Origin of the sequence: Rossellomorea sp. NRS-1567, assembly GCF_050467885.1 — a bacterium.
Classification (GTDB): domain Bacteria; phylum Bacillota; class Bacilli; order Bacillales; family Bacillaceae_B; genus Rossellomorea; species Rossellomorea aquimaris_C.
In genome coordinates this window covers 173,014-224,648 of sequence record NZ_JBITPL010000016.1, presented here as the reverse complement: position 1 = coordinate 224,648, position 51,635 = coordinate 173,014, and the positions used below count along the sequence as shown (strand labels likewise).

Here is a 51,635-nt window from a genome sequence, read left to right as displayed (position 1 = left end):
CCTCCTGAAGGTCCGTCCCTCTAAAAAGAGAGGTTGAAGAGTATGCGTTTTGATGAGGCGTATTCAGGTAATGTGTTTATTAAGAGTCATCCTTCGTATGAGGATAGCCAGGTCGTTCTTTACGGTATGCCGATGGATTGGACGGTAAGTTACCGCCCGGGATCCCGTTTTGGCCCGACTCGTATTCGTGAAGTTTCGATCGGTTTGGAAGAGTACAGTGCCTATCTCGACCGTGAGCTTGAAGAAGTGAAATTCTTTGATGCCGGGGATATTCCATTGCCATTCGGTAACCCGCAGCGAAGCATTGATATGATTGAGGATTATATCGATGGTCTTCTTGGCGACGGGAAAATCCCATTTGGAATGGGTGGAGAGCACTTGGTCTCATGGCCGGTCATGAAAGCGGTCGCTAAGAAATACCCGGACCTTGCGATCATCCATATGGATGCTCACACAGATCTTCGTGAAGATTATGAAGGGGAGCCACTATCTCATTCCACTCCAATCCGCAAAATCGCTGAGCATATCGGACCAAAGAATGTCTACTCTTTCGGAATCCGTTCCGGGATGAAAGAAGAATTCCAATGGGCGAAAGAAAACGGTATGCACATTTCGAAATTTGAAGTACTTGAGCCGTTGAAGGAAATTCTTCCGAAGCTTGCAGGACGTCCTGTATATGTGACGATTGATATAGACGTGCTGGACCCTGCCCACGCTCCTGGTACAGGAACCGTGGATTGCGGCGGGATTACGTCTAAAGAATTACTGGCATCGATCCATGCCATCGCTCACTCTGACGTGAATGTAGTGGGTGCAGACCTTGTAGAAGTCGCCCCGATCTATGATTCATCAGAGCAAACAGCCAATACAGCAAGTAAGCTGATTCGCGAAATGCTCCTTGGTTGGGTAAAATAAACTCCCAAAAGCCTCTTCTGATTGTCGGAAGGGGCTTTTCTTTTACCATAAATCCGCTTACATCCACTCCCGAAATTGAAAACTCATCGTGTTCCATTGCATTTTCCCACAATACTTCTTATACTTAATTAGTTAGAAGGAAGGGACGTCTAAAAGAGGGACGGACCTATCACTTGATCGGACCCTAAAATAGAAAAGGATGTGAGTGGTTTGACGGCAAAAACAGATTACACCCCTGTCAAAGTTCACTTGAAAACCAAAATCACAATAGGAGAGGAAAGTGACTCTTTTGAACTGGTATCATTTGGTCGATACTATGAAAAAGGAGATGCCGTTTTCCTGAAGTACGATGAGGTGCAAGAGGAAGGAACCACCCATACGATTGTTAAAGTCTCGGACCAGCAGGCTCTCATTCTCAGAAGCGGTGCAGTGAAAATGAGAATGGCCTTTAACGAACGGGAGGAACAAAATGGTTCTTACGAAAGCCAGATGGGTACTCTCTTACTTACAACCAAAACAAAGAAACTTTCACATACACAAAGTGACTCCAAGCTGGAAGGGGATTTCAACCTTTCTTACGAGTTAAAGATGCAAGATAGTCCAGTAGGGGATTATGTTATGTCCATTCACTATAAGGAGGAAGCATAGCGATATGAATATTGTCGAAAAAGTACAAGAAAACCTGAAATCCGAAATAAAGGCAGCGGTCCTGAAAGCGGGACTCGCAACAGAGGATCAGATTCCTGATGTCATTTTAGAAATCCCGAAAGAAAAATCCCATGGTGACTACTCTACCAATATGGCGATGCAGCTTGCACGCGTAGCGAAAAAAGCGCCTCGCATGATTGCGGAGGACATTATGGCGAACTTCGACCAGTCCAAGGCATCCATTGAAAAAATGGAGATTGCAGGACCTGGATTCATTAACTTCTACATGAACAATGAATACCTGACCGACTTGATTCCATTGATTCTTGATCAAGACCAGGATTATGGTCAATCAAACGCGGGGAATGGCGAGAGAGTGAACGTGGAGTTTGTATCTGCCAACCCGACAGGTGACCTTCACCTTGGACATGCCCGTGGAGCGGCTGTAGGTGATTCCCTATGTAACGTTCTTGAAAAAGCAGGTTATAAAGTAACCCGTGAATACTACATCAATGATGCAGGAAACCAAATCCATAACCTGGCGATTTCCGTTGAAGCCCGTTATTTCCAAGCTCTTGGAGAAGACAAAGCGATGCCTGAAGATGGATATCATGGCGCGGACATCATCGGAATCGGGAAGAAACTGGCGGAAGAATTCGGTTCGAAATATGCGGAAGTAAGTGACGAAGAGCGCTACAAGTTCTTCCGTGAGTATGGACTGAAGATCGAAATGGCCAAGCTTCAAAAGGACCTGGAAATGTTCCGTGTGCCGTTCAACGTGTGGTACTCTGAAACATCCCTATACGAAAATGGTAAAATCGATGCTGCGTTAAAAACATTAAAAGACAATGGTCACGTGTATGAAGAAGACGGCGCGACCTGGTTCCGTTCCACTGAACTTGGGGATGACAAAGACCGTGTGCTCATCAAGAATGATGGAACGTACACGTACTTGACTCCTGATATTTCGTATCACCAGGATAAATTCGAACGTGAACACGATGTACTGATCAATATTTGGGGTGCTGACCACCACGGATACATCCCCCGTATGAAAGCGGCGATTGAAGCACTTGGCTTTGACCGTGAAAAATTAGAAGTAGAAGTGATTCAACTGGTTCACCTTTATAAAAATGGTGAGAAGATGAAGATGAGTAAGCGTACAGGTAAAGCAGTCACTTTACGTGAGCTTGTAGAAGAGGTCGGCCTGGATGCCGTCCGTTATTTCTTTGCCATGAGAAGTGCCGATACGCATATGGACTTTGATTTGGACCTGGCGGTATCCCAGTCCAATGAAAACCCTGTGTATTACGCACAATATGCCCATGCACGTATTTGCAGTATTCTCCGTCAAGCAGAGGAGCAGGGACTCGCTTCAGAAGACAAGATCGACTTAAAGCTGATCGGGACGGAAAAAGAAGTGGATTTACTGAAAAAACTAGGTGAATTCCCACAAATGGTTGCCGATGCTGCGGATAAACGTACACCTCACCGTGTGGCGAACTACATTAACGACCTGGCATCAGCTTTCCACAGCTTCTACAATGCCAATAAGGTTCTTGATGAAGAAAACCGTGAACTCACAACAGCTCGTCTGGCTCTTGTAAAAGTGGTTCGAGTCACATTACAAAACGCTCTTGCATTAATCGGAGTTGCCGCTCCGGAAAAAATGTAAGGACGATAAATGAAGAAGGTCCGTCCCTCGGGATGGACCTTTTTCTTATATTTCTCCAGCTTTAACGTATAATAAAAGTAGACATATTGTTCAGGAGGATATTATGAAAACAGTTATTTTAGCGATTGTGACCGGTTTCCTGGTTGGTTTTATTTTTGCCCTATTTAAGCTTCCGATCCCCGCACCGCCTGCCTTGGCCGGAATTGCAGGAATTGTAGGTATCTATCTTGGTTTTAAAGCCTTCACAGCGATTCAGCCTTGGATTGAATCGGTATTTAGATAGAATTTACATACGAAATTTTATTCAAGATCCGGTAGCTTCCATCGAATTTGAAAGTTACCGGATCCTGGAATAGACAAAACAAAAAAGACGAACAACTAAGTGTTCATCTTTCTCATTACCATTCCAACGCTCCGCCGCTAATCCGCTTCACTCCCCGTATCGTCGAAAGGTCCTCTATCAGCTTAAGCATGGCCAAATCCTTATGCTTTGCTTCAATCATAAAGTCAACGTCCTGATCAAACGTCTTGAGTGTTTTGAAAAATCCTTCTACAAAGCCTGCATCCACCAAATCAGCGTGAGAGCGGAATGCTTTTTCCGATTTCGGCGAGGAAATATGTATTTTGGGAACGAGATCTCTCTTTTCCCATGTGGCAAAAATCGCTTCAAGATAATCTTCTAAAGGCCTCTCACTAAGGTTGGCCTCGTGATGGTGGATATCAAGGACCATGGGGATGTTTTCTTTTTGACAAACACCTAATGTTTCTTCTACCGTATAGGTTTTGTCATCGTTCTCTAGGGTCATGATCTCTTTCACATCAGTCGGGAGGCTCTTCAAATTCTCATGAAAACGTACCAGCGTTTCTTCCTTATCACCATAGCTTCCACCGATATGAATATTAATGACCGAGCGATCCTCAATCCCCATATACTCAAGCATGCGGTAATGATAAACCATATCCTTTACGGCGTTGTCCGTTACATGCTGCCTGGGACTGGTGAATAAAGTGAATTGATTGGGGTGAAAGCTTGCCCTGATCCCAAACTTCTTGATCAAATCCCCAAACTCTTTCCATTCTTTTTTGAAAGGAGTATGGAAGTCCCACTCGACTTCCGGATGAGTAGCTAAAGGCACAAGTGAGCTTGATAGTCGGTACAGTTCAATTTCGTGAGCTGCACACAGATACAGGATGCGTTTCGTATGTTCCAAGTTTAATCTTGTTACTTCCTTCAAGCGATCCATTCGTTCCTCTTTCGGAAGCTCAGTATATCGTTTGTAGGTCATGGTTTTGGCAGGGCTCGCGTCCCATAAGGAGAGGGAATTAGCAACAAACCCCAATCGGACTTTCATGTGGTTTCCCCCTAAAGTAAAATGGAAATGGATGAAGCGATCCGTTCCTTTATCCGGGTGAGAATGGAAACAGAAGCGAGGTCACTTTCACTCAGCATGTCGGATGCGTCCATATCCTTTGTCATTTCATTTTTCAATGTGTGAATAAATTCTTTGTCGTAAATAAGATTGTTGATTTCAAGATTGATGAAGAAACTTCTTTTATCAAAATTGGCAGTACCTAAATCACAGAAATAGTCGTCTACAATCATTACCTTGGCATGGTAAAACCCGTTCATAAATTGATACACCTTTGCCCCTTTAGCCAGCAAGGTTCTAAAATAAGGGAACGCGGCCTCCTTCACTAACATATGATCGGCATTATTTGGAATGATGATCCTTACAATGACACCCCGTTCCAATGCATCACTTAGTGCTTCCATTAATATGGGAGTGGGGATGAAATAAGGAGTCCCGATGATGACTTCCTCTTTGGCATCATCAATGAATTTCTTGAAGAAATCCTCGATATTCACCCCTTCTGTCGGGAAAATCTGATGGGTTATGCTTCCTTTTTCGGCCGGAGGAAAGTATTTCGTTTCGTCTCTCAGGTCCTTTTTCGTCCCCCTGAACCAATCGATGCAAAATTCTGTTTGTAAGTCTTGAACACCTTCACCCTCTAAACGAAGATGGTAATCCCTCCAAGGGGACAGCTCGGGTATGTCATTTTCATCAATATATTCTTTCCCGACGTTATAACCACCCAAATACCCAATCACGCCGTCAATGACCGTGATCTTCCGGTGATTACGCTGTTGGGAGGAGAAAAATAAGAAAGGGAGGCTGACTTTTTGACAGAAGGCCACTTCCACACCAGCGTCACGCAGCATTCTCACTTTTGATTTAGGCACATTATGACTCCCGATCTGATCCATTAATAGGCGGACCTCTACGCCTTCTTTTGCTTTATCCTTCAATAATTCCATAAACCGTAAAGCAAAATGGTCATCTTGTACGATATAGAATAAAACATGAATGGAAGACTTGGCTTCTTTCATTTCTTTAAACATTTGATCAAAAAGCTCGGGACCTCTGGAAAATAATTTAATATTGCTATTTCGTTTTTCATAATCTCTTCTGGTCCGTGTCCGGATGAAACGACTTCTCCCCAGCTTAAAGTCGATCATTAACCAGCCTATGACAACAACTATTATTAACAGTAGGATGAACCACCACATATAATCACTCTCTCATCTGCATTAGCATTAGTATGTCCTTAAATGTTACCTACTTTGCACTCTTTCTTCTTTTACCTTAAATGATTCATATTGAAACCTATGGGGGGTACAAAAAGTCCTGGTTACTTCCGGCGAATGAATGACTGTTCATGTAAAGGTTTTCATTTTTCTTGATAAAAACCATTGACTGAATGCTCATTCATAATATAATGGATATATGAACTATTCAGAATATTAATTTGGTTTGTAAAAGTTTGAACAAAGGGGAAGTTCAATCGAACCAAAGAAGGGGGAGTGTTTTTCAATGAATGGGTTACTCATTCTCAATTGGGTTGCATTTATTCTTGTGACCGTTTACGCACTTAGTCTGTTTGTGTATGTAGTAAAGACGAGAATTGAATATATTAAGCTCGGAAAGAAAGTGGAGTTCGACCAGCGATTCAAGGAACGATTCCAGAAGATCGTGGTCAATGTCTTCGGACAGAAGAAGCTCTTGAAGGATAAGAAGAGTGGAGCAATCCACGTCATGTTCTTCTACGGCTTCATTTTAGTCCAATTCGGAGCCATCGATTTCATATGGAAAGGACTGGCGCCAGGAAGTCACTTACCACTGGGGCCGTTATATCCCGGATTCACGTTCTTCCAGGAGCTTGTCACACTCATGATCCTGGTAGCGGTTGTTTGGGCCTTCCATCGCCGCTATGTGGAAAAATTGGTTCGTTTAAAAAGAGGATTTAAGTCAGGATTGGTTCTCCTATTCATCGGTGGATTAATGCTCTCGGTTCTTGTAGGGAACGGAATGGGCCTTATCTGGCACGGTGAAGAACTTGCCTGGACAGAGCCTGTAGCGTCACTCATTGCAGGAGCACTTGGAGCCATTGGAGAAACGGCTTCCATCGTCATCTTCTATGTAGCCTGGTGGATTCACTTGCTATTCTTACTGGCATTCCTGGTATATGTTCCACAATCCAAGCACGCTCATTTAATCGCAGGTCCTGCGAATGTCTATTTCAATCGATTAGACAACCCTGGAAAGCTGAAGCCCATCGACTTTGAAGATGAGTCAGCCGAAAGCTTCGGGGTAGGGAAAATTGAAGAGTTCACGCAACATCAAATGATCGACTTCTACGCATGCGTGGAATGTGGTCGTTGTACGAATATGTGTCCCGCTACAGGAACAGGGAAAATGCTTTCCCCAATGGATTTAATCGTGAAACTGCGTGATAACCTGACGAATCACGGTGCGGTCGTTACGCAGAAAAAACCGTGGGTGCCGACCTTTGCCTTCAATGGCACGAAAGGGAATCAGCTGGCCATGGCGAGTGCCACTCAAGCAGCGGAAGAAGCGGCTGCTGGTGCTACGTACAGTCCTAGCCTGATCGGAGACGTCATCACAGAAGAAGAAATCTGGGCATGTACGACGTGCCGTAACTGTGAAGACCAATGTCCGGTCATGAACGAACACGTGGATAAAATCATCGACCTTCGCCGTTACCTGGTCCTTACTGAAGGAAAGATGGATGCAGATGCACAACGCGCGATGCAAAACATCGAACGCCAAGGGAATCCTTGGGGTCTGAACCGTAAAGAACGTGAAAACTGGCGTGAAGCGAGAGAAGACGTCCATATTCCTACGGTGAAAGAAATGAAAAAAGCGGGAGAAGACTTCGAATACTTATTCTGGGTTGGATCCATGGGTTCATTCGATAACCGCAGCCAAAAAATCGCGTTATCCTTTGCCAAGCTGCTGAATGAAGCAGGCGTGAAATTCGCGATCTTAGGAAACAAAGAGAAGAATTCCGGTGATACACCACGTCGACTCGGTAATGAGTTCCTATTCCAGGAGCTTGCAGGTCAAAACATCGCCGAATTCGAAAAGAATGAAATCAAGAAAATCATTACGATCGATCCGCATGCTTATAACATTTTCAAAAATGAGTATCCGGACTTCGGTTTGGAAGCGGAAGTGTATCACCATACGGAGCTTCTATATGACCTGGTAAAAGAAGGGCGTCTGAAGCCAAAATACGAAGTGAACGAAACGATCACCTTCCACGACTCCTGTTACCTGGGACGTTACAACGAAGTATACGATCCACCACGGGAAATCCTGAAATCAATCTCAGGCGTGAAATTGGTTGAAATGGAACGTAACCGTGAAAAAGGTATGTGCTGTGGAGCTGGTGGAGGACTTATGTGGATGGAAGAAGACGCAGGTCACCGCGTGAACGTTTCCCGTACAGAGCAGGCACTTGAGGTCAGCCCATCGGTCATCAGCTCGGGTTGTCCATACTGCCTAACGATGCTATCTGATGGAACGAAAGCGAAGGAAGTAGAAGAAACCGTCTCTACTCAGGATGTGGCAGAAATCCTTGAAAAAGCGGTATGTGGCGATCAAAAAGATCAGCCGGCTGCTTCGTAAAAAGAATATTATCCGTTTGATAATGAGTGTCCGCTTCTCAGTAGTGGAACATCAAGGAGTGAAACCAAATAGCCTTTACTGCGTTTCACTCCTTTATTTTTCTACAATAATAAATTTAATAGAAAAATAAAAACTTTCTAAAAAATCATTACGTTCTAACCGAATTTGAAGTACAATAAAGGTATATAAGGGACAAAAACTGTCCCTTCTCTTTTGGGGACTGGTTGAGCGAGCGTTCAGTCGAATATCAGTAAGTCCTATTTTTTTAAGAACAGTTGAAAGCGTATACAATTTGTTTTTGTCGAATCAAATCATTCAGATATAAGGGAGAGCGATTGAGATGGGAAAAACGGTAATTTTAGATGGAGCAAGAACGCCATTCGGTAAATTTGGTGGAAGCTTAAGCAGTTTTACAGCTTCAGAGTTGGGCGGTTTTGCCGTGAAGGAAGCCCTGAAACGATCAGGCATAAATGGTGAAGAGGTAGAGGAAGTGATCCTCGGATCTGTTTTACAAGGGGGACAGGGACAGATTCCTTCCCGACAAGCATCCCGTCATGCCGGATTACTGTGGAACGTCAAAACGGAAACCATCAACAAAGTATGTGCTTCAGGAATGCGAAGCGTGACAATGGGTGACCAAATCATCCGTGCAGGTGACGGCGAAGTCATCGTGGCGGGCGGAATGGAATCCATGTCCAATGCACCGTACATCCTTCCGAAAGCTCGCTGGGGCTTCAAGATGGGTGACTCACAGGTGAAGGACTTAATGGTTCATGACGGATTGACGTGCAGCTTCAACAATGTCCACATGGGAACGTACGGAAATGAAACAGCGAAAGAGTTTGAACTATCAAGAGAAGAGCAGGATCAGTGGGCATTAAGAAGCCATGAACGCGCTCTGAAAGCGACAGATGCAGGTATTCTGGGTGAAGAAATCGTCGCGGTGGAAGTACCACAGCGCAAAGGGGAACCAGTAGTAGTCAGTAAAGATGAGGCCCCACGAAAAGAAACGTCCATCGAAGCTCTGGCCAAGTTAGGCCCTGTCTTCGGATCAGAAGGAACGATCACAGCCGGGAACGCACCAGGGGTCAATGACGGGGCGGCAGCCATGGTACTCATGAGTGAAGAGAGAGCCATAAAAGAAGGGAAGCAGCCATTAGCCACCATCCTTGGACATACAGCCATTGCCGTGGAAGCAAAGGACTTCCCGCAAACACCGGGACTCGTCATCAATGAACTGCTGAAGAAAACAGGTAAATCACTTGAAGAAATCGACCTGTTTGAAATTAACGAAGCATTCGCAGCTGTGGCCCTGACAAGTGGGAAAATCGCAGGGTTGGACCCGGAAAAAGTCAATGTAAACGGTGGAGCAGTTGCCATTGGTCACCCGATCGGGGCAAGCGGAGCGCGTATCATTTTGACACTGGCATATGAACTGAAGCGTCGCGGAGGCGGTGTAGGAATTGCATCGATCTGCAGCGGCGGCGGTCAAGGGGATGCGATCATGATTGAGGTGGCGAAGCAGTAGGTTGTTAGGAGAGTGTTGTACCAGGTACAAAACGGCTAAGTTGTACCTGGAACGTATAAATATGATCAGCTACAACTACAATTGCAAACTAAACCAACTAGATAACTAGCTATAACAAAGGGGAGAACAAAATGAACATCAAAAAAGTAATGGTCATCGGGGCAGGACAAATGGGATCAGGCATCGCTCAAGTGTGTGCACAAGCGGGATTCGATGTCTACCTGAACGATTTGAAAGCAGAATTTGTTCAAAAGGGAATCGGCGTGATCACAAAGAACCTGACGCGCTCCGTTGAAAAAGGAAGAATGTCAGAAGAAGAAAAAGCAGCTACAGTGAACCGTTTGACGGCTTCAACGGATATTCATGACGCGAAGCAAGTAGACCTTGTCATCGAGGCAGCGGTTGAAAACATGGATATCAAAACAAAAATCTTTGCTCAACTGGATGAAATAACTCCGGAGCACACGATCCTTGCTTCTAACACTTCTTCACTACCGATTACAGAAATCGCTGCAGCGACGAAGCGTCCCCAGCAAGTAATCGGAATGCACTTTATGAACCCGGTACCGGTCATGAAGTTGGTTGAAATCATCCGTGGCCTTGCGACAACGGATGAAGTGTATCAAGTGATCGAAGACATGACGAAATCCCTCCACAAAGTACCGGTTGAAGTAGAGGACTTTCCAGGGTTTGTCTCAAATCGTATCCTTATGCCGATGATCAACGAAGCAATCTACACGCTGTATGAAGGGGTCGCGAGTAAAGAGGCGATCGATGAAGTAATGAAGCTCGGTATGAACCACCCTATGGGTCCTCTTACTCTTGCAGATTTCATCGGACTCGATACATGCCTATACATCATGGAAACACTGCACGAAGGCTTCGGTGATGACAAATATCGCCCATGCCCGCTACTTAGAAAATATGTGAAAGCCGGCTGGTTAGGAAGAAAAACAGGCCGCGGTTTCTATTCATACGAGTAACAACGACGAACATCAGGGAGGAACCATTCATGGAGTTACGATTCACGGAAGAGCAACAGATGATGAGAAAAATGGTACGGGATTTTGCCGAAACGGAAATCCAGCCGTTTATCGAGAAGATGGAAGAAGGGCAATTCCCGAGAGAGATATTGAATAAAATGGCGGAACTTGGGTTGATGGGCATCACGATCCCTGAGAAATATGGCGGATCCGAGATGGATTTCACATCCTACATCATTGCCATACATGAGCTGTCCAAAGTAAGCGCAACCATCGGGGTCATCCTGTCTGTGCACACTTCAGTAGGAACAAATCCGATTCTTTATTTCGGAAACGAAGACCAGAAACAAAAGTACCTTCCAAAGCTTGCGACAGGGGAATATTTAGGCGCTTTCTGCCTGACGGAACCTAGTGCAGGTTCGGATGCGAAAAGCTTGAAAACGAAAGCCGAAAAACGTGGCGATCACTACGTTTTAAACGGATCAAAAGTCTTTATTACAAATGGTGGCGAAGCGGATACGTATATTGTCTTTGCGGCAACGGACCCGTCCAAAGGGAGCCGGGGAGTATCAGCCTTCATCGTAGAGAAAGATACACCGGGTCTTGTGATTGGAAAAGACGAACATAAAATGGGTCTCCACGGTTCGAGAACGGTTCAGTTGACCTTTGAAGATATGAAAATCCCTGCTGATAACCTTCTGGGCAAAGAAGGGGAAGGCTTCAAAATCGCCATGGCGAATCTCGATGTCGGCAGGATCGGGATCGCGGCACAGGCATTGGGAATCGCTGAAGCGGCTTTCGACTATTCAACCGCTTATGCCAAAGAGCGCGTACAATTCGGTAAGCCGATTGCAGCCCAACAGGGGATCGGATTTAAGCTTGCAGATATGGCGACGGCTGTTGAAGGATCGAAGCTGCTGGTGTACCGTGCTGCCAATCTTCGTTCGAACAATATTTCTTGTGGGAAAGAAGCGAGCATGGCAAAGCTCTTTGCTTCGAAAACAGCGGTGGAAGTCTCAACGGAAGCCATTCAGGTATACGGTGGATATGGCTATACGAAGGAATATCCGGTTGAGCGTTTGTTCCGTGATGCGAAGGTGACGGAGATCTATGAAGGTACGAGTGAGATTCAGAGAATGGTGATAGGGAAGAATTTGTTGGTTTAGTGGATATGGTGAGCTTGAGGTTTTGGAAGAGTGTATTTGTGCAGATATTCTGAAGCGTGTCAGGCACCTGAAAATAAATGGGATGTTTAGTTGGCGTAAAGGGGTTTGTTTTTTTGCTTGCATCGTAAGGGTGCCAGACCCGGTATGTAGTAGATCATAGATATGGAGGAATTGAAATGAATTTTAAGTTATCGGAAGAACATGAAATGATACGTAAGATGGTGCGTGATTTTGCGCGGAATGAGGTGGCTCCTACTGCTGCCGAGCGTGATGAGGAAGAGCGCTTTGATATGGATTTGTTTAAGAAGATGGCTGAGCTTGGTCTGACGGGGATTCCTTGGCCGGAAGAGTACGGTGGAATCGGGAGCGACTACCTGGCATACTGTATCGCCGTTGAAGAGCTTTCAAGAGTGTGTGCGTCTACGGGAGTGACTCTTTCCGCCCATACGTCTTTAGCAGGCTGGCCTGTATATAAATTCGGGACGGAAGAGCAAAAGCAGAAGTACCTTCGTCCAATGGCCCAAGGTGAGAAGATCGGTGCTTACGGATTGACTGAGCCGGGTTCAGGATCCGATGCCGGCGGTATGAAAACGACGGCACGTTTAGAAGGAGATCACTACGTATTGAACGGCTCTAAAATTTTCATCACGAACGGTGGAATCGCCGACACGTATATCGTATTCGCTTTGACAGATCCTTCCCAGCGCCAGCGTGGAACGAGTGCGTTCATCGTAGAGAAAGAATATGAAGGATTCTCTGTAGGAAAGAAAGAGAAGAAGCTGGGGATTCGTTCATCGCCAACGACTGAAATCGTATTTGAAGATTGCAGGGTACCAAAAGAGAACATGCTTGGGAACGAAGGCGATGGATTCAAGATTGCCATGATGACACTTGATGGCGGCCGTAACGGAATTGCTGCTCAAGCGGTGGGGATTGCACAAGGAGCCCTTGATGCGTCTGTCGAGTATGCAAAAGAGCGTGAGCAATTCGGGAAGCCGATTGCAGCGAACCAAGGGATTTCATTCAAAATCGCGGATATGGCGACGTCCATCGAAGCTTCCCGTCTATTAACCTATCAAGCTGCCTGGTTAGAGTCGGAAGGCCTTCCGTACGGAAAAGAATCGGCGATGTCGAAGCTGATGGCCGGGGATACAGCGATGAAAGTGACAACAGAAGCGGTTCAGATCTTTGGTGGATATGGTTATACAAAAGACTATCCGGTAGAGCGTTATATGCGTGATGCGAAGATTACGCAGATTTATGAGGGGACGCAGGAGATTCAGCGATTGGTTATTTCGCGGATGGTGACGAAGTAATATTTGATTGTGACGATCTGCTTTGTTGGGGGATGAGGCAGATTGGTCTTAAAATGGGGTCAATGGGAGAAATGGATAGTAAAGGCGGTCGGTTATTTTGAATAAGAAGAGGGAAGTTCATGCTTCGGTTAAGGATGAGCGTTTGGTAGAAAAGCGGCGTGATCAGATGATTCGCGGGGCCGTCTCTCTATTTAAACAAAAGGGGTTTCATCGCACCACGACTAGAGAGATCGCAAAGGCCGCCGGATTCAGTATCGGAACGTTATATGAATATATTCGAACAAAGGAAGATGTCTTGTATTTAGTGTGTGACAGCATTTATGAGCAGGTTCGGTTGGAGCTTGAGGAGCTGGATGTCGGAAAAGGGACACTGGAGAGCTTGAGGCTCGGCATCGCTCATTATTTTAAAGTGATGGACCGTATGCAGGATGAAGTCCTCGTCATGTATCAGGAAGCGAAGTCTTTATCGAAGGACGCCCTTCCATATGTACTGCGTAAAGAACTTGAAATGGTGGGGATGGTGGAAGACCTTATCATAGGCTGTGTCGAAAGTGGAAAGCTTGAGCTTGATGAAGATCAGATCCATATGCTGGCTCAAAATGTATTCGTCCAGGGACAGATGTGGGGATTCCGTCGCTGGGCACTTCAGAAGCGGTTTACACTCGATGAATACATCAATCTTCAAATCGAACTCACTTTTGCAGGCGTCATAGGGTTTGAAAAACAAGGGAGAACAGGGGGAGTAATATGAGCACGGTTGAAATTTATAAACCAAAGCACCATGTTCGTTTTGTCACGGCTTCGAGTCTGTTTGACGGACATGATGCGTCGATCAACATAATGCGTCGGATTATCCAGGCAAGTGGGGCAGAGGTTATCCATTTAGGTCATAACCGCTCCGTGGAGGAAGTCGTCAATGCTGCGATACAAGAGGATGTGCAGGGAATCGCGATTTCGTCCTACCAGGGCGGGCACGTAGAATACTTCAAGTACATGTATGACCTTTTGAAAGAAAGAGGAGCATCTCATATCCGCATTTATGGCGGAGGTGGGGGCGTCATCATCCCACGTGAGATCAAGGAGCTGCACGAATACGGGATTGCCCGCATCTTCTCACCTGAAGACGGTCGAAAGCATGGTCTTCAAGGAATGATCAACAACATGATCGAGGAATGTGATTTCCCGACGATCAAGGGAAGCGTGAATCAAGAGGTTGAAAAGCTTTCGACTGGAAATGTGAACACGGTTTCGAAGTTGATTTCACTTGCCGAGTATCAAGTCGGAGCAAATGAAGAAGTGGCGGCCACGGCCCAAACCGTTTTTTCTGAAATAAAGAGCTTAGCGAAAAAAGCTCCGGTACTGGGAATCACCGGAACGGGTGGAGCGGGAAAGAGTTCCTTGACGGATGAGCTGATCCGCCGTTTCATCAACGAGCTTCCTGAAAAGAAAATCGCAATCCTTTCTATCGATCCCACGAAACAAAAAACAGGCGGAGCCCTTCTTGGGGACCGCATTCGTATGAATGCCATCTTCAATCCACGTGTCTATATGCGAAGTCTTGCTACCCGTGGTTCGAAAACGGAGCTTTCACTGGCCATCAAGGATGCCATCAATGTGGTCAAAGCGGCAGGCTATGATCTGATCGTCGTTGAAACGAGCGGGATCGGTCAGGGGGATGCGGAAATCGCTGAAATCTGTGATATGTCCATGTATGTCATGACAAGTGAATTCGGTGCTCCGTCCCAGCTTGAGAAAATCGATATGATTGATTTTGCCGATCTTATTGTCATCAATAAATTTGAGCGCAAAGGCTCAGAGGATGCGAGGCGCCAGGTCCAGAAGCAGTATCAGCGCAGCCACTTGCTTTTTGATAAAGACTTAGATGACATGCCAGTATACGGAACGATCGCCAGCCAGTTCAACGATCCAGGTACGAATGCCTTGTTCGCAGCGATCGTGGAAACTGTGAACAAGAAAATGGAACTGGATTGGAAAACAAGCTTCTCCAAAGACGTCGATGTGGAAAAGCAAAACGTCATCATTCCAAACAATCGCCGTTACTATCTGCGTGAGATTGCGGAAACGGTCCGGAACTATCATAAAAAAGCCGAAGAGCAGGTGAACCTCGCCCGCAGATTGTTCCAATTGGAAGGGGCAATCGAGGCCGTTAACGAAAAGGAAACGAATGATGGGCTAGTAACATCCCTTCAGACGTTGAAAGATGAAGTCGAAAACAAGTTAACAGCAGAGTCAAAACAGATTTTAGAGAAATGGGACTCTTTAAAAGAAACCTACAGCAAAGATCAATTCATCACCAAAATCCGTGATAAAGAAATCGTCACTGAGTTAAAGACAAAGAGCTTATCGGGACTCGATATTCCGAAAGTATCCCTTCCTAAATACAAAGACTACGGCCAGATTCTGGATTGGGTATACAAAGAGAATGTTCCAGGCTCGTTCCCATACACAGCAGGAGTGTTTCCTTTTAAACGAAAAGGGGAAGATCCGAAGCGTCAGTTTGCCGGTGAAGGGACTCCTGAACGGACGAATCGCCGCTTCCATTATCTATCCAAGGATGATGATGCGAAACGCCTGAGTACAGCCTTTGACTCTGTCACCTTATATGGTGAAGATCCGGATCACCGCCCTGACATCTACGGGAAAGTCGGGGAGAGCGGAGTGAGCATCTGTACACTCGAAGACATGAAGAAGCTATACGCCGGCTTTGATCTGTGTGCGCCTTCTACGTCGGTATCCATGACGATCAATGGCCCGGCACCAATCATCCTTGCCATGTATATGAACACGGCCATCGATCAGCAGATCCGAATGAAGGAAGAAGAGCTTGGCCGCGTATTGACGGTGGAAGAATATGTGGAAGTAAAGGAACAGACGCTGCAAGTCGTCCGCGGAACCGTGCAGGCAGATATTTTAAAAGAAGATCAAGGACAAAATACGTGTATCTTCTCGACGGAATTTGCCCTTCGCATGATGGGTGACATCCAGCAGTACTTCATCGATCATAAAGTACGGAACTATTACTCTGTATCGATTTCCGGCTACCATATCGCCGAAGCGGGAGCCAATCCTATTTCACAGCTTGCCTTCACATTGGCGAACGGGTTCACGTACGTTGAATACTATTTAAGCCGAGGAATGGACATCAATGCGTTTGCCCCGAACTTATCGTTCTTCTTCTCGAATGGCCTGGACCCTGAGTATACGGTGATCGGTCGTGTGGCACGCCGCATTTGGTCAACGGTGATGCGTGATAAATACGGCGCCAATGAGAGAAGTCAAAAGTTGAAGTATCATATTCAAACATCGGGTCGCTCCCTTCATGCCCAGGAAATTGACTTTAACGATATTCGTACGACACTTCAAGCCCTGATGGCCCTGCAGGATAACTGTAACTCCCTGCATACCAATGCCTATGATGAAGCCATCACGACACCTACAGAGGAATCGGTCCGCCGTGCCATGGCGATTCAGATGATCATCACGAAAGAACACGGATTATCGAAAAATGAAAATCCGCTTCAAGGATCGTTCATCGCAGAAGAGCTGACCGATCTAGTGGAAGAAATGGTTCTGACAGAATTTGATCGCCTGAATGATCGAGGCGGCGTGCTTGGATCGATGGAAACCCAATATCAACGCGGGAAAATCCAAGAGGAATCCATGTACTACGAAATGAAAAAGCATTCCGGGGAACTTCCGATCGTGGGAGTGAACACGTACCTGAACCCAACTCCACCCTCAGAGGAACAAATGGACAGCATGGAACTTGCACGTGCAACGAAGGAAGAAAAAGAAACACAAATTCATAATCTGCGAGACTTCCAATCACAACACAAGGACAAATCCGAAGAAGCACTGGCCCGCCTAAAACAAGCAGCCGTGGACGGAGGAAACATCTTTGAAGAACTGATGGAAACGGTGAAAGTAGCCAGTCTCGGCCAAATCACACGCGCCCTCTACGAAGTAGGCGGACAATACCGTCGTAACATGTAAAAAATCATGAAGAAGATGAGACTACTGTAGGGATGCAGTGGTCTCTTTTTCTAGGTGGGCATTCTTTACGATGGCCAATGGTCATATTCATAGCGATGGGGGAGTTGTGTTTCTTTAAGGCTGATTTCAATACTTTTTAGGTCAGGTCGGTCTTATGAATTCGAAAGTAGTCTTAGCTAAGTTGATTGGAGCGGAAAGCGAGTGCCTGGAGCGGAAATCAAACACTACTCGCTCAAGGTTAAATAGCAACAAAGTTTAAGAAAAGAATATATTAAATACAGAGCACATGCCAAAATAAACGAAATGAGTTTAAAAACTCACCAAATCGTCTATCCTTTAAACAAAATCAACCAATTTTTAACACGATCTTAATAGTAGTCGGGTATCATTTCCTATATAATGAGAATTGTCAGATAAGTGAGAGGGTAAGAACGATACATACGTTTGGATGTGAGACTGTGAAGACCATTTTTCGTTATATACTATTAGCCATCATCATATTCGCCGCAGTAGTACTATATCAATTGCAATTAGGAGCGATTCCTTTTTTTCTGCTCTCTTTCTATCTTTTCTACGAAGCGTTCCGTGTGATTCGAAACGGTGAAAAAGAAGAAAAATGGGAAAGCGGCAGACCCTCCTGACCCCAGTTGTGAAAAAAATGCAAGAAAAACCAGATAGGTATAGCATAAAGTCTTTTCTATTGTTTATAATGATGAATATGGTTAGAATTGATAATGGAGAATTTTTGCCCTTTTTTACTCTACTTAGTAGAGTTTGAAATACAGAAAGGAAGTGCGTTAATTGAGTCTTAAGCAGTTATCCAAAGAAGAATTACGTCAAACATCATTTATTGAGTTGGCACATGAGATTTTAACAGAGAAAAAGAAAGCAATGCCTTTCGAAGACATAGTCAAAGAAATTAAAGGTTTGCTTGGAATTTCTGAAAAAGAGGTTCGCAGCCGCTTACTTCAATTCTATACGGATCTTAATGTCGAGGGACGTTTTATTGCCATGGGCGATAACAGTTGGGGATTAAGAGAATGGTATCCGGTGGATCAAATCGAGGAAGAAACGGTTCCAACGATGAAATCCAGCAAAAAGAAAAAAGCGAAGAAGAAAGTCGATGAAGATTTAGACCTTGAAGACTTCGATGATCTGGACGATGAAGATCTTGATTATGATGATCTTGATGACACGGACGATGACGATGATCTGACAGATGACGACGACGATGTAGATGCCGTTGACGCCGATGCAGATGAAGATCTGGACATCGATGAAGACGAGGAAGAACTTGAAATCGATGAATTCGATGAAGACGACGAAGACGAAGAAGAAGAAGAGCTTAATGAGGAAAAGGAAGATAAATAATCTTCACCTCATATAAGCATCTGACGAACCTATCAAAAAAGGCGCTTTTGGCCTTTTTGATGGGTTTTTTTATGGACTCGGGCCTTGTGCACCAGGTGATGCCATTGATTGAAAATTCCCTCATCATTCTATGCTTGACTTCTTTCTTTGAGGAAGGTAGTATTTTATTTGGGCTCCTTAAAAAAGGACGAATTACGTATACAACGCTCCCCTTACATGTTTGTAAGTGGGGCTTTTTTTATTTTATAAGAAGAAAGCTTTGACGTAACAGGGTATTGTCTATTCCTTTATGTGTGGCGGATCGATTCTTTAAGACCCCTTACATTTTTATGTATATTGATAATAAGAGGCTGTCTTTTAGCTGGTTAATGCAGATGAATTTATTTTAAAGGAATGGACTTGTCCTTCTTTGAACAAGATAAATTCATGACATACCTACATAAGAGACACCCTCTACTTTTTTTGAACCAAACTTACTTTGAAGGGGGACATATACATGACTAAGTATATTTTCGTAACAGGCGGCGTAGTGTCGTCACTAGGGAAAGGGATCACAGCAGCGTCCCTTGGCAGACTATTGAAAAACCGTGGAGTGAGTGTCACGATCCAGAAGTTCGATCCATACATCAACGTGGATCCGGGAACGATGAGTCCCTATCAGCACGGTGAAGTATTCGTAACAGATGATGGTGCGGAAACGGATCTTGACTTAGGTCACTATGAGCGTTTCGTTGACATTAACCTGACGAAATACAGCTCTGTCACAACGGGTAAAATCTATTCAACTGTACTGAAAAAAGAGCGTCGCGGTGATTATCTTGGTGGTACTGTACAAGTTATCCCACACATTACAAACGAAATCAAAGAACGCGTATACCGCGCTGGACGGGAGACGAATTCAGATGTCGTGATCACGGAAATCGGTGGAACGGTCGGGGATATCGAATCTCTGCCATTCCTTGAAGCGATTCGCCAGATCAAGAGCGATGTAGGCCGTGACAATGTGATGTACATCCACTGTACTCTTATACCTTACATCAAAGCAGCGGGTGAAATGAAAACAAAACCGACTCAGCATAGCGTAAAAGAGCTTCGCAGTCTTGGTATCCAACCAAATGTCATCGTCGTGCGTACTGAAATGCCAATGACTCAAGACATGAAAGACAAAATCGCGTTATTCTGTGATATTGATAAAAATGCTGTAATTGAAGCAATGGATGCAGACACACTTTACTCTGTACCACTTGCGCTACAGGATCAAAAGCTTGATGAAATCACATGTCAGCACTTGAAACTTAACTGCCACGAAGCAGACATGACCGAGTGGAATGAACTCGTTGATCGCGTGAAAAACCTGTCTCGTAAAACAAGAATTGCCCTGGTAGGGAAATATGTTGAGTTACAGGATGCGTATATCTCAGTAGTGGAAGCCCTTCGTCACGCCGGCTATCAATTCGATAGCGACATCGAAGTAAGATGGTTGAACTCTGAGCTGATCGACAACGCAAACGTAGCAGAAAAACTGGCAGATGTAGATGGAATCCTTGTACCAGGCGGCTTCGGTGACCGTGGAGTAGAGGGGAAAATCGCTGCGACTCAATATGCCCGTGAAAACAAGATTCCTTTCCTTGGAATCTGCCTTGGTATGCAGCTGGCATCTGTAGAATATGCACGTAATGTTCTTGGGTTGGAAGGGGCTCACTCTGCAGAGCTGAATCCTGAAACGCCATATCCGGTCATCGATCTGTTACCGGAACAAAAGGACATCGAAGATCTTGGTGGAACACTGCGTCTCGGACTATATCCATGTAAGCTGACAAAAGGTTCAAAAGCCTATGCAGCCTATGATGGAGAAGTGGTTTACGAGCGTCACCGCCACCGCTTCGAATTCAACAATCACTACCGTGAGCAAATGGAAGAAGCCGGCTTCATCTTCTCAGGCACAAGCCCTGATGGCCGTCTTGTGGAAATCATCGAGCTAAGCGACCACCCATGGTTCGTCGCATCTCAATTCCACCCTGAATTCACCTCACGCCCGACACGCCCGCAGCCTCTATTCAGAGACTTCGTGGAAGCATCACTGGCGTATGGTGAGAAATAAGATTAGAAATAAGACTTGATTTTTGGAACTGCTTTCCCTTGTTTGGGAGGGCGGTTTTTTTGTTTTATGGAGAGTGGAATTCGTCGAAGGATAGGAAATGATCCTTTGAGAGGGAAGAATGCACTTATCAGGCTGATTGGAGTCATGAAAAGGGTGTGGATGGCCAATTTTTAAGGGGAATCGGAATTTATCGACCGTTATGGAGATTTATCAACCGAAATTCAAATTTATCGACCGTTAATCGGATTTATCAACCGTATTTTCAATATATCAACCTAATTTTCAGGATATCGACCGTTCTACAATAAACGACAAATTTCACGCGCGTCTCTCAGACCATATCCATCAAAAAACCCGTCCCCAACCAGAACGGGCCCATCTATTACTCCTCATACTCCTCCAACATCTCACGGATCACAAACCCGAGGGCGAAATAAAGATAAAGCGCCGCCATGCTGGAAGGAAAGCTCACTCGCTCACCGATTTCATCGCCTGGAAGCATGCCCTTGATCACTTTCGTATCTAAGTGGACATCGGCAAAGTCCACCAGATTCTCTTCACCTTCTACCAATCCAGAGACAGCCACGAATGGCACACCTTCATCAGCCAGTCTTTTCCCTAACTTCACGGCTTCCTCATCAGTTGAAAAACGGCTGACGACTAATACACGATCAGCTTCCGTCAGCTCGGTGGAACCATCGTATCTTTTAGCAGAAGGAAGAGGTTCAGCACCAAACAAAGCCTCGGCTGTAACTGCTTCCATTTCCCCGTAGCCCTTAATGTAGATATTTCCTTGTCCGATGGCGGCTTGTGCCAGCAGGCGGGCACCGTCTTCGATTTCGAATTCCTGCTTATCATAAATGCGTTTGAACAGTCCTGTTAACTGTGTCGTGAACATTTTTATCATAGAATAAACTCTCCTTATAATTCAGCTTCGACATTTGTCATCGTAACGCTTATTATAAAGGGGGAAAAGGTCTTAAGTAAAATCTTGATTAGAAGCAGGATTTTTTACAGTAAAAAGAGAATTAGTAATAAATATACAATTATTAGCCGGTTATTTAGTGTAGTGATACATAATTTACTTTAATATGAAGGGGATTGGGATGGATGAACGAGAAAATTCTTATTGTAGACGATCAATTTGGTATTAGGATTCTATTAAATGAAGTGTTACAAAAGGAAGGCTACCAAACATTTCAGGCAGCGAACGGAATCCAGGCTCTTGAAATTGTAGATCAGCATTCCCCTGATTTGGTTTTGCTGGATATGAAGATTCCGGGTATGGATGGAATCGAAATTTTGAAGAGAATGAAGCAGAAGGATGCAGATATCCGCGTGATTATTATGACGGCGTACGGTGAACTGGACATGATTCAGGAAGCAAAGGACTTAGGAGCGCTTACTCACTTTGCGAAACCGTTTGATATCGACGACATCAGGCAGGCTGTGAAACAATATATTCCAGCTTGATCGTATTATTTGAATAGTGAAAATAGTAGTATTTTTATCAATTCGCCTCTGCAGTTGGTAAAATCAATTCTGTTTTGGTATGATACAAGTGAAATTGTAAACAATGTCACATGGTGCTATAAATACACCGCCATTTCTACTAGAATGGTTCACTGACTGAATAAAAGGAGGAAATTACTATGCCTTTAGTTTCAATGAAAGACATGCTAATTCAAGCAAAAGAAAACAGCTATGCGGTAGGTCAATTCAACCTGAATAACCTTGAGTTCACTCAAGCGATCCTACAAGCTGCTGAAGAAGAAAAATCACCTGTCATCCTTGGTGTTTCTGAAGGGGCAGCCCGTTACATGAGCGGCTTCAAAACAGTTGTGAAAATGGTCGAAGGTCTTATGGAAGACCTGAACATCACAGTACCTGTTGCGATTCACTTAGACCACGGTTCAAGCTATGACAAATGTAAAGAAGCAATCGATGCAGGTTTCACTTCTGTCATGATCGACGCTTCTCACGGTCCTTTCGAGGAAAACATTGAAATCACTTCTAAAGTGGTTGAATATGCTCACTCTAAAGGTGTTTCTGTTGAAGCTGAGCTTGGAACTGTTGGTGGACAAGAGGATGACGTAATAGCAGATGGCGTTATCTATGCAGATCCTAAAGAGTGTCAAGAATTAGTAGAGCGTACTGGTATCGATACACTGGCACCTGCACTTGGTTCTGTTCACGGTCCTTACAAAGGTGAACCGAATCTTGGATTCAAAGAAATGGAAGAAATCGGTGCAGCGGCTGGTGTACCTCTAGTACTTCACGGTGGTACTGGAATTCCGACAAAAGACATCCAAAAAGCGATTTCTTTCGGAACAGCAAAAATCAACGTAAACACTGAAAATCAAATTGCATCTGCTAAAGCAGTACGTGAAGTACTTGCAGCTGACACAGAAGTATATGATCCACGTAAATACATGGGTCCTGCCCGTGAAGCGATCAAAACGACAGTTGCTGGCAAAATGCGCGAATTTGGTTCTTCTAACCAAGCTAAATAGATAGGTAATGTTTGGAAAGTCCTTCATGATAGATTACAGGCTTTCCGAATGTGGTAAAAAAAGAATGAAGCGGTAGGATGGGACTGGCACCAGGAGAGGTTTGATACCTTTTTGGGTCAGTCCCTTCCGTTCATTAAAAGATGATTGAAAATTTTGTCGAAAATGGGGTAGAGGTAATGAAATTTTTCATAGACACAGCAAACATGAGTGAAATCAAAGAAGCATTTGAATGGGGTATTATCTCAGGAGTGACAACGAATCCATCGCTTGTAGCGAAAGAAAAAAACGTAACATTCGAAGATCGATTAAAGGAAATCACGGACTTAGTCCCTGGTTCCGTAAGCGCTGAAGTCATCGCGTTAGATGCTGAAGGCATGATCAAAGAAGGCAGGGAGCTTGCAAAGATTGCGCCAAATATTACGGTGAAGCTTCCAATGACACCAGATGGTCTGACGGCTGCATCTACTTTTGCTAAAGAAGGGATCAAGACAAATGTCACGCTGATTTTCAGTGCGAACCAGGCACTTTTAGCGGCTCGTGCCGGAGCGACATACGTGTCACCTTTTTTAGGAAGGTTAGATGATATCGGTCATGATGGACTGGAGCTGGTCTCCCAGATTGCTGAAATCTTTGCGATTCACGGACTAGAAACAGAAATCATTGCGGCGTCGACCCGTCATCCACAGCATATTACGGAAGCTGCCTTAAGAGGGGCTCATATTGCGACAGTGCCTCTGAAAGTGTTGAAGCAATTGTTCCAGCATCCCCTGACGGATAAAGGAATCGACGCATTCCTGAATGATTGGAACAACCGCTAATCGTAAGTCAATTGGTCTAGCAAAAAAAATTCTTTTATCCTATACATGTTTTGACGAATTATGTATACACTAGTAGACAATACCTCTTAGAACGTCTTCTTTTGGAAAAATAATCCTTTTTGTTTTTGGTGTGCGGAGTCTGACAGCCATTGGGGCTTCCTCATCAATGAACAGTGGAAGGGAGTTTAATATGGAAAAGTTAAAAATTGCAGGAGGTTATCCCCTCGAAGGAACCATTAAAGTCAGTGGGGCCAAAAATAGTGCGGTAGCCTTGATCCCGGCAACCATTCTTGCTGATTCACCAGTCACAATCGAAGGGTTACCAGACATCTCTGATGTACAGACACTGAAAGATCTTTTAGAAGAGATCGGTGGTTCAGTCAACCTGGAAGATGGGGATATGAATGTAGATCCAAGTCAAATGGTGTCCATGCCTTTACCAAGCGGGAAGGTGAAAAAGCTTCGTGCTTCTTATTATTTAATGGGAGCGATGCTTGGACGATTCAAAAAAGCGGTCATCGGATTACCGGGTGGATGTCACCTTGGTCCACGTCCGATTGATCAACACATTAAAGGCTTCGAGGCTCTTGGAGCAGAAGTGACGAATGAACAGGGTGCGATTTATTTGCGTGCCGATGAATTAAGGGGTGCCCGCATCTATCTTGATGTAGTCAGTGTAGGAGCAACCATTAACATCATGCTTGCCGCTGTACGCGCAAAAGGCAGAACGATCATTGAAAATGCGGCAAAAGAACCTGAGATCATTGACGTAGCTACATTACTAAGTAATATGGGCGCGAAGATCAAAGGAGCGGGAACCGATGTGATCCGCATTGATGGTGTAGACGAGCTTCACGGCTGCCGTCACACAATCATTCCTGACCGCATTGAAGCGGGAACGTTCATGATCCTTGCAGCAGCAGTCGGTAAAGGCGTGCTCGTTGACAACGTTATCCCATTACATATGGAATCGGTCATCGCCAAGCTGCGTGAAATGGGCGTACCCGTTGAAACAAATGACGACCAGATCTACATCGGAAGAGCGGACAAGCTCAAATCGGTTGATGTAAAAACATTGGTGTATCCAGGGTTCCCGACAGATCTGCAGCAGCCGTTCACCACATTATTGAACAGGGCAGAAGGTTCTGCTGTCGTAACGGACACCATCTATTCAGCCCGCTTCAAGCATATCGATGAACTGAGAAGAATGAATGCGACGATCAAGGTAGAAGGTCGCTCGGCCATCGTCAATGGACCTGTACAATTACAAGGTGCCAAAGTGAAAGCAAGTGACCTCCGCGCAGGAGCAGCTCTTGTCATCGCCGGCTTAATGGCAGAAGGAATCACTGAAGTGACCGGCCTCGAGCACATCGACCGCGGCTACAGCGACCTCGTTGCCAAGCTTGAAGGCCTGGGCGCAACCATCTGGCGTGAAAAAATGTCAGCCGAAGAGCTGGAGCAGATGAAGTCGTAATTTCGTAAAGCGTTTTGAAAGTTTTTCAAGAGATTGTTGTTTTAAATTATTTTATGAAAAAGCATATAAAACTAAGTTGATTGGAGCGGAAGGTGCTCGACTCCTGGGGGAATAGCGGGAAAGTTGAGACCCCGCAGGGCAAAGCCCGAGGAGGCTCAACTCACGCCCCGCGGAAAGCGAGCACCTGGAGCGGAAATCAACCACTACTCGCTTTTTATGGATAAACTTAAATATTTCCAATATGACCAGTTCTTTTCTACCTGAATGAACCATTGTGTCCTACTTTTTTCGAAAAAAAGTCTCTCTAATCGTTTCAATGTGTTACAATAAATCTGTTAATATGTTATACAATTAAAGAAAATTGTAAAACAAAAGGGATTACGGGAGGCTATATACATGGAAAGAAGTTTATCAATGGAGCTTGTTCGAGTAACAGAAGGGGCTGCCCTTGCATCGGCCCGCTGGATGGGTCGCGGTAAGAAGGATGAAGCAGATGATGCTGCAACCTCTGCCATGCGCGATGTATTCGATACAGTACCGATGAAGGGAACAGTTGTAATCGGTGAAGGTGAAATGGATGAAGCTCCAATGCTTTATATCGGTGAGAAACTAGGGACAGGCTATGGTCCACGTGTAGATGTGGCCGTCGATCCGTTGGAAGGAACGAATATCGTTGCTTCCGGAGGCTGGAATGCACTGGCGGTACTCGCGGTGGCAGACCACGGAAACCTACTGAACGCACCGGATATGTATATGGATAAAATCGCAGTAGGACCAGAAGCGGTCGGGGAAATCGATATCAACGCTTCTGTTATCGATAATCTGAAAGCCGTTGCGAAAGCAAAGAATAAGGATATCGAAGACGTAGTGGCAACGGTCTTAAATCGTCCTCGTCATGAGCATATCATCCAACAGCTGAGAGAAGCTGGGGCTCGTATCAAACTGATCAATGATGGTGACGTAGCAGGAGCTATGAACACGGCATTCGATCATACGGGTGTCGATATCTTATTCGGATCCGGTGGCGCTCCAGAGGGAGTACTCGCTGCCGTAGCGTTGAAATGCTTAGGTGGAGAAATTCAAGGAAAGCTTTTACCACAGAACGATGCCGAACTGCAACGCTGTATCAGCATGGGGCTGGATGTGGACAAGATCCTTCGAATGGAAGACCTCGTATGCGGTGACGATGCGATCTTTGCGGCAACAGGTGTCACGGACGGCGAACTGTTAAGAGGTGTTCAGCTTAAAGGGACATACGGCTTGACTCATTCTGTGGTTATGCGTGCCAAATCTGGTACCGTTCGCTTCATAGACGGCCGCCACAGTCTTCAGAAAAAACCAAACCTGGTCATGAGATAATAAAAAGATATAAGTAACACTGAGAGAGAAACCAACTCTTCTTAATAAGAGATGAGGGATGGGCAGAGTGTCTTACCATTTCTGCCCATGACCACTCTTATCACTCACTTTTTTTCTTCATAGGTGAAAAAATGCTGCCTATCTACAAAATTACCTTCCTTTTTTTACCCAGTCATTGATTCTTAATTAAAAGTATGGTTACAATAGATAAGGTTTTATCTTCAGCATTTTTTCTATTAGTTTATGCTTCAACATATTTCTTCATTTTTAGAAAAATCTACCCTTCTTTTTAAATATTTTAGGTAGGACAAATTAATAAAGCGTGGTGTCATGATGGAAGAGTTAACAATCTCTAGCTTAGAAAATATGAAGCTTAAAGAGCTTTACGAGCTAGCCAAACAATACAAAGTTTCTTATTATAGTAAATTAACAAAAAAAGAATTGATTTTCGCTATCCTTAAAGTTCGTGCAGAACAAGAAGGCTTCTTCTTTATGGAAGGTGTTCTTGAAATCATCCAATCAGAAGGATTCGGTTTCTTACGACCGATCAACTATTCTCCAAGCTCTGAGGATATTTATATTTCTGCGTCACAAATCCGCCGTTTCGACCTTCGTAACGGGGATAAGGTATCGGGAAAAGTGCGCCCTCCGAAGGAAAACGAGCGTTATTTCGGACTGCTTCATGTTGAAATGGTCAATGGAGAAGAGCCTGAATCTGCGAAAGAACGTGTCCATTTCCCAGGTTTGACGCCTTTATATCCTGACCGTCAAATGAAACTTGAAACAACACCAAACAAAATCTCCACGCGTATCATGGATCTTATAGCGCCTGTCGGTTTTGGACAACGTGGATTGGTCGTAGCACCACCTAAAGCTGGTAAGACGATGCTGATCAAAGAAATCGCGAACTCGATCACAACGAATCATCCTGAAGCGGAATTAATCATTCTTCTGATCGATGAGCGTCCAGAGGAAGTAACGGATATCGAACGTTCGGTCGAAGCAGAAGTCGTAAGCTCAACATTCGATGAAGTGCCGGAAAATCATATCAAAGTGGCAGAACTCGTTCTTGAGCGCGCCATGCGTTTAGTGGAGCACAAGCGTGATGTCATTATCCTGATGGATAGTATCACTCGTTTGGCCCGTGCTTATAACCTGGTCATCCCGCCAAGTGGACGAACTCTTTCCGGTGGTATTGATCCGGCTGCGTTCCATCGCCCGAAACGATTCTTTGGTGCTGCACGTAACATTGAAGAAGGCGGAAGCTTGACGGTTCTCGCGACAGCGTTAGTGGATACAGGGTCCCGTATGGACGATGTCATTTATGAAGAGTTCAAAGGAACAGGGAACTTAGAGCTTCATCTTGATCGTTCTCTTGCTGAGAGACGAATCTTCCCGGCCATCGACATCCGTCGTTCCGGAACTCGTCGAGAAGAACTTCTCATTAAACCGGATCATCTTGAAAAGCTGTGGGCGATTCGCAAAGCGATGTCCGATCAGCCTGATTTCGCTGAGAAGCTTATGCGCAAGCTGAAGCAATCGAAGACGAATGAAGAGTTTTTCAATGTGTTGACAGAAGAGTCAAAGAAGCGTTAATCTAGTATTCGAATGATTGGTGCTATGTCTGTAACGACCAATTTTACAGGTTGCAAATATCACTTGTCCTTGTTATAATAGTGTCAATGTGTTTTAAAAAATGGATGTGGTAAGGGGCTGGCTATAACTCTCATGCTTATGCTCATATCACATATATCTTCGTAATAAATTACTCTGTCTCAGATGATTCAGGGCGGAAGGAGATGAAAGAAATGAAATCAGGAATTCATCCTAAGTACAACACGATCAAAGTTAGCTGTGCTTGCGGTAACGAATTTGAAACTGGTTCTGTAGCGGAAGAAATGCGCGTTGAGGTATGTTCTGAATGCCATCCATTCTACACAGGACGTCAGAAATTCGCTGACGCTGGTGGACGTGTTGACCGTTTCAACAAAAAATACGGTCTTAAAAATCAACAACAATAATGAAGAGTCAGAAGGTCATATCGAATTTCTTTGTGCGTAAGGCATAAATATATGAGATTGGCACTTCTCTTCTATTAGAAAAACAGGCAAGGATCTTCATGCTTGCCTGTTTTTTATTCTCTTTAAAGCAAATGGTTGAAGAAATAGAGGCAGTTCCAATTGAGCTGTGCCTCTTTTTTTCTGCCAAATTACTGAAACTTGAGCATTTTTCCCGTACATAAAGGAATGCTTTATACTAAAGAGTAGTCCGTTTTTACTAACAGTCAGGCTGTTTAATTATAGAATATTGCAAAAGGAAGGAGAGGCGCTTTCGTGTATGTCATGAAACAAACGGGTTGGGTAGAAGTCATTTGCGGCAGCATGTTCTCAGGGAAATCCGAGGAACTGATCCGCCGGGTAAGACGCACTCAATTTGCTAAACAGGAAATTGCAGTGTATAAGCCAAAACTAGATAATCGCTATAGTGATGAGTCGGTTGTATCTCATAATGGTACCTCTGTCATCGCCAAAGCAGTCGAGGGTTCACATGTGATCCTTGATGACCTGAATCCAGAGGTGGATGTCATTGCTATTGATGAGGTTCAATTTTTTGACGAAGGCATTGTAGAGGTCGTCCAAAAATTAGCAAACAGTGGATACCGTGTCATCCTCGCAGGACTTGATCAGGATTTCCGCGGAGAACCATTCGGTCCGATGCCGGACTTATTGTCCATTGCCGAGCAAGTGACAAAACTTCAAGCCGTTTGTGCAGTATGCGGCTCTCCTGCTAGTCGAACACAACGATTAATCAATGGCGAACCAGCTTGCTACGATGATCCCGTCATCCTGGTGGGTGCGTCTGAAGCTTATGAGCCAAGATGCCGTCATCACCATGAAGTTCCGACTGGAATGAGCGTTACACCTGATATGGTGAAGGAAGTATAAATAATGATTAAAAAACAAAGTCATGGGTTTGTGGCTTTGTTTTTTTAATTGAAGTTCAGGATGTAAAGAAAATTGAACAAAGCTTCTCTTCTGGCTCTCCTTACACTTGTCTCCGCTTTTATGTGCATAAGCACTTTCCTGTGGGAAATCCTAAAAACAGGAGGTGTAAAAGCATGAAAAAACTAGTATTAGTTTTATCCTTTACGGTATTCTTCATTTTAATCACCGCGTGTGGAGTGAATCAAGAATCCGAATTCGGTAGGCACGAGGATCAAAATGGGACACGATTCATTGATAATCGAAAAGATGATCGAAATGATCGTCAAGATAAAATCGTCCGAAACACGACAAATGAAAACCCGAACTTTCCAAACCTGACGAACTCACCAGGCACAACATCGACGACAACTGGTGTGTATGAAGACAAAGCACGTGAGGTTGTGAAGGAGTATTCCAACTTTGAACCAGATGAAGTGTGGATCAATGGCGAACAAATGTGGGTGACGGCCCATACCCAAAATGAAATGAGTATGGCTGAGACGGATAAAGAAGAAGCGATGTTAAAAGAGAGACTGGAGAAAGCCATTCCAAAATACGATATAAATGTGAAAATCACCGAAAGATAAAAAAAGTGCAAGCAGGTTTGGATACTGATCTGCTTGCCTTCTACATAAAATCCACCCGTTTATGCCTTCTGTTTATTCCCGATCTTCCTTGTGTTTACATACACCGTATAATATAATTAGACTGTTATGGACTAAAATTGAGGTGAATAGCTGTGTTCGATCGTTTACAAGCAGTGGAAGATCGCTATGATAAGTTAAATGAACTATTGAGTGATCCAGAAATTGTGAATGACCCAAAGAAGCTAAGAGATTATTCAAAAGAGCAATCAGACATCCAAGCAACGGTAGAAGCATATCGAGAATATAAAGAACTTACTGGGCAGTTTAAAGACGCTAAGGCAATGCTGGACGATAAGCTTGATGCTGATATGCGTGAAATGGTGAAAGAAGAGGTTTCCGAGCTTGAAGAACAAATCGAAGCATTGGAAGCCCGTCTGAAAATATTATTGATCCCGAAAGACCCGAACGATGATAAGAACGTAATCATGGAGGTCCGTGGTGCTGCAGGTGGAGATGAAGCGGCCCTGTTTGCCGGTGACTTATACCGTATGTACAGCCGCTATGCAGAATCACAAGGTTGGAAGACCGAAGTGATGGAAGCGAACTCGACTGGCGTTGGTGGATATAAAGAAATCATCTTTATGATTAACGGAAATGGCGCATTCTCCAAAATGAAATACGAAAACGGGGCACACCGTGTGCAACGTGTACCTGAAACAGAATCCGGCGGACGTATTCATACGTCGACGGCAACGGTTGCCTGCTTGCCGGAAGCGGAAGAAGTCGAGGTGGATATTCACGACAAAGATATTCGTGTCGATACCTTCGCATCCAGTGGCCCGGGAGGACAAAGTGTTAATACAACCATGTCTGCTGTCCGTCTGACTCACATGCCGACAGGTGTAGTCGTGTCATGTCAGGATGAAAAGTCACAGATCAAGAACAAAGAGAAGGCAATGAAAGTATTGCGTGCCCGCGTTTACGATAAATTCCAACGTGAAGTTCAAGCTGAATACGATGCAAACCGTAAATCAGCCGTTGGTACAGGTGACCGTTCCGAACGTATCCGTACGTACAATTTCCCACAAAACCGCGTAACGGATCACCGTATCGGATTGACGATTCAAAAGCTTGACCAAATTCTTGAAGGAAAGATGGATGAAGTCATCGATGCGTTAATCATCGAGGATCAATCCAAACTTCTTGAGAGACTGGAAGAATAATGACGTCTGTTACTATATTTGAAGCCCTAAAATGGGCTTCTTCTTTTTTAGTCGAAAATGGCCGTGATGAAAATGTGGGAGAAATCTATTTGCGGCATTTAGTAGGGATGTCCCGTTCCCAACTGTTGGCTGAACAGCGGAGGTCCGTCCCGGGGGAGAAGTGGGAAGAATTCCAAGATGGGATTCACCGGCATGTTGGTGGAGTGCCGATACAGCATATTATTGGGGTTGAGGAGTTTTATGGTCGGGAGTTTTTGGTGAATGAGCATGTACTGATTCCGAGGCCGGAGACGGAAGAGCTCATTTACTATGGTCTTGAGAAGATGAAGGATTTATTTGAGCCAGACATCCTTTTGCAGGCTGCAGATGTGGGAACGGGCAGCGGGGCGATTGCCGTTACGTTGAAACTGGAGTCAAAACGGATCCCTCTTGAAATGATGGCCGTCGATATTTCGAGTGAAGCACTGGCGGTTGCCAGGGAGAATAGCGAGAGACTCGGTGCGGATGTCCGTTTTTTTGAAGGGGATCTGTTAAAGCCCTTGATTGAAGACAGAGTGAAGCTGGATATACTTTTATCCAACCCTCCGTATATACCGCTCACCGATCGCGAAACCCTATCAGATGTCGTAATCGAACATGAGCCTGAACTCGCATTGTTCGGCGGGGAAGATGGCTATGATCTGTATAAACGCTTTATGGAAGAATTGCCTCTCGTCATGAAGGAAACTTGCCTGATCGGTTTCGAAGTCGGCGTGGGTCAGGGAGAAATCGTAGCCGATATGTTGCGCGCGACCTTCCCCGATGCGGAAACAGTAGTCGTCCATGATATTAATGGGAAAGATCGTATGGTGTTTTGTGTGAGAAAATAGGAATGTTGACCCTCGATTGATGTGATCGAGGGTGTTTTTTTGTGGAAAATGAAGTTTTTGTTCGATTAGTTAGGTATTTGGAGAGCTAGTAGTGCTTGAGAGGTAGCTTTGAGGGTGTGATACTTGATATATTATCGAGATTAGGGCACTTATTATCGACTTTTCGATTATATTATCGAGTTTGGGGTATTTATTATCGACTTTAACGGATATATTATCGACTTTCAGATTTTATTTTCAAATCAGGCTTCCCCGAATTTCCCAACAGATTTTCTCCTCTCTAATTAAAAAATGTATTTTACTAGTTTAAGATTTCCCCTTTTTGACGAGACTGTTTTACTGAGGGGGAGAGGAAATGAAAACAAAACATACGGTTTTATTGTATATCTTGATTCTATCATTAGGAACGATTCTAAGTTTATATATACCGAAGCAGGAAATGGCGGCTCAGGAGACGATGGTGATCCCGGAAGAAGCGATTCGACTTCGGATTCTGGCAAATAGTGATTTGGAGCAGGACCAAAATGTGAAAAGGCTGGTTCGTGATGAAGTGAATAAAGAGATTACGAATTGGGTGGCGACTCTTACATCACAGGATGAAGCGAAATCAGTGATTAAAGCAGGTCTACCGCAGCTTCAGAAGATTGCAGAAGAGGTTGTCTCTGAGCAAGGCTTGGATCAATCGGTGAAAATTGATTTTGGAAAAGTGGAGTTTCCTACTAAATTATACGGTCAGTATTTGTACCCGGCAGGCGAATACGAAGCGGTGTTGATCACTCTGGGTGCAGGAGAAGGAGCGAACTGGTGGTGTGTTCTTTATCCGCCTCTATGCTTCCTTGATTTCTCGACTGGAAATGCGGTAAGAAGCCCTGGGTTTGAAACGAAAGTGGAAGCGAGTGGGAATGAGGTCACTGAAGTGGATCCAGAAGATGTAGTTAGTGAAACTTCAGAAGTGGATTCAAGTACTAAATCAGTAGAAACAAAAACTTCTGAAATCGATGTTATTGCCTATAAAGAGGTCGAGATGGAAACAGTGGAAGCGGCAGCTACGGAAGAAACAGCAGAAGTAGAAGAGACTCAGGAAGAAGAACTTCCTGTAAAAGAAGAGATGGAAACGGCGGAAGCACAAGAACAACAAGAACAGCCAGTCTATGTTGAGGGCGGAGATGAGGAAGAAGTAGAGGTTCGATTCTTCGTAGTCGATTTTTTCAAAGGATTATTCAATAAGTAGAACGTAGAGCTTCATCCACCTGAGATGGAGCTCTTTTTACGTGCGAAGGAAATCTAGCGTTCTAGTATTTTTCACAACAACTTGTTCTATTCTCTTTTTCCCCTCATACACTAACATTAGGGGATGATAGAAAAGGGAGGATGAAATGTGATGTTAAAAGTGATTCGCCAAGCAACACAGGAAGATATCCATGAAGTTGTAGCCTTCTTAATGAAAGCAGGATTAAGTACAGAAGGCATTAAAAATAGTATTGATTGCTTTTTAGTAGTTGAAGACTCAGACAACCAGTTAATCGGGACTCTCGGAATTGAGGTTCAAGAGAAGATTGGACTTCTTCGCTCCCTCGTTGTGACCTCATCTTTTGAAAGTGAAGAATTGTTTGCTCTTTTCCAAGAAATATTAAAATTGGCGAAAGAAAAAGAACTTACGCGTCTTTACTTGATCTCCAATCGAAAAGCGTCGCTGAATTTCTTTGACCTGCTAGGTTTTCAACAGGAAAAAGAGCCTTTTGTGGATGAGTTGGAGAAATTTGTACACGCTCAAAAGTTATCCACTGTGGATAACTGTATTACGATGAGGCTTGACCTTTAAGAAGATTTGAGGGGTTTCGACAAATTCCAACTAGAAGAAATTATTTTACGATAGTAGTCTGGTAGTAGACTGAATCATTTCTATTGAGAAATGATTCAGTTTTTTTATGTGGAACATTCGACAAAATGTGAGAAGTCCCCATCTCTAACGTAAATATCTCTTTTTTCAGAATTATTCACACCATCCACAGGTTTATCCACAGTTTGTAGAGTTTCATTCTCGTTTTGTGGACGATACTTGAGAATTTGTGGGGTTTCTTTTATACTTTCAAAAGAGTAAAGTTCTAGAACGCTTGTTAATTCTGTATCTATACACAGAAATGAGTGTTGATAATAGAAGGTGGATGACGGAAATGATGAAACATTGGATTGTGGAAAGAGATGTGGATAACAATGAAAGTTATCCACAAATTGTGGATGCAGCGAAGATTCTTCAACAGAATGAGGTGGTGGCATTCCCGACAGAGACAGTTTATGGTCTGGGTGCCAATGCGAAATCAGATACGGCTGTGGAGAAAATCTTCGAAGCGAAGGGAAGACCATCGGATAATCCACTGATTGTCCACATATCAAATAAAGATCAGCTGGAAGGACTTGTAGCAGAGGTCCCGTCTGATGCAGCGAACCTCATCGATGCTTTTTGGCCGGGTCCATTAACGATAATTTTTAAAAATAAGGAAAACGTATTTTCTCAAAAAGTAACAGCGGGATTGCCGACCGTGGGGATCCGGGTGCCTGATCACCCAGTAGCACTGGCAATCATTGAAGCGTCTGGACTGCCGATTGCGGCACCAAGTGCGAACCGCTCAGGAAAACCAAGTCCGACAACGGCTCAGCATGTCATCGATGATCTGGAAGACCGGATTGCAGGCGTGGTCGACGGAGGTGAAACGGGTGTCGGTGTCGAGTCGACCGTAGTGGATTGTACGGGACCAAGGCCTGTCATTTTACGTCCCGGAGGAGTCACCAAGGAACAGCTGGAAGAAGTGGTCGGTTTAGTGGAAGTGGATCCCTCTTTAAAAGAAGGAAAGGGAGCTCCGAAATCCCCAGGCATGAAATATACGCACTACGCCCCTGATGCTCCTGTGTATTTAGTTGATGGTACGAGGGCAGATCTTCAGAAATTAGTAGATGACAAAAAAGCTGAGGGTCTCAAAGTGGGTGTGTTAACAACGGAAGAATTCATGGATGACTTCCAGGCAGACGTTATTCTCTCGATGGGTCGGAGAGAGGACCTGACATCAGTCGCTCGAAATCTCTATGATACGCTGCGTGCTTTTAATAAAAGGGACGTGGATATTATTTTCGCCGAAATGTTTCCCGAAGAAGGGGTCGGCCTGGCGATTATGAACCGGCTTCAGAAAGCTGCCGGGTACAGGGTGATAAAAGGATAATGGTTACCCCTGTGGTTTGAGAGAACTGTAGGGGTTTTTTGTGTGAGTCAATAATGCCCAATCTTCAAACCGATTTACCATTCTATTTCCCTTTGGACATGCATAAATTTGTTCTGTAGGCATGTCCGGAGGGGGAAAAACAAAAATGACAACGATTATCGGAGAACTGATTACCTTGATGTTAATGGCATTTGCTCTTGGGATGGATGCCTTTTCGATCGGAATCGGGATGGGTATGTTTCAGCTGAGATTAAAGCAAATCTTATATATAGGGTTGGTCGTCGGGATCTTTCATGTCTGGATGCCCATGCTCGGGATGATGACGGGGAAATTTTTATCCGAAACATTCGGTGCCTTTGCGGGGTATGCCGGCGGGCTCCTTTTGATTGTATTAGGCATACAAATGTTCATGTCCAGCTTTAAAGAAGAGGAGACGACGCTCATTTCCCCGGTAGGATTTGGTTTAGTGCTCTTTGCTTTGAGTGTAAGCCTGGACAGCTTTTCCGTTGGATTGACCCTCGGGATTTTCGGTGCCAGGACAGCGGTTGCCCTTTTCTGCTTTGGGATAGCGGCAACGGTGTTGACATGGGCTGGTTTATTGATAGGCCGAAAATTTCAAGGGGTGCTCGGAACGTATAGTGAGGCACTTGGGGGAAGTATTCTGTTTGCGTTTGGGATTAAGCTGCTGCTGCCGTTGTGAAAGGAAGGTAATGAGTTTTGGAGGTCAAGGTCCGTCCCTCATTGGATGGACTTTTTTCAATTTCTAAGTGAATGAGTTAGGTGAGGGTTGGAAAATATTTTATAATAGGGTGTAAGGAGGATGACGTGATGAATATTTTATTTGTTTGTACGGGAAATACGTGCCGGAGTCCTATGGCAGAGGCTGTTTTGAAGCATAAGGGTGCAGAGGGGTTTGATGTGAAATCTGCAGGCGTTTTTGCCATGGACGGAAGTGATGCTTCATTTCAGACTAAAGAAGTGCTGAAAGAGAACGATATAATACATAGACACCAATCGAGTTCGCTCTCAAGGGAGAACCTGGATTGGGCTTCCTATATTTTCACGATGACTTCAAATCATAAGCGGGCAATTGTGGATCAGTTTCCACATGTGGCAGACAAAATTTTCACATTGAAAGAGTTTGTCCATGAAGATCCTGCAGATTTGGATGTATCGGATCCTTACGGGGGAAGTGTGGACATCTATAGACATACATACAGAGAGCTGGATTCATTGATTGAGGAGTTAATTAAAAAGCTGGGTTGAGACAGGGAGAGAGAAAGAATGGGGAAAGAGAGAAGCTACAAATCGGGTCTTAGAAAGAAATTGGTCTTCTTTATCACGCTACTTGCCGTGGTGACGTATTCCACGAGTGCACTTTTTATTTATTTTATCAAACCTACTTTTGCACCGGATATGAATGAGCTTTTATTTACGAGCATGACGCTGGGGATGGGAGTGTTCTGGTCAGGTGTGCTTGCCTTTTTTGCAGCGGGATTCATCGTCAAACCACTTCAGCGTTTGGAACAGGCTGCGTTAAAAGCGGCTGAAGGGGACATCGCTGTGGAAGTGGAGGTGCCGAAGTCAGATGATGAAATCCGGTCACTCGCATTGGGGTTCAATCGCATGCTCCATAACTTGCGCGACATGGTATCAAGTATCGACGAGAATTTTACTAAAACAAATTCGAATGTGATCGAGTTGTCGAGAGCATCAGAATCTGCTTCCACTCAAGCGGATTCCATTTCCAAAACGATTACAGAAATTTCAGCAGGTGCTGAAAGCTCGGCCATGGCGATTCAAACGACGGCTGAATCGGTGGAGGATGTGATCCGGATCGCACAGGAAGTACAGAATCACTCCAAATCATCAGAACAAATGTCCAAGCATATGGTGACGGAGCTTCAAGGAAGCAAGGAGGTCATTCATTCCCTGGTAGAAGGCATCGGCCGACTTGCAAGAGGAAATGAAGATTCTTTAGATGCCGTCCGCCGCTTGGAAGACAATGCGAAAAAAGTGGAACAGATCATTCAATTGGTCGGGGATATCGCGAACCAGACCAATCTTCTCGCTTTAAATGCTTCCATTGAAGCAGCACGTGCAGGAGAGCACGGTAAGGGGTTTGCAGTTGTAGCAGAGGAAGTCCGCAAGCTGGCGGATGAAAGCGGCAAGGCAGTCCAAGGAATTTCGGACCTCATCAAGAACATTCAGACCGAGGTTGGAAATGTAGTTGGACAGATCACGATTCAAGTTGACTCTGCAAATTCTGAAGTGAAAAAAGGAACTCAGACCAATGAGATGATCGAAACGATGACGAAAACGATCCATGAAGTAGCTGATGCGGTTCAAAATATATCCGTTCTTGTCGATCAGCAAATGAACAGCATCCAATTGACTTCCCAGCAATCACAGGAAGTTGCGGCCATCGCAGAAGAAACCTCCGCGGGGGCGGTGGAAGTGTCAGCCTCCACAAAAGAACAAGCGACTGTGATGGGTGATGTAGAGAAGCTTGCGTTGAATCTGAAAGAGCAGGCAGAATCATTGAAGGGTACGATTACGCGTTTTCATCTATAAAAAAGACGGACATGAGGGACGGACCTTATGTCCGTTTTTTTGTTGTTGTCTGGCTTTCGACTCATTCTATCAAAAAGAATCCGAAAAACTTTATATAATCATGAGTGTGTGGCAAAATAAGACGTATCAAAGGCTATAGGGAGTGGGATTAATTATGAAAATTGCAATTGCATCCGATCACGGTGGGGTAAATATCAGGGAAGAAATAAAATCACTACTGGAAGATCTGGGCTTAGAATATGAGGATTTCGGTTGTGAGTGTGGAACGTCCGTTGACTATCCGGACTATGCAGTGCCTGTTGCAGAAAAGGTTGCCAGCGGTGAATTCGATCGTGGCATTCTGATTTGTGGAACGGGAATCGGTATGAGCATTTCAGCTAACAAGGTCAAGGGGATCCGCTGCGCCCTTGTACATGATGTGTTCAGTGCGAAAGCAACCCGTGAGCACAATGACAGCAATATGTTAGCCATGGGTGAACGTGTGATTGGACCCGGGCTAGCGCGTGAAATCGCCCAAACGTGGCTGGTGACAGAATTTGAAGGTGGCCGTCATGCAAACCGTGTAGGGAAAATCACGGCATACGAAGACAAACAATAGGGAGTGGATTTCATGGAAATCGCTCAAATGAAGGAAGAACTGCAAACGATCCTGCAAGAATTCAGCAAGCAGGTTCCGATGAAAAAGGGACAAGTGTTTGTTGTAGGCTGTTCGACATCAGAAGTGATGGGGGAGCGGATCGGAACATCAGGAACCATTGAAGTAGCAGAAATGATTTTTGAAGAGTTAAAAGGATGGTCGGATTCAATAGGTGTCTCGCTTGCTTTTCAATGCTGCGAGCACTTAAATCGTGCCATCGTTTTGGAAAGAGATGTGGCTGAAAGAAAAGGCTTGGATGAAGTCACAGTCATTCCTGTGCGAAAAGCAGGAGGAGCCATGGCCACCCAAGCGTATCATTCCTTTGAAGATCCCGTCATGGTCGAGCATATCAAAGGCGATGCCGGCATCGACATCGGTGATACCTTCATCGGCATGCACCTTAAACACGTTGCCGTCCCGATCCGGGTCTCACAGAAAAGCCTCGGCGAAGCCCACGTCACACTGGCCAAAACCAGACCGAAACTCATTGGTGGAGTCAGAGCTGTGTACTAATAATATTCTCTGTTTAAAGGTCCGTCCCTCTGATTTGAGGGACGGACCTTTATTTCGGTGTTGCCTTAAATCCGGGCGTAAATTCCGAACTATAAAGGGGGACATGGAGTATATGATTATGTTACAAGGCAGCGAGGGACAAAACTGACCGATTGGATAGAGGATCACAAACTATCAGCACTTGTTCGCCTTCATTCGACAATGATAGTCATAGTGCTACTCTGGGGAGCGTGTAAGGAGAACGGTGAGGATGTTTGTGAACAACATCACACGAGGTCCGTCCCTCTAATAGGCTCTAAACACGAACATTACGTTTTGACTAGAGGTTTTTATTTCGCGTTTTGCTGAATCGTGTTAGAATGAGGGTGAATGAATCAAAGAGGCGCAGCAGTTGGGCCTATGAATTAAAGGGGGATATGTATGAGTAAGATTGCCAAGCAAGATCCGGAAATTTATGCAGCGATTCAAGATGAATTAGAGCGTCAACGAACAAAAATCGAGTTAATTGCATCTGAAAACTTTGTCAGTGAAGCGGTTATGGAAGCACAAGGCTCCGTTCTGACAAATAAGTATGCAGAAGGGTACCCAGGTCGTCGCTATTATGGTGGCTGTGAGCATGTGGACGTAGCTGAGAATTTGGCTCGTGATCGTGCGAAGGAACTATTTGGAGCAGAACATGTAAACGTTCAGCCTCACTCAGGAGCACAGGCCAATATGGCAGTCTACTTCACGATCCTCGAACAAGGTGATACGGTTCTTGGTATGAACTTATCTCATGGTGGACATCTGACTCACGGAAGTGCCGTCAACTTCAGTGGAATTCAATATAACTTCGTAGAGTACGGTGTGGACGAAGAGAAGCACCTGATCAATTACGAAGATGTTAGACAAAAAGCATTAGAGCACAAGCCGAAGCTGATCGTAGCGGGAGCAAGTGCATACCCAAGAGCGATCGATTTCGCTAAATTCCGTGAAATCGCGGATGAAGTGGGAGCATACCTAATGGTTGATATGGCTCACATCGCTGGTCTTGTAGCAGCCGGTCTTCACCAGAACCCAGTTCCTTATGCAGACTTCGTGACAACAACGACTCACAAAACATTGCGCGGACCTCGTGGCGGTATGATCCTATGCAGAGAAGAGTTTGCAAAGAAAATAGACAAGTCTATTTTCCCAGGAATTCAAGGTGGCCCGCTTATGCACGTGATCTCAGCTAAAGCTGTTGCTTTCGGTGAAGCGTTGCAGGATTCTTTCAAAGACTATGCGCAGAACATCATCGACAATGCGAACCGTTTAGGTGAAGGTCTTGTAAAAGAAGGAATCAATCTTGTATCAGGCGGATCTGATAACCATCTATTACTGATCGACCTGCGTTCACTAGGACTGACTGGGAAAATCGCAGAGAAAGTGCTTGATGAAATCGGGATTACCGTTAACAAAAACACGATTCCATTCGATCCGGAAAGTCCATTCGTAACAAGTGGAGTACGTATCGGTACAGCAGCTGTTACGTCCAGAGGATTCGGGCTCGAAGATATGGATGAAATTGCTTCCATCATGGCGTTGACTCTTAACAACCATGAAGACGAAGCGAAACTGGAAGAAGCCCGCAAACGTGTTATCGACCTGACGAGCAAATTTGAATTATATCCTGAAAGATAATAGATGATGACCTCTTCGCCAGGAACGGACCTCCCTGGTGGAGAGGTTTTTTTGGTGGGAAATTAGTAGGGAAGTAGATTTTCAATCATGTAGTTACAGATTTTAAAGTGATTTTGAGTAGAATCCAGCCGTTACTCGAAAAAATCCGGCCATTTTTGGAGATAATCCGGCCATTTTTCGAAATAATCCAGCCGTTTTTTCAGAGAATCCAGTGGCTTTTCAAAAAAATCCAGCCGATTCTTGCATTAATCCGGCCGATTAACATAATTAACCAAAAAACAATCCCATTCACTCCTACTTCCACTTCGTCTGCCCGCACCCATCATCTCAATTCTAACGATTCCATTACACTTCCCATCTCATGTTGCTCTTAAATTGTCTTTTATGTACAATAGTCTGAGGTGTAAAGGAAGTAGACAAACTATTTTTACATAAAATCGAATTTAAAGGAGAGAGTCGAATGGGCAAAGTATATGTATTTGATCATCCGTTAATCCAACACAAATTAACGTTTATTCGTGATAAAGAAACAGGTACGAAGGAATTTCGTGAGCTTGTTGATGAAGTAGCGACATTGATGGCGTTTGAAATCACCCGTGATTTACCGTTAGAGGATATTACTGTGGAAACACCAGTAAGCAACGCGAAGGCCAAGACTCTTGCAGGTAAAAAATTAGGGATTGTTCCTATTCTGCGAGCAGGATTAGGAATGGTCGACGGAATTCTTAAACTGATCCCGGCTGCAAAAGTAGGACATGTTGGTTTATATCGTGACCCGGAGACTCTTAAACCGATTGAGTATTACGTAAAGCTTCCAAGTGATGTGGAAGAGCGTGACTTCATCCTCGTTGATCCAATGCTTGCAACAGGAGGATCTGCTGTAGAAGCTATCAACTCATTAAAGAAGCGTGGCGCGGTAAGCATCAAGTTCATGTGCCTCGTTGCCTGTCCTGAAGGAGTGGACGCTATCAAGGAAGCACATCCTGACGTTGATATCTTCATCGCGGCTCTTGATGAGAAGCTGAATGAAAAAGGATATATCGTTCCTGGTTTAGGGGACGCAGGAGATCGTTTATACGGTACGAAATAATTTGAAATAAAACAGGAAAGCCGGATTATCTATAATTGATAACCCGGCTTTTCTATTTATATTACGACATAATTCCTACTGTTATTTAGTTGGAAGTATTTACATTAAATTCAAGGGTTACTCATAAAAAGGATTTTCTATATAATGGAGGGGCATGTGAGGATAGAATCTATGGATTTGTTAATAAAGTGAGCAATCGATGGAAAGAGTAGTAAGTTTCATTCGATGAAATCCTTGGATATTCTTGTCGGGCCTGACCAGTCGGCTCCGCTTTTCGACATGTCCAGCTCCGGGGTCTTGGGGCTCGAGGTCATAAGTCAAGCCGACCAAAAAGGCAAAGAACGCCTTTCCGGTCGACTCGCCTTATGCTTGTCGCCCCAGGCCGAGCCCCCTCCGCTTTTCTAGTAAATGTGTTAAAAATGTGAACAATCTGGAAACGCGTGGATAGGTTGTGAACTTTTTAACTTGAACGCATTGACATAGATAATACCCTATTGTATGCTTACAAAGGGTATTAAATGATAAGGTTTTCACAAGGGTTGAACCCGTATGGAAACGGTTTTTCATCATTTGTACAGTGTAAACGATTTTCCACTAAATCACATGTGTGGAGATGAGAAAAATGCGTCAAAATGATCGGCGCCCGTATCAATCGATGGTCTTGTATTCTGCTATTCTTTCCCAGCTAGTTGGTTCTATTTTAATAGGGATCTTCGGCGGGAGATGGTTAGATGGAATATGGAGCACCACACCACTTTTCTTAATTATTGGACTACTCCTTGGGCTCGCAACAGGAATCTACACCATGCTCCGTACAGTCCAACATTTCAATTCGGGAGATTAATGTATGCCAGAACTTCAGCAATTGTTTAACAGGCATCGTAAGTACATATTTTTCCTCCTTTCCTTTTACGTCCTCGGTTGGGGTTTTACTTCCTATCAGTCTATTTTCCTTGGGCTTATTTTGGGGACAGGCATCAGTCTGTTTAGTCACTGGCTGATCATGAGGAGAACCGTGCGATTCGGTGATGCAGTAGAATCTGGTCAAAAGGTTCGATCATTGGGAACCTTCTCAAGGATGGCAGGTGCGGCCTTTGCAGTCATTATTGCAACGGAATACCCTGAGCACTTTCATCTCCTGAGCGTCATTATGGGATTAATGACAATTTACCTTGTCATTATGATAGATTATTTTATTCAGCAGCTTTTAGCTCATAAATAGCGGGGAAGAGAGGTGAATTTCATTGCATCATGAAAATCCTACAGCCGAGTTTCTAGGGTTAACTTTTAACCTGGCGAACGTACTGATGATCACAGTGGCAAGTGCCGTTGTTTTCTTAATCGCCGTTCTGTCAACTCGTAGACTGGCCATGAAACCAACAGGAGTGCAAAACTTTATGGAGTGGGTCATGGACTTTGTCAAAAATATCGTGAAAAGTAATATGGATTGGAAAACAGGTGGTCGTTTCCATCTCCTTGGACTTACTTTACTCATGTACATTTTCGTTTCGAACATGTTAGGACTTCCGTTCTCGGTAGTCATTGACCACGAATTATGGTGGAAGTCACCAACAGCGGATCCAGTTATCACTATGACCCTGGCGGTTATGATCGTTGTGTTAACGCACTATTATGCAATCAAGATGAAAGGCTTCGGTGAATACGGTAAAGACTTCTTCAGACCTATGTCGTTCTTATTCCCGCTGAAGATCATTGAAGAATTTGCCAACACACTAACGCTTGGTCTTCGTCTTTACGGTAACATCTACGCTGGGGAAATCCTGCTTACTTTATTGGTAGGAAGCCTCGCACACATGGGAGCAGCCGGATTACTGGGTGCCATTATCCCAACGATTGTATGGCAAGCTTTTTCAATCTTTGTCGGCGCAATCCAATCATTTATTTTTGTTATGTTAACGATGGTTTATATGGCTCACAAAGTCAGCCTGGACCATTAATATATACCCTGTTCAAAATTGAACAAAACTACTCAAAACATTTTTTCATACATTTAAAGGAGGAAATTCAGAATGGGTCTTTTAGCAGCAGCAATTGCAATCGGTTTAGCAGCACTAGGTGCAGGTATTGGTAATGGTCTTATTGTTTCACGTACGGTAGAAGGTATGGCTCGTCAACCGGAAGCTCGTGGAATGCTTCAAACTACAATGTTCATCGGGGTTGCATTAGTAGAGGCGATTCCTATCATCGCAGTAGTTATCGCATTCATCGTAATGGGTCAATAATAGCAGTTTAAAGTTCAAGATGGCGAAGATCATTCGATAAGAACCTTCGCCATTCCTTTATGTTTAGTACTTATGAACATATGACTATGAATGATACGGCATTTGCCGTTATTGTACAGCTTTCTTTAGGGAAGGCATTGACTCTTGAAGGGAGTGAAACCTTGTGCTTACAAACGCATTAGTCCTTGGAGCTGGTGGCTTCAACGGTGGAGATATCGTATTCCAGCTTGTAATGTTCCTTATCCTTCTTGCCTTATTGAAGAAGTTTGCCTGGGGTCCTTTGATGGGCATCATGCAAGAGCGTGAGAATCACATTGCAGGCGAAATTGAAGCGGCTGAACAAAGCCGTCTAGAAGCAAATAAGAGCTTGGAAGAACAGCGTCAACTTTTAAAAGAGGCTCGTCAAGAAGCGCAAGCGATGATCGAGAACTCTAAGAAGCAAGGCGATGAGCAACGTGAACAAATCATCATTGCCGCTCGTCAGGAATCTGAGCGCTTGAAGGAATCTGCGAAACGTGAAATCGAGACGCAGAAAGAACAAGCGATGGCAGCATTACGCGAGCAGGTTGCTTCACTATCTGTTCTGATTGCATCGAAAGTGATTGAAAAAGAACTTTCTGTTCAAGATCAACAGAAGCTGATCAATGATTATATTAAAGAGGCAGGAGAAGAGCGATGAGCTACTCTACAGTCGCAAAACGCTATGCGTTAGCTCTTTTCGAAATTGCCAAAGAACACAATCAATTAGAAGCGATTGAACAAGAGCTTCGCACAGTGAAATCCGTTTTTATCCAAAATAAAGAATTAAGCATTCTTTTGGAAAATCCGAAGTTTTCGACGGATAAGAAGAAAGACATGTTGAAAGAAGCGTTCTCTCTAGTTTCAGTACCAGTATTGAATACACTGCTTCTTATGACTGATCGTCATCGTGAAGATCAGGTAGTGGGCGTTGTCGATGCATTTATCGAGCTTTCTAATGATGCTAGAGGAATCGCAGAAGCAAAGGTGTACTCCGTACGTGCTTTAACAGAAGATGAGAAGACAGCAATCTCAGCTTCTTTTGCTAAGAGAATTGGGAAACAATCATTAAGAATTGAGAATGTGATAGACGAGAACATACTTGGGGGACTTAAGGTCCGTATCGGCAACCGTATTTATGACGGAACACTTGCTGGCAAGTTGGATCGTCTTGAGCGTGAACTTGTTCGTTAACTTTCGTATAAATGAGGGGTGAAATTCATGAGCATCAAGGCGGAAGAAATCAGCGCGCTGATAAAAAAGCAAATTGAAAACTATCAGTCTGAGATGAAAGTAAGCGATGTAGGTACAGTTATCCAAATCGGTGACGGTATCGCTCGTGCTCATGGCCTCGACAATGTCATGGCTGGAGAGCTAGTTGAATTTTCTAACGGTGTCATGGGTATGGCGCAAAACTTAGAGGAAAACAACGTAGGTATCATCATTCTCGGACCATTTAAAGACATTCGTGAAGGCGATGAGGTTCGTCGTACTGGACGTATCATGGAAGTTCCAGTAGGACAAGAATTAGTAGGTCGTGTTGTAAACTCACTTGGACAACCAGTTGATGGATTAGGTCCAATTGCGACAACGAAAACACGTCCAATTGAAGGTGGAGCACCTGGTGTTATGGATCGTAAATCCGTACACGAGCCACTTCAAACTGGTATCAAAGCGATCGACGCTCTAGTTCCAATCGGTCGTGGTCAACGTGAGTTAATCATCGGAGACCGTCAAACAGGTAAAACATCTGTTGCGATCGATTCGATCCTAAACCAAAAAGATCAAGACATGATCTGTATCTATGTTGCGATTGGACAAAAAGAATCAACGGTTCGTAATGCAGTTGAAACGCTTCGTAAGCACGGTGCCCTTGATTACACAATCGTTGTAACGGCATCAGCTGCTTCACCAGCTCCAATGCTATTCTTAGCACCATACGCTGGTATCACTATGGGTGAAGAATTCATGCATAGCGGCAAGCACGTTCTTGTTGTATATGATGATCTTTCTAAGCAAGCTTCGGCTTACCGTGAGCTTTCATTATTATTACGTCGTCCTCCAGGCCGTGAAGCGTTCCCTGGTGACGTATTCTACTTACACTCTCGTTTACTTGAGCGTGCAGCGAAATTAAGTGATGCAAAAGGTGGAGGTTCCATCACAGCATTACCATTCGTTGAAACACAAGCAGGAGATATCTCCGCTTACATTCCAACAAACGTTATCTCCATCACTGACGGACAGATTTTCTTACAATCTGACCTATTCTTCTCCGGTGTTCGTCCGGCGATCAATGCAGGTCTTTCCGTATCACGTGTTGGTGGATCCGCACAAATCAAAGCGATGAAGAAGGTTTCCGGTACACTGCGTCTTGACTTAGCCGCATACCGTGAACTTGAAGCATTTGCTCAGTTCGGATCAGATCTTGATAAAGCGACACAAGCGAAGCTGAACCGTGGAGCCCGTACTGTTGAAGTACTGAAGCAGGATCTTAACAAACCACTTAATGTTGAAAAACAAGTTATGATCTTCTATTCATTAACAAAAGGTCATTTAGATGATATTCCAGTAACAGATATTCGTCGTTTCGAAGGTGAATTCCTAAGCTGGTTAGATCACAACCATACAGAACTGTTAGACCATATCCGCACAACAAAAGGTCTTCCTGAAGACGATGCAATGAAAGCTGCGATCAACGAATTCAAGAAGACATTTGTAAAGTCTGAGTAATTTTATATGATGTCGGTGTTCATTCTGATGACACCGGCTGATTATTCTATTATTTAGTTGGTTCTAGTGAATATGACTAACATTTTAAAAGGGTGGTGAGAACCAGTGGCATCGTTACGCGACATAAAAACTCGTATTACATCTACGAAGAAAACCAGTCAAATTACGAAAGCAATGGAAATGGTCTCTGCCTCTAAATTGAACCGTGCTGAAACGAATGCGAAAGCCTTCGTCCCTTACATGGAGAAAATTCAGGAAGTCGTTACTTCCATTTCCCTTGGTAGCACAGATGTAACGCATCCGATGCTAGTCTCCCGCCCCGTAAAAAAAACCGGCTACTTGGTCATTACATCTGACCGCGGTTTGGCGGGGGCTTATAACTCGAGCGTCATTCGTGCTGTAAGTAATGCGATTAAAGAGCGTCACAGCTCTCAAGATGAATACGCCATTATTGCGTTAGGTCGTATTGGAAGGGACTTCTTCCAAAAACGAGGCGATAATGTAGTGGAAGGTATTGTAGGGCTACCAGATCAGCCAAACTTTGCAGACATTAAAGACATTGCCAACAAGGCAGTTAGCATGTTCTCAGATGGTGCTTTTGATGAGCTTTACATGTACTACAACCACTATGTCAGTGCCATTCAACAAGATGTTACCGAGAAGAAGGTTCTTCCTTTAACGGAGCTTGATTCTTCTTCATCGAAACTAACTTCTTATGAGTTTGAGCCTAATGCTGAAGAAATTTTGGAAGTGTTGCTCCCTCAATATGCTGAAAGCTTGATTTACGGTGCGTTGCTTGATGGTAAAGCCAGTGAGCACGCGGCCCGTATGACAGCAATGAGAAATGCAACAGACAATGCGAAAGAAATCATTAACAGCCTTACACTTTCTTATAACCGTGCGCGTCAAGCAGCGATTACCCAAGAAATCACGGAAATCGTCGGCGGGGCAGCAGCACTTGAATAGAAATGACATTCCGGTTCAGTGCCGGATTACAACATAGTTTTGTCGTCAAAAGCTAGTTAGGAGGGAAAGAGATGAACAAAGGACACGTTCTTCAAGTAATGGGTCCAGTTGTCGATGTCAAGTTCGCTAATGGCCAACTTCCTGATATCTACAACTCATTAAAGGTCCAAATTGCAGATAGAGCTGAACTTACATTAGAGGTTGCCCTTCACCTAGGTGATGATTCTGTACGTACAATCGCGATGGCTTCCACAGATGGTTTACAACGTGGAGCTGACGTGCTTGATACAGGAGCACCAATCTCTGTACCAGTAGGGGATATCACATTAGGTCGTGTATTCAACGTTCTAGGTGAATCAATCGATTTAGACGAGCCTCTTGCAGCAGGTATCCGTCGTGATCCAATTCATAGACAAGCACCTACATTTGATCAGCTTTCTACAGAAGTTGAGATTCTGGAAACAGGTATTAAAGTAGTAGACTTACTTGCTCCTTACATCAAGGGTGGTAAGATCGGTCTATTCGGTGGTGCCGGTGTTGGTAAAACCGTATTAATCCAGGAGCTTATCAACAACATCGCTCAAGAGCACGGAGGTATCTCTGTATTCGCCGGTGTTGGAGAGCGTACTCGTGAAGGAAATGACCTTTACCACGAGATGAGCGACTCTGGCGTTATCAAGAAAACAGCGATGGTATTCGGACAAATGAACGAGCCGCCAGGTGCGCGTATGCGTGTTGCCTTGACGGGTCTTACAATGGCTGAATACTTCCGTGATGAGCAAGGTCAAGACGTACTTCTGTTCATCGATAACATCTTCCGTTTCACGCAAGCAGGTTCAGAGGTTTCTGCCCTACTAGGCCGTATGCCATCTGCCGTTGGTTACCAGCCGACACTTGCTACTGAAATGGGTCAATTGCAAGAGCGTATCACGTCAACTAACGTAGGTTCTGTAACATCAATCCAAGCGATCTATGTACCTGCCGATGACTACACGGATCCGGCTCCTGCTACAACTTTCGCTCACTTGGATGCAACAACGAACCTTGAGCGTAAGCTTTCTGAGATGGGTATCTATCCTGCGGTAGATCCATTGGCATCAACTTCCCGTGCTCTTTCTCCGGAAATCGTAGGAGAAGAACACTACAGCATCGCTCGTAATGTTCAACAAACATTACAGCGTTATAAAGAACTTCAAGATATCATTGCGATCCTTGGTATGGATGAGCTTTCTGATGATGATAAGCTGACGGTACACCGCGCTCGTCGTGTACAATTCTTCTTATCTCAAAACTTCCACGTTGCAGAACAGTTCACTGGACAAAAAGGTTCTTACGTTGAAGTGAAAGACACTGTTAAAGGATTCAAAGATATCCTTGACGGTAAATACGATCACATTCCTGAAGATGCGTTCCGTCTAGTAGGTCCGATTGAGGATGTATTAGCAGCAGCTAAAGAAATGGGCGTAGAGGTATAATTAGGGACCAGGAGGGAAGAAAATGAAGACATTAAAAGTCAATATTGTCACTCCCGATGGCCCAGTGTACGATTCAGAAGTGGAAATGGTGAGCACGAAAGCTCAAAGCGGTGAGCTTGGAATCTTACCTGGACACATTCCGATGGTTGCTCCACTACAAATCGGTGCGGTTCGCCTGAAAAAAGGTGGCAACACTGAGCTTGTAGCTGTCAGTGGCGGATTCTTAGAAGTACGTCCTGAACAAGTGACAATTCTAGCACAGTCTGCTGAAACAGCAGAAGCTATCGATGTACGACGCGCTAAAGAAGCAAAAGGCCGCGCAGAAGATCGCATGCAGGCACAACGCGACGACGTAGACTTCCGTCGTGCCGAACTCGCTCTGAAGCGTGCCATGAACAGAATTAACGTTTCCGAACGTAACTTCTAATATAAACACCAAAACCACCCTTTCCTTGTGGAAGGGTGGTTTTTTTGAATAGAGGGACGGACCTCTGCTGGAAGGTTTAAAAACAAGTACCAAATCTACTTTGTCCAAATGAAAATGCCACAATCAACTGGTTAAATATCCACAGCCTAACTCAACTAAAAATTTTGTAAATTCCATATATCGTTACAGAATTATGTGGTAAAATGGACTTTGTGCGTCGAAATGATTATTAGGAGTGAGAAGAGTGATAGAAAGCTTTGGCCAGCAGGCCCTGATCAGCATGCTCGTGCATCTATTTGTATTCGGGATCACATTTTGGTCTTTGCAATCCATCCAGTTAGACAAGCTCCTCAAGAAAAATCGAGTCGCTCAAGGGAGACTATTGTATATCCTACTAACGATCGCAATCGGCTCGGCCGTAAGCCGATTTTTACTGGATTACTACCTGTGGTCTCAAAGCTTGCCTGTTTTCTTTGAATAAGTAGAGCTTCTGACAAAAAATAGGTCTTCTTGCATGTTTTCATCAGGACCTGTTTTAAGTAAGATTAATTTTGTGCTCGTTCCTTTGTGAAAAAGTTTCAATGTGAAACGCTTTCATGTAACAGCCTGCCGACAACTCAATATTTGTAAAAAGATGACGACAATTTTCAAGTATGTTCTTCTCCTATTCGGACAGACTTTTAGGTAAGGGGAGGAATGGAAAATGACTCGGTATCTTTACATTATTTTAATCTTTTTTGTTGGATTAGGTTTTCTTCCTGTTATTAATGGGAACAACACTATCGAAGCCAATCATTTATTAGACATTGAAAAGCTAGACCAAGCCATTGTACATTCTCAAGGTCGGATAACTGAATGGTCTCTATATGCAAGAGAAAACAAAAAAAGCTTCACGAATAAAGGGTTTGCCAAATATAGTACTACTATGCAAGAAAGATTTTCTGATTTTGAGTGGGTGACGAAGAAATCAGCTGAAGAAGTAATGGTTGTGGGACAACGTCAGACGTCTCACGGGGAAGAAACCATTAAGTTGCAGCATACCCTCACAAACAAGCAGTCCGTTTCGTATAGTATGTATGAAATGCGCGGAGATCAGAAAGCGTTGGGAGAAAAGACGAAGCATTATATCAAGACGGAATTTATCCCAAATATGGAAATCATTTTCACTACTAAACCTATGATTTTCTCTTGTATAAAAGGCGAATTCAATGATAAGCTTGAGAAAGTTTTGTCGAATCAGGCTGTCGAATTAATGTCGAAATTAGACGCAAAAGAACTGGAATCACTTAAAGAAGAAGACTTTTATTCCATTTCAGCTTACTCGGAACAAATGTCACGGACTATACCAACAAAAAATGATGATATGAATATACAACTAGGTCTACGGAAAAGCGGAATGGGCGCTAAGACAACCTTTGTGATTGGCACACCCATCCTAATTATTGAATATTAATATAGAGAAATTGGACGCGGAGGGGAATACTCTTGGAAAAAATTATCGTCCGCGGCGGTCAGCGTTTAAGCGGTACAGTGCAAGTTGAAGGAGCAAA

51 protein-coding genes (1 of these 51 running past the window's edge) are annotated in these 51,635 nt (G+C 44.2%); 48 read left to right on the top strand and 3 right to left on the bottom strand.

The features are described from left to right. Positions 1-42: 42 nt before the first annotated feature. The 4 genes from speB to ACIFOD_RS12525 all read left to right on the top strand — a co-directional run bounded on the left by speB (position 43) and on the right by ACIFOD_RS12525 (position 3,521). The gene (gene speB, locus ACIFOD_RS12540) at positions 43-915 is read left to right on the top strand and encodes an agmatinase (protein WP_430314939.1); all 873 of its coding nucleotides are present in this window, start codon (positions 43-45) and stop codon (positions 913-915) included. Between the two features lie 210 nt (positions 916-1,125). Continuing rightward, positions 1,126-1,563, top strand: a complete 438-nt coding sequence (locus tag ACIFOD_RS12535; protein WP_282138385.1) for a DUF1934 domain-containing protein — start codon at positions 1,126-1,128, stop codon at positions 1,561-1,563. Positions 1,564-1,567: 4 nt separating this feature from the next. Then, positions 1,568-3,238: an arginine--tRNA ligase gene (gene argS, locus ACIFOD_RS12530; RefSeq protein WP_430314938.1), complete on the top strand. Its 1,671-nt coding sequence runs from the start codon at positions 1,568-1,570 to the stop codon at positions 3,236-3,238. 103 nt (positions 3,239-3,341) lie between these two features. Further along, entirely contained in the window at positions 3,342-3,521 is a 180-nt protein-coding gene (locus ACIFOD_RS12525; RefSeq protein ID WP_113969269.1) for a XapX domain-containing protein, read from the top strand. Between the two features lie 115 nt (positions 3,522-3,636). Here the strand turns inward: ACIFOD_RS12525 and uvsE are convergent, their stop codons facing one another. Both uvsE and cls read right to left on the bottom strand, forming a co-directional pair. Next, positions 3,637-4,590 carry a UV DNA damage repair endonuclease UvsE gene (gene uvsE / locus ACIFOD_RS12520; RefSeq protein WP_430314937.1) on the bottom strand — a complete coding sequence of 318 codons (954 nt, stop codon included), beginning with the start codon at positions 4,588-4,590 and terminating at the stop codon, positions 3,637-3,639. A gap of 11 nt (positions 4,591-4,601) precedes the next feature. Continuing rightward, positions 4,602-5,807 carry a cardiolipin synthase gene (gene cls / locus ACIFOD_RS12515; RefSeq protein WP_430314936.1) on the bottom strand — a complete coding sequence of 402 codons (1,206 nt, stop codon included), beginning with the start codon at positions 5,805-5,807 and terminating at the stop codon, positions 4,602-4,604. A 304-nt stretch (positions 5,808-6,111) separates the two neighbouring features. Here cls and ACIFOD_RS12510 point away from each other — a divergent pair, with 304 nt between their 5' ends. The 10 genes from ACIFOD_RS12510 to ACIFOD_RS12465 all read left to right on the top strand — a co-directional run bounded on the left by ACIFOD_RS12510 (position 6,112) and on the right by ACIFOD_RS12465 (position 20,708). Next, positions 6,112-8,229: a 4Fe-4S dicluster domain-containing protein gene (locus tag ACIFOD_RS12510; protein WP_044340580.1), complete on the top strand. Its 2,118-nt coding sequence runs from the start codon at positions 6,112-6,114 to the stop codon at positions 8,227-8,229. Positions 8,230-8,569: 340 nt separating this feature from the next. Continuing rightward, complete coding sequence (locus tag ACIFOD_RS12505; RefSeq protein WP_430314935.1) at positions 8,570-9,757, top strand: acetyl-CoA C-acetyltransferase; 1,188 nt, start codon at positions 8,570-8,572, stop codon at positions 9,755-9,757. Positions 9,758-9,888: 131 nt separating this feature from the next. Further along, a complete protein-coding gene (locus tag ACIFOD_RS12500; protein WP_430314934.1) occupies positions 9,889-10,740 on the top strand; it encodes a 3-hydroxybutyryl-CoA dehydrogenase in 852 nt (283 codons plus the stop codon). Between the two features lie 29 nt (positions 10,741-10,769). Then, entirely contained in the window at positions 10,770-11,906 is a 1,137-nt protein-coding gene (locus ACIFOD_RS12495) for an acyl-CoA dehydrogenase (RefSeq protein WP_430314933.1), read from the top strand. A gap of 176 nt (positions 11,907-12,082) precedes the next feature. After that, positions 12,083-13,222 (top strand): acyl-CoA dehydrogenase, encoded by a 1,140-nt coding sequence (locus ACIFOD_RS12490; RefSeq protein ID WP_430314932.1) that lies wholly within the window; start codon positions 12,083-12,085, stop codon positions 13,220-13,222. A gap of 97 nt (positions 13,223-13,319) precedes the next feature. Next, positions 13,320-13,973, top strand: a complete 654-nt coding sequence (locus ACIFOD_RS12485; RefSeq protein ID WP_397553692.1) for a TetR/AcrR family transcriptional regulator — start codon at positions 13,320-13,322, stop codon at positions 13,971-13,973. Beyond that, positions 13,970-17,236, top strand: a complete 3,267-nt coding sequence (gene icmF / locus ACIFOD_RS12480) for a fused isobutyryl-CoA mutase/GTPase IcmF (protein ID WP_430314931.1) — start codon at positions 13,970-13,972, stop codon at positions 17,234-17,236. The genes ACIFOD_RS12485 and icmF overlap by 4 nt, the downstream gene beginning before the upstream one ends. A gap of 458 nt (positions 17,237-17,694) precedes the next feature. Further along, positions 17,695-17,877 (top strand): hypothetical protein, encoded by a 183-nt coding sequence (locus ACIFOD_RS12475; RefSeq protein WP_430314930.1) that lies wholly within the window; start codon positions 17,695-17,697, stop codon positions 17,875-17,877. Between the two features lie 160 nt (positions 17,878-18,037). Then, positions 18,038-18,607, top strand: coding sequence for a DNA-directed RNA polymerase subunit delta (gene rpoE, locus ACIFOD_RS12470; protein WP_430314929.1), 570 nt, complete (start codon positions 18,038-18,040; stop codon positions 18,605-18,607). A 496-nt stretch (positions 18,608-19,103) separates the two neighbouring features. Then, positions 19,104-20,708 (top strand): CTP synthase, encoded by a 1,605-nt coding sequence (locus ACIFOD_RS12465; RefSeq protein ID WP_430314928.1) that lies wholly within the window; start codon positions 19,104-19,106, stop codon positions 20,706-20,708. A gap of 382 nt (positions 20,709-21,090) precedes the next feature. Here the strand turns inward: ACIFOD_RS12465 and ACIFOD_RS12460 are convergent, their stop codons facing one another. Continuing rightward, positions 21,091-21,615: a DUF2529 domain-containing protein gene (locus ACIFOD_RS12460; protein ID WP_430314927.1), complete on the bottom strand. Its 525-nt coding sequence runs from the start codon at positions 21,613-21,615 to the stop codon at positions 21,091-21,093. 203 nt (positions 21,616-21,818) lie between these two features. On the opposite strand from ACIFOD_RS12460, the gene ACIFOD_RS12455 reads away from it, so the two are divergent. The 34 genes from ACIFOD_RS12455 to murA form a co-directional block, all read left to right on the top strand. Then, positions 21,819-22,181, top strand: a complete 363-nt coding sequence (locus ACIFOD_RS12455) for a response regulator (protein WP_148971206.1) — start codon at positions 21,819-21,821, stop codon at positions 22,179-22,181. A 179-nt stretch (positions 22,182-22,360) separates the two neighbouring features. After that, on the top strand, positions 22,361-23,221 hold the full coding sequence (gene fdaB, locus ACIFOD_RS12450; RefSeq protein WP_113969254.1) for a class IIb fructose-bisphosphate aldolase FdaB: 861 nt from the start codon (positions 22,361-22,363) through the stop codon (positions 23,219-23,221). Between the two features lie 176 nt (positions 23,222-23,397). After that, positions 23,398-24,039, top strand: coding sequence for a fructose-6-phosphate aldolase (fsa, locus tag ACIFOD_RS12445; protein ID WP_397553698.1), 642 nt, complete (start codon positions 23,398-23,400; stop codon positions 24,037-24,039). A gap of 190 nt (positions 24,040-24,229) precedes the next feature. Continuing rightward, entirely contained in the window at positions 24,230-25,513 is a 1,284-nt protein-coding gene (locus ACIFOD_RS12440; RefSeq protein WP_113969252.1) for a UDP-N-acetylglucosamine 1-carboxyvinyltransferase, read from the top strand. Between the two features lie 396 nt (positions 25,514-25,909). After that, entirely contained in the window at positions 25,910-26,872 is a 963-nt protein-coding gene (gene glpX / locus ACIFOD_RS12435; RefSeq protein WP_034765120.1) for a class II fructose-bisphosphatase, read from the top strand. 333 nt (positions 26,873-27,205) lie between these two features. After that, on the top strand, positions 27,206-28,468 hold the full coding sequence (rho, locus tag ACIFOD_RS12430; protein ID WP_044340561.1) for a transcription termination factor Rho: 1,263 nt from the start codon (positions 27,206-27,208) through the stop codon (positions 28,466-28,468). 212 nt (positions 28,469-28,680) lie between these two features. After that, positions 28,681-28,893, top strand: a complete 213-nt coding sequence (gene rpmE, locus ACIFOD_RS12425; RefSeq protein ID WP_034765123.1) for a 50S ribosomal protein L31 — start codon at positions 28,681-28,683, stop codon at positions 28,891-28,893. Positions 28,894-29,205: 312 nt separating this feature from the next. Next, positions 29,206-29,817 carry a thymidine kinase gene (locus tag ACIFOD_RS12420; protein ID WP_397553700.1) on the top strand — a complete coding sequence of 204 codons (612 nt, stop codon included), beginning with the start codon at positions 29,206-29,208 and terminating at the stop codon, positions 29,815-29,817. Between the two features lie 173 nt (positions 29,818-29,990). Beyond that, positions 29,991-30,443 (top strand): hypothetical protein, encoded by a 453-nt coding sequence (locus ACIFOD_RS12415; RefSeq protein ID WP_397553701.1) that lies wholly within the window; start codon positions 29,991-29,993, stop codon positions 30,441-30,443. A gap of 152 nt (positions 30,444-30,595) precedes the next feature. Beyond that, positions 30,596-31,666 carry a peptide chain release factor 1 gene (gene prfA / locus ACIFOD_RS12410; RefSeq protein WP_113969247.1) on the top strand — a complete coding sequence of 357 codons (1,071 nt, stop codon included), beginning with the start codon at positions 30,596-30,598 and terminating at the stop codon, positions 31,664-31,666. Beyond that, positions 31,666-32,535 carry a peptide chain release factor N(5)-glutamine methyltransferase gene (gene prmC, locus ACIFOD_RS12405; protein WP_430314926.1) on the top strand — a complete coding sequence of 290 codons (870 nt, stop codon included), beginning with the start codon at positions 31,666-31,668 and terminating at the stop codon, positions 32,533-32,535. The genes prfA and prmC overlap by 1 nt, the downstream gene beginning before the upstream one ends. Positions 32,536-32,890: 355 nt before the next feature. Further along, a complete protein-coding gene (gene spoIIR / locus ACIFOD_RS12400) occupies positions 32,891-33,766 on the top strand; it encodes a stage II sporulation protein R (RefSeq protein ID WP_430314925.1) in 876 nt (291 codons plus the stop codon). 150 nt (positions 33,767-33,916) lie between these two features. Beyond that, a complete protein-coding gene (locus ACIFOD_RS12395; RefSeq protein WP_397553705.1) occupies positions 33,917-34,357 on the top strand; it encodes a GNAT family N-acetyltransferase in 441 nt (146 codons plus the stop codon). A gap of 352 nt (positions 34,358-34,709) precedes the next feature. Further along, entirely contained in the window at positions 34,710-35,750 is a 1,041-nt protein-coding gene (locus ACIFOD_RS12390) for an L-threonylcarbamoyladenylate synthase (RefSeq protein ID WP_430314924.1), read from the top strand. A gap of 145 nt (positions 35,751-35,895) precedes the next feature. Further along, positions 35,896-36,450 (top strand): manganese efflux pump MntP family protein, encoded by a 555-nt coding sequence (locus tag ACIFOD_RS12385; protein WP_397553707.1) that lies wholly within the window; start codon positions 35,896-35,898, stop codon positions 36,448-36,450. Between the two features lie 128 nt (positions 36,451-36,578). After that, entirely contained in the window at positions 36,579-37,016 is a 438-nt protein-coding gene (locus ACIFOD_RS12380; RefSeq protein ID WP_430314923.1) for a low molecular weight protein arginine phosphatase, read from the top strand. An 18-nt stretch (positions 37,017-37,034) separates the two neighbouring features. Then, a complete protein-coding gene (locus ACIFOD_RS12375) occupies positions 37,035-38,324 on the top strand; it encodes a methyl-accepting chemotaxis protein (RefSeq protein ID WP_430314922.1) in 1,290 nt (429 codons plus the stop codon). A gap of 154 nt (positions 38,325-38,478) precedes the next feature. Continuing rightward, positions 38,479-38,922 (top strand): ribose 5-phosphate isomerase B, encoded by a 444-nt coding sequence (gene rpiB / locus ACIFOD_RS12370; RefSeq protein ID WP_148971193.1) that lies wholly within the window; start codon positions 38,479-38,481, stop codon positions 38,920-38,922. 12 nt (positions 38,923-38,934) lie between these two features. Further along, on the top strand, positions 38,935-39,474 hold the full coding sequence (locus ACIFOD_RS12365) for a TIGR01440 family protein (protein WP_430314921.1): 540 nt from the start codon (positions 38,935-38,937) through the stop codon (positions 39,472-39,474). A gap of 420 nt (positions 39,475-39,894) precedes the next feature. Then, the gene (glyA, locus tag ACIFOD_RS12360) at positions 39,895-41,136 is read left to right on the top strand and encodes a serine hydroxymethyltransferase (RefSeq protein WP_430314920.1); all 1,242 of its coding nucleotides are present in this window, start codon (positions 39,895-39,897) and stop codon (positions 41,134-41,136) included. Between the two features lie 460 nt (positions 41,137-41,596). Continuing rightward, positions 41,597-42,226, top strand: a complete 630-nt coding sequence (gene upp / locus ACIFOD_RS12355; protein ID WP_397553712.1) for a uracil phosphoribosyltransferase — start codon at positions 41,597-41,599, stop codon at positions 42,224-42,226. A gap of 622 nt (positions 42,227-42,848) precedes the next feature. Next, positions 42,849-43,070 carry an AtpZ/AtpI family protein gene (locus ACIFOD_RS12350; protein ID WP_113969237.1) on the top strand — a complete coding sequence of 74 codons (222 nt, stop codon included), beginning with the start codon at positions 42,849-42,851 and terminating at the stop codon, positions 43,068-43,070. 3 nt (positions 43,071-43,073) lie between these two features. After that, positions 43,074-43,448, top strand: coding sequence for an ATP synthase subunit I (locus ACIFOD_RS12345; RefSeq protein WP_397553714.1), 375 nt, complete (start codon positions 43,074-43,076; stop codon positions 43,446-43,448). A gap of 22 nt (positions 43,449-43,470) precedes the next feature. Then, a complete protein-coding gene (gene atpB / locus ACIFOD_RS12340; RefSeq protein ID WP_397553715.1) occupies positions 43,471-44,184 on the top strand; it encodes a F0F1 ATP synthase subunit A in 714 nt (237 codons plus the stop codon). A gap of 72 nt (positions 44,185-44,256) precedes the next feature. Then, positions 44,257-44,469 carry a F0F1 ATP synthase subunit C gene (gene atpE / locus ACIFOD_RS12335; protein ID WP_044339990.1) on the top strand — a complete coding sequence of 71 codons (213 nt, stop codon included), beginning with the start codon at positions 44,257-44,259 and terminating at the stop codon, positions 44,467-44,469. 163 nt (positions 44,470-44,632) lie between these two features. Beyond that, the gene (locus tag ACIFOD_RS12330; protein WP_397553716.1) at positions 44,633-45,148 is read left to right on the top strand and encodes a F0F1 ATP synthase subunit B; all 516 of its coding nucleotides are present in this window, start codon (positions 44,633-44,635) and stop codon (positions 45,146-45,148) included. Then, positions 45,145-45,681, top strand: coding sequence for a F0F1 ATP synthase subunit delta (locus tag ACIFOD_RS12325; RefSeq protein ID WP_430314919.1), 537 nt, complete (start codon positions 45,145-45,147; stop codon positions 45,679-45,681). The genes ACIFOD_RS12330 and ACIFOD_RS12325 overlap by 4 nt, the downstream gene beginning before the upstream one ends. Before the next feature lie 27 nt (positions 45,682-45,708). Continuing rightward, positions 45,709-47,217 carry a F0F1 ATP synthase subunit alpha gene (gene atpA / locus ACIFOD_RS12320; RefSeq protein WP_397553718.1) on the top strand — a complete coding sequence of 503 codons (1,509 nt, stop codon included), beginning with the start codon at positions 45,709-45,711 and terminating at the stop codon, positions 47,215-47,217. A gap of 105 nt (positions 47,218-47,322) precedes the next feature. Then, entirely contained in the window at positions 47,323-48,183 is an 861-nt protein-coding gene (locus ACIFOD_RS12315; RefSeq protein WP_113969231.1) for a F0F1 ATP synthase subunit gamma, read from the top strand. Positions 48,184-48,254: 71 nt separating this feature from the next. Further along, the gene (gene atpD, locus ACIFOD_RS12310) at positions 48,255-49,658 is read left to right on the top strand and encodes a F0F1 ATP synthase subunit beta (protein WP_113969230.1); all 1,404 of its coding nucleotides are present in this window, start codon (positions 48,255-48,257) and stop codon (positions 49,656-49,658) included. A 22-nt stretch (positions 49,659-49,680) separates the two neighbouring features. Then, a complete protein-coding gene (locus tag ACIFOD_RS12305; protein WP_430314918.1) occupies positions 49,681-50,085 on the top strand; it encodes a F0F1 ATP synthase subunit epsilon in 405 nt (134 codons plus the stop codon). Between the two features lie 244 nt (positions 50,086-50,329). Continuing rightward, positions 50,330-50,566, top strand: coding sequence for a DUF1146 family protein (locus ACIFOD_RS12300; protein WP_430314917.1), 237 nt, complete (start codon positions 50,330-50,332; stop codon positions 50,564-50,566). Positions 50,567-50,788: 222 nt separating this feature from the next. Continuing rightward, positions 50,789-51,538 carry a YwmB family TATA-box binding protein gene (locus ACIFOD_RS12295; protein ID WP_430314916.1) on the top strand — a complete coding sequence of 250 codons (750 nt, stop codon included), beginning with the start codon at positions 50,789-50,791 and terminating at the stop codon, positions 51,536-51,538. A 32-nt stretch (positions 51,539-51,570) separates the two neighbouring features. Beyond that, positions 51,571-51,635, top strand: the beginning of a protein-coding gene (murA, locus tag ACIFOD_RS12290; RefSeq protein ID WP_113969226.1) for a UDP-N-acetylglucosamine 1-carboxyvinyltransferase. The gene runs 1,240 nt beyond the window's last position; 65 of the gene's 1,305 nt are visible here — the first part of the coding sequence; its start codon is at positions 51,571-51,573; its stop codon lies beyond the right edge, outside the window.

What these genes read in the sequence shown, in the direction of transcription:
- uvsE (WP_430314937.1), bottom strand. Translation starts at nt 4,590, where the DNA reads ATGAAAGTCCGATTGGGGTTTGTTGCTAATTCCCTCTCCTTATGGGAC.
- argS (WP_430314938.1), top strand. Translation starts at nt 1,568, where the DNA reads ATGAATATTGTCGAAAAAGTACAAGAAAACCTGAAATCCGAAATAAAG.
- upp (WP_397553712.1), top strand. Translation starts at nt 41,597, where the DNA reads ATGGGCAAAGTATATGTATTTGATCATCCGTTAATCCAACACAAATTA.
- rpiB (WP_148971193.1), top strand. Translation starts at nt 38,479, where the DNA reads ATGAAAATTGCAATTGCATCCGATCACGGTGGGGTAAATATCAGGGAA.
- cls (WP_430314936.1), bottom strand. Translation starts at nt 5,807, where the DNA reads ATGTGGTGGTTCATCCTACTGTTAATAATAGTTGTTGTCATAGGCTGG.
- spoIIR (WP_430314925.1), top strand. Translation starts at nt 32,891, where the DNA reads ATGAAAACAAAACATACGGTTTTATTGTATATCTTGATTCTATCATTA.
- fdaB (WP_113969254.1), top strand. Translation starts at nt 22,361, where the DNA reads ATGCCTTTAGTTTCAATGAAAGACATGCTAATTCAAGCAAAAGAAAAC.
- rpmE (WP_034765123.1), top strand. Translation starts at nt 28,681, where the DNA reads ATGAAATCAGGAATTCATCCTAAGTACAACACGATCAAAGTTAGCTGT.
- fsa (WP_397553698.1), top strand. Translation starts at nt 23,398, where the DNA reads ATGAAATTTTTCATAGACACAGCAAACATGAGTGAAATCAAAGAAGCA.
- atpD (WP_113969230.1), top strand. Translation starts at nt 48,255, where the DNA reads ATGAACAAAGGACACGTTCTTCAAGTAATGGGTCCAGTTGTCGATGTC.
- speB (WP_430314939.1), top strand. Translation starts at nt 43, where the DNA reads ATGCGTTTTGATGAGGCGTATTCAGGTAATGTGTTTATTAAGAGTCAT.
- ACIFOD_RS12365 (WP_430314921.1), top strand. Translation starts at nt 38,935, where the DNA reads ATGGAAATCGCTCAAATGAAGGAAGAACTGCAAACGATCCTGCAAGAA.
- ACIFOD_RS12295 (WP_430314916.1), top strand. Translation starts at nt 50,789, where the DNA reads ATGACTCGGTATCTTTACATTATTTTAATCTTTTTTGTTGGATTAGGT.
- ACIFOD_RS12350 (WP_113969237.1), top strand. Translation starts at nt 42,849, where the DNA reads ATGCGTCAAAATGATCGGCGCCCGTATCAATCGATGGTCTTGTATTCT.
- ACIFOD_RS12345 (WP_397553714.1), top strand. Translation starts at nt 43,074, where the DNA reads ATGCCAGAACTTCAGCAATTGTTTAACAGGCATCGTAAGTACATATTT.
- ACIFOD_RS12525 (WP_113969269.1), top strand. Translation starts at nt 3,342, where the DNA reads ATGAAAACAGTTATTTTAGCGATTGTGACCGGTTTCCTGGTTGGTTTT.
- ACIFOD_RS12500 (WP_430314934.1), top strand. Translation starts at nt 9,889, where the DNA reads ATGAACATCAAAAAAGTAATGGTCATCGGGGCAGGACAAATGGGATCA.
- ACIFOD_RS12440 (WP_113969252.1), top strand. Translation starts at nt 24,230, where the DNA reads ATGGAAAAGTTAAAAATTGCAGGAGGTTATCCCCTCGAAGGAACCATT.
- ACIFOD_RS12455 (WP_148971206.1), top strand. Translation starts at nt 21,819, where the DNA reads ATGAACGAGAAAATTCTTATTGTAGACGATCAATTTGGTATTAGGATT.
- ACIFOD_RS12490 (WP_430314932.1), top strand. Translation starts at nt 12,083, where the DNA reads ATGAATTTTAAGTTATCGGAAGAACATGAAATGATACGTAAGATGGTG.
- ACIFOD_RS12465 (WP_430314928.1), top strand. Translation starts at nt 19,104, where the DNA reads ATGACTAAGTATATTTTCGTAACAGGCGGCGTAGTGTCGTCACTAGGG.
- glyA (WP_430314920.1), top strand. Translation starts at nt 39,895, where the DNA reads ATGAGTAAGATTGCCAAGCAAGATCCGGAAATTTATGCAGCGATTCAA.
- ACIFOD_RS12325 (WP_430314919.1), top strand. Translation starts at nt 45,145, where the DNA reads ATGAGCTACTCTACAGTCGCAAAACGCTATGCGTTAGCTCTTTTCGAA.
- ACIFOD_RS12495 (WP_430314933.1), top strand. Translation starts at nt 10,770, where the DNA reads ATGGAGTTACGATTCACGGAAGAGCAACAGATGATGAGAAAAATGGTA.
- prmC (WP_430314926.1), top strand. Translation starts at nt 31,666, where the DNA reads ATGACGTCTGTTACTATATTTGAAGCCCTAAAATGGGCTTCTTCTTTT.
- atpE (WP_044339990.1), top strand. Translation starts at nt 44,257, where the DNA reads ATGGGTCTTTTAGCAGCAGCAATTGCAATCGGTTTAGCAGCACTAGGT.
- icmF (WP_430314931.1), top strand. Translation starts at nt 13,970, where the DNA reads ATGAGCACGGTTGAAATTTATAAACCAAAGCACCATGTTCGTTTTGTC.
- glpX (WP_034765120.1), top strand. Translation starts at nt 25,910, where the DNA reads ATGGAAAGAAGTTTATCAATGGAGCTTGTTCGAGTAACAGAAGGGGCT.
- ACIFOD_RS12395 (WP_397553705.1), top strand. Translation starts at nt 33,917, where the DNA reads ATGTTAAAAGTGATTCGCCAAGCAACACAGGAAGATATCCATGAAGTT.
- ACIFOD_RS12380 (WP_430314923.1), top strand. Translation starts at nt 36,579, where the DNA reads ATGAATATTTTATTTGTTTGTACGGGAAATACGTGCCGGAGTCCTATG.
- ACIFOD_RS12385 (WP_397553707.1), top strand. Translation starts at nt 35,896, where the DNA reads ATGACAACGATTATCGGAGAACTGATTACCTTGATGTTAATGGCATTT.
- ACIFOD_RS12375 (WP_430314922.1), top strand. Translation starts at nt 37,035, where the DNA reads ATGGGGAAAGAGAGAAGCTACAAATCGGGTCTTAGAAAGAAATTGGTC.
- atpA (WP_397553718.1), top strand. Translation starts at nt 45,709, where the DNA reads ATGAGCATCAAGGCGGAAGAAATCAGCGCGCTGATAAAAAAGCAAATT.
- ACIFOD_RS12305 (WP_430314918.1), top strand. Translation starts at nt 49,681, where the DNA reads ATGAAGACATTAAAAGTCAATATTGTCACTCCCGATGGCCCAGTGTAC.
- ACIFOD_RS12510 (WP_044340580.1), top strand. Translation starts at nt 6,112, where the DNA reads ATGAATGGGTTACTCATTCTCAATTGGGTTGCATTTATTCTTGTGACC.
- ACIFOD_RS12415 (WP_397553701.1), top strand. Translation starts at nt 29,991, where the DNA reads ATGAAAAAACTAGTATTAGTTTTATCCTTTACGGTATTCTTCATTTTA.
- ACIFOD_RS12390 (WP_430314924.1), top strand. Translation starts at nt 34,710, where the DNA reads ATGATGAAACATTGGATTGTGGAAAGAGATGTGGATAACAATGAAAGT.
- ACIFOD_RS12505 (WP_430314935.1), top strand. Translation starts at nt 8,570, where the DNA reads ATGGGAAAAACGGTAATTTTAGATGGAGCAAGAACGCCATTCGGTAAA.
- ACIFOD_RS12460 (WP_430314927.1), bottom strand. Translation starts at nt 21,615, where the DNA reads ATGATAAAAATGTTCACGACACAGTTAACAGGACTGTTCAAACGCATT.
- rho (WP_044340561.1), top strand. Translation starts at nt 27,206, where the DNA reads ATGGAAGAGTTAACAATCTCTAGCTTAGAAAATATGAAGCTTAAAGAG.